The sequence below is a fragment of the Roseateles chitinivorans genome, from assembly GCF_050632145.1.
In the GTDB taxonomy this organism is placed as follows: Bacteria; Pseudomonadota; Gammaproteobacteria; order Burkholderiales; family Burkholderiaceae_C; genus Roseateles; species Roseateles chitinivorans_B.
Window position 1 is genome coordinate 2,310,256 of the sequence record NZ_CP192577.1, and the last position, 57,671, is coordinate 2,367,926.

43 protein-coding genes and 7 pseudogenes (2 of these 50 only partly in view) are annotated in these 57,671 nt (G+C 65.7%); 25 read left to right on the forward strand and 25 right to left on the reverse strand.

Going from position 1 to position 57,671, the window contains the following annotated elements:
- A protein-coding gene (gene tyrS / locus ACQ86G_RS10565; RefSeq protein ID WP_431260524.1) for a tyrosine--tRNA ligase crosses the window boundary here: on the forward strand, positions 1–788 show its 3' portion. 391 nt of this gene lie to the left of the window's left edge; the window shows 788 of its 1,179 coding nt (coding positions 392–1,179); the start codon falls outside the window, past its left edge; the stop codon is at positions 786–788.
- Positions 789–933: 145 nt separating this feature from the next.
- On the opposite strand, the gene ACQ86G_RS10570 is transcribed toward tyrS, so the two are convergent.
- From ACQ86G_RS10570 to gspG, 14 genes are all read right to left on the reverse strand, one after another.
- On the reverse strand, positions 934–4,431 hold the full coding sequence (locus ACQ86G_RS10570; protein ID WP_431260525.1) for a S41 family peptidase: 3,498 nt from the start codon (positions 4,429–4,431) through the stop codon (positions 934–936).
- 114 nt (positions 4,432–4,545) lie between these two features.
- Positions 4,546–5,445 carry a 5'-nucleotidase gene (locus tag ACQ86G_RS10575; protein WP_431260526.1) on the reverse strand — a complete coding sequence of 300 codons (900 nt, stop codon included), beginning with the start codon at positions 5,443–5,445 and terminating at the stop codon, positions 4,546–4,548.
- Between the two features lie 64 nt (positions 5,446–5,509).
- The gene (gspF, locus tag ACQ86G_RS10580; protein ID WP_431260527.1) at positions 5,510–6,721 is read right to left on the reverse strand and encodes a type II secretion system inner membrane protein GspF; all 1,212 of its coding nucleotides are present in this window, start codon (positions 6,719–6,721) and stop codon (positions 5,510–5,512) included.
- 51 nt (positions 6,722–6,772) lie between these two features.
- On the reverse strand, positions 6,773–8,206 hold the full coding sequence (gspE, locus tag ACQ86G_RS10585; RefSeq protein ID WP_431260528.1) for a type II secretion system ATPase GspE: 1,434 nt from the start codon (positions 8,204–8,206) through the stop codon (positions 6,773–6,775).
- A gap of 13 nt (positions 8,207–8,219) precedes the next feature.
- The gene (gspD, locus tag ACQ86G_RS10590; RefSeq protein ID WP_431260529.1) at positions 8,220–10,511 is read right to left on the reverse strand and encodes a type II secretion system secretin GspD; all 2,292 of its coding nucleotides are present in this window, start codon (positions 10,509–10,511) and stop codon (positions 8,220–8,222) included.
- 2 nt (positions 10,512–10,513) lie between these two features.
- The gene (gspN, locus tag ACQ86G_RS10595) at positions 10,514–11,422 is read right to left on the reverse strand and encodes a type II secretion system protein N (RefSeq protein WP_431260530.1); all 909 of its coding nucleotides are present in this window, start codon (positions 11,420–11,422) and stop codon (positions 10,514–10,516) included.
- The gene (gspM, locus tag ACQ86G_RS10600; protein WP_431260531.1) at positions 11,353–11,922 is read right to left on the reverse strand and encodes a type II secretion system protein GspM; all 570 of its coding nucleotides are present in this window, start codon (positions 11,920–11,922) and stop codon (positions 11,353–11,355) included. The genes gspN and gspM overlap by 70 nt, the downstream gene beginning before the upstream one ends.
- On the reverse strand, positions 11,919–12,497 hold the full coding sequence (locus ACQ86G_RS10605; RefSeq protein ID WP_431261370.1) for a GspL/Epsl periplasmic domain-containing protein: 579 nt from the start codon (positions 12,495–12,497) through the stop codon (positions 11,919–11,921). The genes gspM and ACQ86G_RS10605 overlap by 4 nt, the downstream gene beginning before the upstream one ends.
- The gene (gene gspL, locus ACQ86G_RS10610; RefSeq protein WP_431260532.1) at positions 12,422–13,141 is read right to left on the reverse strand and encodes a type II secretion system protein GspL; all 720 of its coding nucleotides are present in this window, start codon (positions 13,139–13,141) and stop codon (positions 12,422–12,424) included. Before gspL ends, ACQ86G_RS10605 begins: the two co-directional genes overlap by 76 nt.
- A 157-nt stretch (positions 13,142–13,298) precedes the next feature.
- Positions 13,299–14,396, reverse strand: coding sequence for a type II secretion system minor pseudopilin GspK (gene gspK, locus ACQ86G_RS10615; protein WP_431260533.1), 1,098 nt, complete (start codon positions 14,394–14,396; stop codon positions 13,299–13,301).
- Complete coding sequence (locus ACQ86G_RS10620; protein ID WP_431260534.1) at positions 14,368–15,018, reverse strand: PulJ/GspJ family protein; 651 nt, start codon at positions 15,016–15,018, stop codon at positions 14,368–14,370. The genes gspK and ACQ86G_RS10620 overlap by 29 nt, the downstream gene beginning before the upstream one ends.
- Positions 15,018–15,398 (reverse strand): type II secretion system minor pseudopilin GspI, encoded by a 381-nt coding sequence (gene gspI, locus ACQ86G_RS10625; RefSeq protein WP_431260535.1) that lies wholly within the window; start codon positions 15,396–15,398, stop codon positions 15,018–15,020. The genes ACQ86G_RS10620 and gspI overlap by 1 nt, the downstream gene beginning before the upstream one ends.
- Positions 15,395–15,874 (reverse strand): type II secretion system protein, encoded by a 480-nt coding sequence (locus tag ACQ86G_RS10630; protein WP_431260536.1) that lies wholly within the window; start codon positions 15,872–15,874, stop codon positions 15,395–15,397. Before ACQ86G_RS10630 ends, gspI begins: the two co-directional genes overlap by 4 nt.
- A gap of 52 nt (positions 15,875–15,926) precedes the next feature.
- Positions 15,927–16,367: a type II secretion system major pseudopilin GspG gene (gene gspG, locus ACQ86G_RS10635; protein ID WP_431260537.1), complete on the reverse strand. Its 441-nt coding sequence runs from the start codon at positions 16,365–16,367 to the stop codon at positions 15,927–15,929.
- Here gspG and ACQ86G_RS10640 point away from each other — a divergent pair.
- The gene (locus ACQ86G_RS10640) at positions 16,366–17,040 is read left to right on the forward strand and encodes a hypothetical protein (protein WP_431260538.1); all 675 of its coding nucleotides are present in this window, start codon (positions 16,366–16,368) and stop codon (positions 17,038–17,040) included. The two genes, gspG and ACQ86G_RS10640, sit on opposite strands and share 2 nt — an antisense overlap.
- A gap of 78 nt (positions 17,041–17,118) precedes the next feature.
- Here ACQ86G_RS10640 and ACQ86G_RS10645 read toward each other — a convergent pair whose 3' ends face one another.
- Positions 17,119–18,237, reverse strand: a complete 1,119-nt coding sequence (locus ACQ86G_RS10645) for a nicotinate-nucleotide--dimethylbenzimidazole phosphoribosyltransferase (protein WP_431260539.1) — start codon at positions 18,235–18,237, stop codon at positions 17,119–17,121.
- 163 nt (positions 18,238–18,400) lie between these two features.
- A pseudogene (gene ilvA / locus ACQ86G_RS10650) lies at positions 18,401–19,986 on the reverse strand (threonine ammonia-lyase, biosynthetic).
- Positions 19,987–20,439: 453 nt separating this feature from the next.
- Here ilvA and ACQ86G_RS10655 point away from each other — a divergent pair.
- Entirely contained in the window at positions 20,440–20,862 is a 423-nt protein-coding gene (locus tag ACQ86G_RS10655; RefSeq protein ID WP_431260540.1) for an OsmC family protein, read from the forward strand.
- A 24-nt stretch (positions 20,863–20,886) separates the two neighbouring features.
- On the opposite strand, the gene coq7 is transcribed toward ACQ86G_RS10655, so the two are convergent.
- Complete coding sequence (gene coq7, locus ACQ86G_RS10660; protein ID WP_431260541.1) at positions 20,887–21,546, reverse strand: 2-polyprenyl-3-methyl-6-methoxy-1,4-benzoquinone monooxygenase; 660 nt, start codon at positions 21,544–21,546, stop codon at positions 20,887–20,889.
- 271 nt (positions 21,547–21,817) lie between these two features.
- Between coq7 and ACQ86G_RS10665 the strand changes: the two genes are divergently transcribed.
- The 9 genes and pseudogenes from ACQ86G_RS10665 to ACQ86G_RS10705 all read left to right on the forward strand — a co-directional run bounded on the left by ACQ86G_RS10665 (position 21,818) and on the right by ACQ86G_RS10705 (position 29,767).
- Complete coding sequence (locus ACQ86G_RS10665; protein ID WP_431260542.1) at positions 21,818–22,867, forward strand: porin; 1,050 nt, start codon at positions 21,818–21,820, stop codon at positions 22,865–22,867.
- A 305-nt stretch (positions 22,868–23,172) separates the two neighbouring features.
- Positions 23,173–24,234: a porin gene (locus ACQ86G_RS10670; protein ID WP_431260543.1), complete on the forward strand. Its 1,062-nt coding sequence runs from the start codon at positions 23,173–23,175 to the stop codon at positions 24,232–24,234.
- A 240-nt stretch (positions 24,235–24,474) separates the two neighbouring features.
- Positions 24,475–25,451 (forward strand): annotated as a pseudogene (locus ACQ86G_RS10675) (ABC transporter permease).
- Position 25,452: 1 nt separating this feature from the next.
- Positions 25,453–26,673 (forward strand): M20 aminoacylase family protein, encoded by a 1,221-nt coding sequence (locus ACQ86G_RS10680; protein WP_431260544.1) that lies wholly within the window; start codon positions 25,453–25,455, stop codon positions 26,671–26,673.
- Positions 26,674–26,846: 173 nt separating this feature from the next.
- A pseudogene (locus ACQ86G_RS10685) lies at positions 26,847–27,688 on the forward strand (ABC transporter permease).
- 16 nt (positions 27,689–27,704) lie between these two features.
- Positions 27,705–28,715, forward strand: a complete 1,011-nt coding sequence (locus ACQ86G_RS10690) for an ABC transporter ATP-binding protein (RefSeq protein WP_431260545.1) — start codon at positions 27,705–27,707, stop codon at positions 28,713–28,715.
- Positions 28,708–29,082, forward strand: coding sequence for an ATP-binding cassette domain-containing protein (locus tag ACQ86G_RS10695; RefSeq protein WP_431260546.1), 375 nt, complete (start codon positions 28,708–28,710; stop codon positions 29,080–29,082). Before ACQ86G_RS10690 ends, ACQ86G_RS10695 begins: the two co-directional genes overlap by 8 nt.
- Positions 29,079–29,629, forward strand: a pseudogene (locus ACQ86G_RS10700) (ATP-binding cassette domain-containing protein); the annotation flags it as partial. The gene ACQ86G_RS10695 and the pseudogene ACQ86G_RS10700, both read left to right, overlap by 4 nt.
- The gene (locus ACQ86G_RS10705; RefSeq protein WP_431261371.1) at positions 29,618–29,767 is read left to right on the forward strand and encodes an oligopeptide/dipeptide ABC transporter ATP-binding protein; all 150 of its coding nucleotides are present in this window, start codon (positions 29,618–29,620) and stop codon (positions 29,765–29,767) included. The pseudogene ACQ86G_RS10700 and the gene ACQ86G_RS10705, both read left to right, overlap by 12 nt.
- 27 nt (positions 29,768–29,794) lie before the next feature.
- Here ACQ86G_RS10705 and lptM read toward each other — a convergent pair whose 3' ends face one another.
- Complete coding sequence (gene lptM / locus ACQ86G_RS10710) at positions 29,795–30,013, reverse strand: LPS translocon maturation chaperone LptM (RefSeq protein WP_431260547.1); 219 nt, start codon at positions 30,011–30,013, stop codon at positions 29,795–29,797.
- A 43-nt stretch (positions 30,014–30,056) separates the two neighbouring features.
- Here lptM and cyaY point away from each other — a divergent pair.
- Positions 30,057–30,403, forward strand: a pseudogene (gene cyaY / locus ACQ86G_RS10715) (iron donor protein CyaY).
- Between the two features lie 56 nt (positions 30,404–30,459).
- Here cyaY and ACQ86G_RS10720 read toward each other — a convergent pair.
- Positions 30,460–32,901 (reverse strand): penicillin-binding protein 1A, encoded by a 2,442-nt coding sequence (locus tag ACQ86G_RS10720; RefSeq protein WP_431260548.1) that lies wholly within the window; start codon positions 32,899–32,901, stop codon positions 30,460–30,462.
- A 443-nt stretch (positions 32,902–33,344) separates the two neighbouring features.
- Between ACQ86G_RS10720 and ACQ86G_RS10725 the strand changes: the two genes are divergently transcribed.
- The 12 genes and pseudogenes from ACQ86G_RS10725 to ACQ86G_RS10780 all read left to right on the forward strand — a co-directional run bounded on the left by ACQ86G_RS10725 (position 33,345) and on the right by ACQ86G_RS10780 (position 51,049).
- A complete protein-coding gene (locus ACQ86G_RS10725) occupies positions 33,345–34,424 on the forward strand; it encodes a pilus assembly protein PilM (protein ID WP_297528858.1) in 1,080 nt (359 codons plus the stop codon).
- A complete protein-coding gene (locus ACQ86G_RS10730; protein WP_431260549.1) occupies positions 34,421–35,047 on the forward strand; it encodes a PilN domain-containing protein in 627 nt (208 codons plus the stop codon). The genes ACQ86G_RS10725 and ACQ86G_RS10730 overlap by 4 nt, the downstream gene beginning before the upstream one ends.
- A 7-nt stretch (positions 35,048–35,054) precedes the next feature.
- The gene (locus ACQ86G_RS10735; RefSeq protein WP_431260550.1) at positions 35,055–35,762 is read left to right on the forward strand and encodes a type 4a pilus biogenesis protein PilO; all 708 of its coding nucleotides are present in this window, start codon (positions 35,055–35,057) and stop codon (positions 35,760–35,762) included.
- 89 nt (positions 35,763–35,851) lie between these two features.
- Positions 35,852–36,352, forward strand: a complete 501-nt coding sequence (locus ACQ86G_RS10740; RefSeq protein ID WP_431261372.1) for a pilus assembly protein PilP — start codon at positions 35,852–35,854, stop codon at positions 36,350–36,352.
- Positions 36,349–38,556: a type IV pilus secretin PilQ gene (gene pilQ / locus ACQ86G_RS10745; RefSeq protein WP_431260551.1), complete on the forward strand. Its 2,208-nt coding sequence runs from the start codon at positions 36,349–36,351 to the stop codon at positions 38,554–38,556. The genes ACQ86G_RS10740 and pilQ overlap by 4 nt, the downstream gene beginning before the upstream one ends.
- Before the next feature lie 80 nt (positions 38,557–38,636).
- A complete protein-coding gene (locus ACQ86G_RS10750) occupies positions 38,637–40,979 on the forward strand; it encodes an Ig-like domain-containing protein (protein WP_431260552.1) in 2,343 nt (780 codons plus the stop codon).
- 40 nt (positions 40,980–41,019) lie between these two features.
- Positions 41,020–41,604 carry a shikimate kinase gene (locus ACQ86G_RS10755; RefSeq protein ID WP_431261373.1) on the forward strand — a complete coding sequence of 195 codons (585 nt, stop codon included), beginning with the start codon at positions 41,020–41,022 and terminating at the stop codon, positions 41,602–41,604.
- Positions 41,585–42,700 carry a 3-dehydroquinate synthase gene (gene aroB, locus ACQ86G_RS10760; RefSeq protein WP_431261374.1) on the forward strand — a complete coding sequence of 372 codons (1,116 nt, stop codon included), beginning with the start codon at positions 41,585–41,587 and terminating at the stop codon, positions 42,698–42,700. The genes ACQ86G_RS10755 and aroB overlap by 20 nt, the downstream gene beginning before the upstream one ends.
- A gap of 21 nt (positions 42,701–42,721) precedes the next feature.
- On the forward strand, positions 42,722–43,852 hold the full coding sequence (locus ACQ86G_RS10765; RefSeq protein WP_431261375.1) for a deoxyguanosinetriphosphate triphosphohydrolase: 1,131 nt from the start codon (positions 42,722–42,724) through the stop codon (positions 43,850–43,852).
- 26 nt (positions 43,853–43,878) lie between these two features.
- Complete coding sequence (locus ACQ86G_RS10770; RefSeq protein WP_431260553.1) at positions 43,879–44,337, forward strand: transposase; 459 nt, start codon at positions 43,879–43,881, stop codon at positions 44,335–44,337.
- Between the two features lie 480 nt (positions 44,338–44,817).
- A pseudogene (locus tag ACQ86G_RS10775) lies at positions 44,818–49,532 on the forward strand (glutamate synthase-related protein).
- 43 nt (positions 49,533–49,575) lie between these two features.
- Positions 49,576–51,049, forward strand: a pseudogene (locus tag ACQ86G_RS10780) (glutamate synthase subunit beta).
- 201 nt (positions 51,050–51,250) lie between these two features.
- On the opposite strand, the gene ACQ86G_RS10785 reads toward ACQ86G_RS10780, so the two are convergent.
- The 6 genes from ACQ86G_RS10785 to ACQ86G_RS10810 form a co-directional block, all read right to left on the reverse strand.
- A complete protein-coding gene (locus ACQ86G_RS10785) occupies positions 51,251–55,072 on the reverse strand; it encodes a pilus assembly protein (RefSeq protein ID WP_431260554.1) in 3,822 nt (1,273 codons plus the stop codon).
- Positions 55,073–55,084: 12 nt separating this feature from the next.
- Entirely contained in the window at positions 55,085–55,636 is a 552-nt protein-coding gene (locus tag ACQ86G_RS10790) for a hypothetical protein (RefSeq protein WP_431260555.1), read from the reverse strand.
- Between the two features lie 86 nt (positions 55,637–55,722).
- On the reverse strand, positions 55,723–56,124 hold the full coding sequence (locus ACQ86G_RS10795) for a PilW family protein (protein ID WP_431260556.1): 402 nt from the start codon (positions 56,122–56,124) through the stop codon (positions 55,723–55,725).
- A 56-nt stretch (positions 56,125–56,180) separates the two neighbouring features.
- Positions 56,181–56,912 (reverse strand): PilW family protein, encoded by a 732-nt coding sequence (locus tag ACQ86G_RS10800; RefSeq protein ID WP_431260557.1) that lies wholly within the window; start codon positions 56,910–56,912, stop codon positions 56,181–56,183.
- A gap of 7 nt (positions 56,913–56,919) precedes the next feature.
- Positions 56,920–57,354, reverse strand: coding sequence for a type IV pilus modification PilV family protein (locus tag ACQ86G_RS10805; protein ID WP_431260558.1), 435 nt, complete (start codon positions 57,352–57,354; stop codon positions 56,920–56,922).
- Positions 57,317–57,671, reverse strand: the 3' portion of a protein-coding gene (locus ACQ86G_RS10810; RefSeq protein ID WP_431260559.1) for a pilus assembly FimT family protein. The gene runs 290 nt beyond the window's last position; only the last 355 of its 645 coding nucleotides appear in the window; the start codon falls outside the window, past its right edge — the gene reads right to left on this strand; it ends in the stop codon at positions 57,317–57,319. The genes ACQ86G_RS10805 and ACQ86G_RS10810 overlap by 38 nt, the downstream gene beginning before the upstream one ends.

Genomic DNA, 57,671 nt, shown 5'->3' on the forward strand with positions numbered 1-57,671 from the left:
TCATCCAGCTGGCGGCGAAGTACACCGTGGCCCGCATGATGGAGCGCGACGACTTCACCAAGCGCTACGCGGCCGGCACGCCGATCTCGGTGCACGAGTTCCTCTACCCGCTGATGCAGGGCTACGACTCGGTGGCGCTGAAGTCCGACCTGGAGCTCGGCGGCACCGACCAGAAATTCAATCTGCTGATGGGCCGGCACCTGCAGGCCGAGTACGGTCAGGAATCGCAGTGCATCCTGACGATGCCGCTGCTCGAGGGCCTGGACGGCGTCGAGAAGATGTCCAAGTCCAAGAACAACTACGTGGGCATCACCGAGCCGGCCAACGGCATGTTCGCCAAGATCCTGTCGATCAGCGACGTGCAGATGTGGAAGTGGTTCGACCTGCTGAGCTTCAAGTCCATCGAGGAGATCGCCGCGCTGAAGCGCGAGATCGAGGGCGGGCGCAATCCGAAGGAAGCGAAGGTGATGCTCGCCAAGGAGATCACCGCGCGTTTCCACAGCGCGCAGGCGGCGGAAGATGCCGAAGCGGACTTCAACAACCGTGCCCGCGGCGGCATCCCGGACGACATCCCCGAGATCTCGTTGAGCGGCGCCCCGATGGGCATCGCGGCCTTGCTGAAGGCGGCGAACCTGGTGCCGTCGAACGGCGAGGGCAACCGCAAGATCGAGCAGGGCGGCGTCAAGATCGACGGCGTCACGATCAGCGACAAGGCCTTGAAGGTCGAGGCCGGCACGATGGTGCTGCAGGTCGGCAAGCGCCAATTCGCGCGCGTCACGCTGAGCTGAACGCACGACAGCAACGACAAACGGGAGGCCAAGGCCTCCCGTTTTCATTGGTGGACAGCGAGTGTCACCGGGACCGGAACAGGGTGGGAGGTTCGCGGACGCGAGGCCTCCTATCCTGTGCAGGGCCGCGCCCGGCCCCTCATAGTTACTGCTTGATCGGTCGCAGATACGGCCCTGGCTTCGGCGTCTTGATCGGGTCCTTGGCGATCGCGTCCTTGAGCCAGGAGATTGCCGCATCGAGCTGCGCATCCTGGCCGTTCGCGGTGGCGCGCGGCGGGTTGTCGACCTCGATGTCCGGCGTCACGCCCTTGCCTTCGACCAGGAACTGGCCGTCGATGGTGATCTGCCCGTTCTCCGCCGAGCGCATCAGCCCGTTGTCCATCAGCCGGTTCTGATCCGACAGCCACACGCCCGCACCCGAGGTCGTCTTGCCGATGACCGGTCCGAGGCCCAGGCGCTTGAAGCCTTCGGAGAAGGTTTCCCCGTCGGAGTAGGTTTCCTCGTTGGCGATCACGACGACCTTGCCGCGGAACACCTGCTGCATGTTCGGATACGGCTTGCTCGCATACGGCGAGCGTGGCTGCCAGAACGCCCAGGCGCGACGCAGCAGCGTCTGCAGGATCCAGCTGTCGATGTTGCCGCCGTTGTTGTGGCGGACGTCGATGATGAGACCTTCGCGCTCGCTCTGGGCGTAGAACTCGCGGACGAAGTCGCCGATGTCGTCGCGGGTCATCGCGCGCAGGTGCAGGTAGCCGATCTTGCCGTCGGCGGCCTTGTCGACGAGCTTGCCACGGCTGAAGCGCCAGTCGTTGACACGGAGCTGTCCTTCGCGCCGCATGTCGACCGGCGTGACCACGACCGGGCGCTCCTTGCCCGACGGCTCGCGCACCTGCAGCAGCACCTGCTTGCCGGCCTGGCCGCGCATCAGTTCGCTCGGGTCGGGGACCTGCGTGGCGTCGCGGCCGTTGATCTGCGTGATCACCGTGCCCACCGGCAGGTTCAGTCCTGGCGCCGCCAGCGGGGCGGCCTCGGACGGCAGCTCCGGATCGCCGGCGTAGATGCGGGCGATCTTCCAGCCCTTCGGATCGCGATCCAGCTGCGCGCCCAGGCCGGCGAAGCCCGGCTCCTCGACGCCGCGGCGCACCTCGCCCGGCGCGACCTGGCTGTGCAGCAGGCTCAGCTCGCCGACCATCTGCGCCATGATTTCAGCGAGTTCGTTGCGCTCCGTGACGCGCTCGACCAGCGGTGCGTACTTCGCCTTCATCGCGACCCAGTCCACGCCGTGCATGTCCTTGTCGTAGAAGAAGTCGCGCTGCATGCGCCACGCATCGTTGAAGAGCTGGCGCCATTCGGCCTTCGGATCGACGGCGATCTGCCAGTCGGTCCAGCGCACGCGCGCCTTCTCCAGGTCGCCCGGGATCTTCGGACCCGCGTCGACGATCAGGATCTCCGGCGCGGCGCCCGGCGCGGCCGGACGGCGGATCATCAGCTTCTTGCCGTCGGCGCTCAGGTCCCAGAAGGCGACGCCTTCGGAGAAGGTCTCGAGCTTCGATTCCTGCGGGCCGATCGGCAGCTGGCGCAGGAAGGTGCCTTCCTGCAGGTACAGCCGCTTCGAGTCGACCGCCAGCGCGTTGTAGTTGGCCGGCGTGACCGGCACCTCGTACAGGCGCAGCGAGAGGCCGGGGATCTGGATCTCCGGCTTGCCCTTGGGCGCCGGTTTGGTGTCCTTCACGGCCGCGGCCTTGGCCTCCTCGACCTTCTGCTTGGACTCCTTGTTGTCGGGCTTGTCCTTCTCCTGCTCGCGGACCTCGGCCTCTTCCTTGGCCTTCATCGACTGCAGTTCGTCCGGTGCGGCGAACGGGAAACGCAGACCCGGCTGCAGCGCCAGCGCGTAGACCTTCCAGCCGCGGTCGAAGTACGGGCCCATGTTGCGGTCGCCCCAGGGGCCGGGGTTGCCGGTCACGTTGAAGGTGCGGCGCGACAGGAAGTACAGCCACTGGCCGTCGGGGCTGAAGGCCGGCGCGGTGGCGGCGTAACGGTCGCTGCCGAGCTGGTGGACCTTGCCGTCGGCGACGGTCAGCAGCATCAGCTGCTCGCGGTAGGGGTTGCTGGTGTTGCGGACGTAGGCCATCGCCTTGCCGTCGGCGGACCAGGTCATGAACTGCGCGCCGTCGCCCAGTTGATCGTGGTCGACTTCGCGGGTTGCCGCGGCGCGGTTCGGATGCTTGAGGTCGGTCAGGAAGAGGCGACCTTCCTTGTCGGCGTGCGCGATCCAGCGGCCGTCCGGCGACGGCGACAGCGTGCGCCGCATCGCGACCGCGCCTTCGGTGATCTGCTTGGGCTGGCCGGTGCCGTTGGCGGCGAAGCGCCAGATCTCGAGTTCACCGCTGAAGTCGCAGAGCGCGAACACCGACTGGCTGTCGCCGCTGAAGGCGTTGTCGCGGCAGCGGCCGGCGTCGGTCAGGGCGGCGGGCACGGGCAACTCGGCACGACGCAGCGGACCGACGCCTTGCGTGGCCAGACGGCCGCGCGAGGTCATCACGACCTGCTCGCCGTTGGGCGACAGCGAGACGGCGGTCAGGTAGTCCTGCGGACGGGTGACCCAGCGCTTGCGCTGCTGGTCGTAGTCGCCGCCCAGGCTGATGGCGATCTTCTGCTCGGAGGCGCTGCCGCTGCCGCTGCCACTGCCATTGAGGTCGATGCGGTAGAGGTCGGCGCCGAGCGCATAGACCGCCTGCGCCCCATCCAGGCTCGCATGACGGACGTCCCAGCCCTTGTGTCGGGTGTGCTGGCGCGGATCGGAGCCGTCGGCCTTCACGGACCACAGGTTGTAGGTGCCGTCGCGGTCGGACAGGAAGGCGATGCGGGCAGTGCCGGACGCGTCCGTGTAGGGCATCGGGCGGCGGTCGTTGGCGCCTTCGGGCAGCAGCGGTCTCGCTTCGGCGGTGCTGGAGAGATCCATCACCCACAGCCGGGCGAGGGCGCCGCCGCGGTACTGGCGGGCGTTGTCGCCGCGCAGGCCGTTGCGGGTGAAGTACAGGGTCTTGCCGTCGGTGCTGAGCGCGCCGTCGCTGGCCTGGCCGACGGGCAGCGCGCGGTGCGCGCCGGTGATCAGGGAGACCAGATGCAGCTGGGTGCCGGGTTCGCCGCGCTCGGTGGCGCCGGAGTAGAGCACCTCGTTCTCGGCGGTGACGCCCCAGACGCGCACGGCGCCGGTGTCCCAGGTCAGGCGGCGGGCGACGCCGCCGGCTGCCGGCATCACGAACACGTCGCCGGCCGATTCCTGCTGGCCGACGAAGGCGATCCAGCGGCCGTCGGGCGAGATGGCCGGGAAGGTCTCGGCGCCGCCATGCGTGGTGATGCGCTGGGCGGTGCCGCCGGCGGCGTTGGCCTGCCAGAGGTCGCCTTCCGCGACGAAGACCAGCCGGCCGCCGCGCAGCGCGGGCTGGCGATAGAAGCCGAGCGAGGGATCCGTGACGGCTGGCCGGGCGGGGGCACGGCGGGCGACGGCGTCGGCGGTTCCCGCAGCCGCAACCGAGCTGGCGACCGCGGAGGCGGTGGGGGCGGTGGATTCGGCGGCGATGGCGAGGGTGGCCATCGAGCAGGCCGTGGCGATGGCCAGGCGACGGAGCGTGATGCGCATCGTGATCTTCCTTGTGGGAGTCCGGGGCGGAACGTCGGAATGTGGATGAGGAGGGGGCCGGCCTGACGGCAGCCGGAAGTCATGCGGCGCGGATTCTGGCGCCGCGTTCCGGCGTCAGCGGTTCGTCACCCCCATGGCCACGTGCCCGGCGGGCACGTGGGGGACGGCGTTCTCGATGTGGCCATGCTGGTCGTCGAAGAAGAAGTCGGGCTCGAACTCGCGCAGGAATTCGCCCTTGGGCAGGCCGCCCAGGAACATGGCTTCATCGACCTCGACGTCCCAGTCCATCAGCGTGCGGATGGCGCGCTCATGGGCGGGGGCGCTGCGGGCGGTGACGAGCGCGGTGCGCAGGCGCATCGGCACGGTGGGCGCGTCCTGCAGGCGCTGAAGTTCATGCAGCACCTGCTTGAACGGACCGGCGGGCAGCGGGGTCAGCTTGCGGGCGATCTCGTGCTCCTGGAAGGCGTCGAGGCCGTCGCGCTGGTAGACCTGTTCGGCCTCGTCGGAGAAGAGCACCGCGTCGCCGTCGAAGGCGATGCGCAATTCATCCGGATAGGCGGCGGAGGCGCGCGCCGACTGCGGGAAAACACGGGCCGCCGCGACGCCCGCGACGAGCGCAGATCGCACGTCGTCCTCATTGGCGGAGAGGAACAGCTGCGCCTTGAGCGGTTTCAGGTAGCGCCAGGGGCTGTGGCCACGCGTGAAGACGCCGCGTTCGATGTTCAGGCCGTAATGCTGCGCGGAGCGGAACACGCGCATGCCGGAGATCGGGTCGTTACGCGACAGCACGACGACCTCGACGCGGGGCGTCCCGCCCGGCGCGTTGAAGGCGAGCAGCTTGCGCACGAGGGAGAACGCGGTGCCGGGCTTGGCGGGCTCGTCCAGGCGCTGCTGCTGCAGGCGCATGTAGGCGCGGTCGTCGCTGTTCTCGAAGAGCTGGTTCTCTTCTTCGAAGTCGAACAGCGCGCGGGAGGAAAGGGCCACCACCAGGCGGCCGTCGAGGGAGGCAGGCATGGGCCGGATGATAGGCCGCAGCCCGACACCGGGGATCGGCGCGTGGGCGCCGGCGGGGCCGGCCTTACTGCGCCGCCAGCTTGTTCATGTCGATGATCGGCAGCAGGACCGACAGCACGATCAGCATCACCACGCCGCCCATCGCCACGATCAGCAGCGGTTCCAGCAGCGTGGCCAGCGTCATCGCGCGGCGCTTCACCTCATTGCCGAGCTGCTTGGCCGCGCGCTGCAGCATGTCGGGCAACTGGCCGGTCTGCTCGCCCAGCCGGGCGAACATCGACAGCAGCCCCGGGAAGCGCTTCTTGCCCGCGAGCGCCGCGCCCAGCGGCGCGCCTTCGCGGACCTGCACCAGCGCGTCCATCGCGTCGGCGCGCATCGCGCTGTTGGACAGCGTCTCCGCCGCGGCCTGCAGCGCCTTCAGGATCGGCACCCCCGCGCCCGCCAGCATCGCCAGCGTGCCCGAGAAGCGCGCCGCGTTGTACCCGCGCGCCAGCCGGCCCAGCACCGGCACGTTCAGGAAGGCCGCGTCGAAGCGCTGGCGCGGTCCGTCGCGCTTGAGCACCTGCCGCATGCCGAAAGCCCCGCCGACCACGACGATCAGGATCACCAGGCCCCAGTTCCTCAGCACGTCGGAGGTGCCCATCATGATGCGCGTCAGCAGCGGCAGGGTCTGCCGCGTCTGCGTGAACACCGCCGCCACCTGCGGCACGACGTAGGTCAGCAGGAAGCTCACCGCCAGCACCGCGATGATGCAGACGATCACCGGATACGCCAGCGCGCCGAACAGCTCCGAGCGCAGCCGCTGCTGTTCCTCGAGGTCGTCCGCCAGGCTCTCCAGCACGGGGCCGAGCGCGCCGCTCTGCTCGCCGGCGGCGACCACCGCGCGGTAGACGTCGTCGAACTCACGCGGTGCGAGGCCCAGCGCACGCGCGAACGACGAGCCCGCGTTGATCTCCGCCTTCAGCTGCGACATCAGTTCGCGCTGGCGCGGATCGTCGGCTTCGTCGGCCAGCGCGGCCATCGAGCGCTCCAGCGGCAGCCCCGCCGCGACGAGTCCCGCGAGCTGCCGCGTCCACACCGCCAGGCCGGCCGCCTTGAATGCGCGTCGCGTGAAACGCGACTGCTTGCCCGGCTGCGCCGCCACCGCCTTCACCTCCAAAGGCACCAGGCCCTGCGTCCGCAGCTGCGTCCGCGCGGCTTTCAGCGTGTCCGCTTCCAGCAGGCCCGTACGGGACTTGCCGGACGCATCCAGGGCGTCGTACTTGAAGGCGGGCATCGCTCGGAACCTCGTGTCTCTACTGCTCGTGCGTCCGTGTCATCACCGCGATCACTCGCGCGTGACCCGCAGCACTTCCTCTTCGGACGTGACGCCCGTGGCCACCAGCCGGTCGCCGTCCTCGCGCATCGAGCGCAGGCCGTTCGCGCGCGCCGCTTCCAGCAGCGCCGACTCGGGCGCCTGGTTGTGGATCAGGCTGCGGATCGCGCCGTCGCACACCATCAGTTCGTACACGCCGGTCCGGCCCTTGTAGCCGCTGCTCGAGCAGGACGAGCAGCCCACCGGGTGATAACGCGTGCCGCCGCCGGGGATCGGCTCGGGCGACTTGCACACCGGGCACAGCTTGCGCACCAGCCGCTGCGCCAGCACGCCCAGCAGCGACGAGCTCAGCAGGAAGGGCTCCACGCCCATGTCGGTCAGGCGCGTCACCGCGCTCACGGCGTCGTTCGTGTGCAGCGTCGCCAGGACCAGGTGACCCGTCAGCGAGGCCTGGATCGCGATCTGCGCCGTCTCGTAATCGCGGATTTCGCCGATCATGATCACGTCCGGATCCTGGCGCAGGATCGCACGCAGCGCCTTCGCGAAGGTCAGGTCGATCCGCGAGTTCACCTGCGTCTGGCCGATGCCGGGCAGTTCGTATTCGATCGGATCCTCGACGGTCAGCACGTTCGTCGTCGACGTGTCCACCGTCTGCAGCGCCGCATACAGCGTCGTCGTCTTGCCCGAGCCCGTCGGACCCGTCACCAGCACGATGCCGTGGGGCTGCTGCACGACGCGCTGGAAGCGTTCCAGCCGCTCGCCGTCCATGCCCAGCGCGGCGAGCGTGAAGCGCGATTCCGACTTGTCCAGCAGACGCAGCACCGCGCGCTCGCCGTGCGCCGACGGCAGCGTGCTCACGCGCACGTCGATCGCGCGGCCACCGATGCGCAGCGAGATCCGGCCGTCCTGCGGCAGCCGCTTCTCGGCGATGTCGAGCTCCGCCATGATCTTCAGCCGCGAGATCAGCGCCGCGTGCAGCGCGCGGTTCGGCCGCACGACCTCGCGCAGCGTGCCGTCGACGCGGAAGCGCACCGAGCTCTCGCGCTCGTAGGGTTCGATGTGGATGTCGCTCGCGCCGTTGTTCGCGGCCTGCGTCAGCAGCGCGTTGAGCATCCGGATGATGGGCGCGTCGTCGGCGGCTTCCAGCAGGTCCTCGACCGCCGGCAGGTCCTGCATCATGCGCGACAGGTCGACGGCGTTCTCGACCTCGCCGATCACCAGCGCGGCGTTGTCCTCGCCGCCGGCATAGGCGGACTGGATGCGCGTCGACAGCTCGGCGACGCTCAGGCATTCGATGCGCGTCGGCGCGTAGACGCGCTGCAGCTCCGACAGCACCGGCAGCGTCAGCGCCGGCGACGCCCACAGCGTGCGCTGCTGGCCGTCGTCCTCGATCAGCAGTTGCTGCGCCTTGGCGACGGCGTAGGGAAGGGGATGGCGGCTGCCCATGATCGCTCCGGGCTCAGCGGCCTTGCGGGCCGCTGGCCGCGTCGCCCGGCGCCTTGGCCGGGCCCGGCACCGGCGACGAGGCCGGGTACACCGGCAGCGGCAGTTGCTGGGGCAGCGTGCCGCCGGGCACCGAGGCCGGCTTCTCCGGCAGCAGCGGGGCGCCGGTGTCGGGCAGCACCAGGGTGCTCTTCGGCTGCGATTCCTGCTGGTAGGCGCGGATCGCGTCGTAGCGGTCCATCGTCAGCGCCGCCGCGCTTTCCGGCGTGCGCAGGACCACCGGACGCAGGAAGATCATCAGGTTGGACTTGGTCCGCTTGCGGCTCTGGCTCTTGAACAGGTTGCCCAGGATGGGGATGTCGCCCAGTCCCGGCACCTTGTCCTCGCCATCGGTGTATTCATCCTTCAACATGCCGCCGAGCACCAGCACCTGACCGTCCTCCAGCGTCACCGAGGTCTCCACCGCGCTCTTGTCGAAGGTCGGACCCTGCGTGCCCGAGTTGACCGAGGCCACGACGCTGGAGTTCTCCTGGTACGCCTTCATGCGCACGGTGCCGTTCTCGCCGACGGTGGCGCGCACCTTCAGACGCAGACCGACGTCGCGGCGCTCGAAGGTCTGGAAGGGGCTGCTCGTGGTGCCCGACGTCGTCGTCGAGTTGCCGGTCAGCACCGGGACGTTGCTGCCGATCAGCAAATCGGCCTCCTCGTTGTCCTGGACGATCAAGGATGGCGTGGAGAGCACGTTGGTACCCGCCACGGAACCCAGCACGTTGGCGATCGCCCCCAGCGTGTACAAGCTGCCGACCTTCTTGATGATGCCGACGTTCAATCCCGTGGGAATCTTTCCGGACGCGATCGCGCCCGGAACGCCGTTGGTGCCATCCGTGCCGGCCGCCGTGGCGGCGGTCAGGTTCAGGATGTTCGAGAAGCCGGTGCCGAAGTTGGTGCCGACCGCGCCTTCGCCGAACAGCTGCTGGAACTGCACGCCGAACTGGCCGGCCTTGCTCGCGTCGACCTTCACGATCAGCGCTTCGACGTAGACCTGCGCACGGCGCGTGTCGAGCTGCTCGACGACCGCGCGGATCTGGCGGTACATCGGCTCCGGCGCCGTGATGATCAGCGAGTTGGTCGCGGGATCGGCCTGGACGAAGCCGCCGGTGCTCACCTGCGCGGTCTGGCTGACCTGCGTCGAGGCGCCGCCGCTGCCGCTCGATCCGCTGGAACCCGAGCCCGACGAGCTGCCGCCGAAGGACCCGCTGTTGCCCGCGAAGCCGCCCGACTGTCCTGCGCTCCCGGTCTGCGCGCCGGCGAAGTTGCCGGTGCCGCCGCCGCCGCTGTTGGAGCCGCCGGCGCCCGGACCCGCGTTGTTGGTGTACGCCGCGCGCAGCACCGTGGCCAGACGCACCGCGTCCGCATTCTTCAGGTAGATCACGCGGATGCTGCCGCCGGTGTCGCTGCTCGGCTGGTCGAGCTTGGCGATCATCGCGCGCAGCTGCATCAGCTTGGCCGGATTGGCCGCGCGCACGATCAGCGCGTTGCTGCGCGGATCGGCCATCACGCTGCCGCTGCCGCCGCCCCCGCCTTGCACCTGCACGCCTTGCGCGCCACCACCGCCGTCCGTCAGCCGTTGCACCAGCTGCACGATGTCCGAGGCCACCGCGTTGCGCAGCGGGATCACCTCGATGTCGGTGTTGGACGGCTGGTCCAGCGCCGCCACGATGCGGCTGATGCGCTGCAGGTTGTCGGCGTAGTCGGTGATGACCAGGCTGTTGTTGCCCGGGTTCGCGTTGATCGTGTTGTTCGGCGTGATCAGCGGACGCAGCACCGCGACCAGGTTGTTCGCGTTCTCGTGGCTGAGCTTGAAGATCTGCGTGACGACCTGGTCGCCGCGCGAGCGCGATTCACCGGCGATGGTCACCGAGCCGGTCTGCAGCTTGGCTTCGGCCTCGGGCACGAGCTTCAGCAGCCCGCCTGCCTCGACCATCGCGAAGCCCATGCCGCGCAGCGAGGCCAGGTAGCTCAGGTAGGCCTCCTGCACCGGCACCGGCTGCTCGGCGGTCAGCGTCATCGTGCCCTTGACCCGCGGGTCGACGAGGATGGGCTTGCCCAGCGCGGCGGACATCGCGCGGGAGACGGCCTCGATGTCGGTGTTGACGAAGTTCAGCGTGACCGGCGTGCTCGCGCGCACGGCGGGTTGCCGGCGGTTCTGCTGCTGGCTCGCCTGTGCGCCGACCTGCATCGGCAGGCTGCCCGCGATCAGGGTGATCGCGACGCCCAGCGCCGTCGGTCGCATCATGTGCTTGTTCATGCTCATCCCACCGAGATGATCGAGCGCACGCCCTCGCGGCGCCCGATGATGTTCAACAAATTGGCCAATGCGGCTTCGCTGCCCGGCGCGGCTGTCGCCTCGCCGCGGAATTGCGTCCGCGTCGCGCCCAGGGTGCCCTGGCCGCTCAGTTGCAATGGACCCTGGCTCGTCGTCAGGATCAGCTGCGGCGCCGGACCGCCGCCGACCAGGCCCATCCGGTAGCTGCCCAGCGGCGACACCTGCGCCAGCCGCGACGAGAAGTCGCGCAGTTCGACCAGGGCCAGCCCGCTCACGTTGATCGTCTGGCCCCGGCCGTCGAAGACGAAGCCCTGTGCGCTGACGGCGATGACGCCGTCCGGCGCCAGCGTGTTCCAGGGCGTGCCCAGTCCCGCCAGCCACGCCGCCGGCCATCGGATCCACGGCTGTTCGGGCGTGGCGTCGGGCAGGCGCACGGTGACGCGATTCATGCCGAAGCCCGCCGTCAGCGGCGCGCCGGGCTTGATGCAGCAGGACTGGTCCAGCGTCAGCCGCACGCCCAGGCCGCCGTCGATCCACGTCGGTCGCAGCGACCAGCCCAGGCGTTGCGGCAGTTCGCTCGCGTCGCGGCTGCCTTCGCCCGGGCTCAGGATGACGCGCGCGCTGCCGTTCCAGAGGCTGCCGCGCGCGTCGGCGAGCAGCAGCCGCTCATTCGTCGCCGACGCCACCGCCTTGGCCAGCCACGCCGCCGGGGCCCAGACGACGACCGCGGTCAGCAGCCCCAGCACGGCGCCGACACACGCCCAGCGTGCGGCGGCACGATCGTTGCGGACCAGGGCCACGACCTTGCCCGGCGCGGCCAGGATCATGAAGGCCGACTGCATGAAGGCCGACTGCTGGAAAGCCGACTGACTGAAGCGTGACTTGCGTGCCATCGCTCAGGTCCCGTCGCCGCGGGCAGCTGCAGGGTCATCCGGCCGCTGAAACCCTGCGGACCGTTCTGCAGTTCGGCTTCCTGCGGACGCGCGCGCGCGCCCTGGCGCGCCTCGCTGATCCACAGCGCCAGCGCACCGCCCGGCACGCCGCGCAGCCGCAACTGGGCCTGCGTTCCGCTGAACGTCAGTTCGGCGGCCGGCCCCAGTCGCGCGGTCGCGGCCTTCAGGGCCGTCATCGACTGCTCGGTGGACACCGGCACCGCCTGCTTGAAGGCCTGCGCCTGCTGCGCCATGGTGCGCATCTGCTGGAGCTCGCGATCGAGCCGGTCGATCTCGCCCGGCGCCTTGCGCAGCGTGCCCCAGGCCGGCGCGATGGCGATCAGCCACAGCAGCAGCAGGCTGACGATCACGGCGGTCACCCGCGCGATCAGTCGGTCGCGCGGTGCGGCGGCCCGCCAGCGGGCCACGAGGTCCCGTTGCATGGTCGTGAGGCTGTTCATCGGTTGTCGGGTCGCAGGCTGAGTTGGAGCGCGTCGCCGTCCTCGGCGACCCGCAGGACGGGGTCCTGGGCGAGCCGATCGCGCAATTGCGCGCGTTGCGGCGGCGACAGCCCGGCCAGAAGGAGCCGACCTTGCTCGAAACGGATGTTGGGCAGCGGCGGCTCGCCCGGCGGCCAGACGCGGGCGACCGCGCCGAGCAGGTCCTCGAGATCGCCGGGACCGACCTGACCCGCGCCGCCGCGCAGCGCCTCGGTCTCGCGGACCATCTGGGTGCGGGCGTCACGGACCACGCGGACCTGCGGGAAGGCCTGTCGCAGCAACGCTTCCTGCTCCGCCTTGCGCGCGTCGATGGCGCGGCTCTGCTGCCAGGCCATCGCGTTCAGGCCGATCACCTGGGTGGCGATCAGGCCCACGAGGCCCCAGCGGAACGGCCGCCAGGTCGGCGTCTGCAGCGTCTGCCACGCCTGATGGACGCGTCGCCAGCCGCGCTGGCGCGGCGTCAGGTCGAACTGCAGCAGATTGATCGGCGCCTCGCGGGCGGCCCAGAAGCGATCGGTGTCGTTGAGCACCTGCACCTTGCGACCCAGCCACTGTTCGGCCTGGGCGGCCGCGGCGGGGCTGGCGGACACCGGGGCGTCGGCCCACCAGTCCTCGCCCAGCCAGCCGCGCAGGCCGCCGCTGTCCAGCGGGAAGGTGGCGACGCCGTCGGCCCGGAAGACGCGCAGCCGGGCGCGGTCGTCGGGACCGGCGTGGACGTGGCCGCCCTCCTTGCCATCGGGGCCTGCGGCCACGACAGCGGGCGCAGCGACTCGACCATCAGCCCGGCCGCTTCCATCGCCTGCAGATGCGTGCGCAGCGGCTCGCGTGCGGTCACGGCGATCCAGTGCGACTGGCCGTCGATGTCGCGACTCTCCATCAGCGCGAGGTGCAGCCGCTCGGGATCTTCGAGCAGATGGTCCTCCATCACGCCGACGATGGCGCTGCGCAACTTTGCGCCCTTGATCTTGGGCAGTTGCGCCGGAAGCCAGCTGACCTGGTCGTCGCCGAGCAGCAGCACCACGCGATCGGCGTGCGGCATCGCATCCAGCGGGGCGCGCTGTCCGTGCCCGCGTGCGTGGGCCGGCGCTTGCGCGTCGTGGCTGAACCAGAATTCGTAGTCGTGCGGGGCGGCGCCGTTCTGAGGCGGGCTGGCCGGCAGGAGGATGAGCAGGGTACTCATGAGAACGCGGATTCTAGGAGGGCTTGGATGACGGATTGGCCTCCGGCGCCCCCGAGCAAGCCCGTAGACGACCCCCTTACAAGTGCATGCATCCCGTCCCTCTTCTTTCCAATCGTTTCAAGCGCGTGTGGGTGGCGCGCGACGCTGTCCCGGGCGTTCAAGGCGTGGCTCCATAGCCGTTGGTCGTCGTCCCCGCCAGTGTCGACTGGCGTTGCAGGCGCTGGCGGTCCATGACGCGCACATTGGTGCCGTCCCGGAACACCAGGGACCGCTGCGCCAGGATCCGGTCGTCCATCCGCAACTGGCCTTCGACGAAGAAGTAGGCCGACGTGAAGCCGGCCATCTGCTGGCGCGTGTCGGTGGCGGGGATCCCCGCCACCAGTGACGTGAGACGCTCGTCCCAGGCCGTGAACGCCTTGCTCTGACGGGCCCGGACGATGCTGTCGGCGACGCCGAGGTCCACGCCCAGGACGTCCGCGATGACCTCCCGGGAGGCGGTGTTGAGGTTCAGTGTCGTCTGCGCCTTGGGCAGCAGCACGGCCAGGGTGCTCAGCCGCGCGACCTGTTCATCGTTGAGGCCGAACCAGCGCAGCTGGTCGATCCGGGCCGGTCTCAGGGGCACGTCGCCCTGCTGGTCGGCGCCCTTGCCGCCGGCCGAGGCGATGAGATTCTTCTGGACCTGTTCGGCGATCGATGCGCTCATCCCCGCGCGCTGGAAGATCCGGCGTGCCGCGTTCAGGTTGTCGATGGCCTTCTGCGCGGCCTGCGTGTCCGGTGCCTGCCCGGGCTGCGGCTGTGCCGGCTGCGTCTCGAGGTTGCGCAGGTTGAACAGGCCCTGTGCGTCGTCGATGTGGCCCGAGAGGAAGGCGTCCGGGCCGGAGTCCTCCGACTTGTTCTCGTCCTGCGACAGGAAGCTGGAGAGTCGCGCTTCGGCCAGCGGCACGGCCCAGACCTCGCCGAGGTTGTCGCTCTGCCCCTCGACGTTCCTGCGGGAGGCCTTGGCGTCCTCGGCCAGGATCAGCCGGGCCCAGTCGAGCGCGCCCTGCAGCACCCAGTCCGCCTGGGCGCGGCCCCGGTCGGCGGCCTCGATCTGGATCGAGCGCGACTGCCGCCACAGCATGGCGGCGGACAAGGTGGTCACCAGCACGACGATGAGCAGCGCGGTGAGCAGTGCGGCGCCGCGCGACGATCGCGTCCGGCGCGGCGAACGGGGAGGGCGGTGCGCATCAGCTGCCGGCCTCCACCGCGACTTCACGGATCAGTTCGCCGCGGTAGCCGCTGTCCTCGCCGAATTGCAGCCGCATGCGGACGCCTTCCGGCATGCTGTTCGACGGTTGGGACTTGTTCGCCTGGTCCTTGTCGTCGTTCCTGTCGAGCGAGGATTGCGCGTTGGCCCAGGCCCCTTGCTGGAAGAAGTACATCTGCCAGCCGAGCACACGATCCAGTCCGGGCAGGTCCCGCATCTCCTTGGCATTGAGCTGCTGGCTGCGGAACCACGCATCCCGCAGGGCATCGGCGTTGGCCAGCGTCTGCGACTCCCACCGCGCCAGCCGGCCTTCCTTGAGCTGCCAGACCACCAGCTGCAGACCGGCCTCGCGACGGCGCGTGATGCGCAGCGTCGCGCCGTCGAAAGTCAGCGCGTCGAACACGTCGCTCTTCTGCACCTCGCGCAGATCCAGCTCCCATTGGCGGATCAAGGTCTGCAGCGTCTCCGCGCGATCCATCGCCGCCTCGTTGCGCTCGCGGCTGGTGGTGAGCGTCGAGACCGCGCGCCACGCCATGACCGACATCACCGCCATCACGACGAGCGCGACGACGACCTCGATCAGCGTGAACCCGCGCGCGGCGCGCCGGGAAGGGCCTGTCGCGCGGCGCATCAGGAGTTGCGTCCCACGATGGTGGTGATCGTCAGCAGCGGCCGGTCGCGGTCGTCGAACACCTGGGCCTCGACGCGTCGGAAGTTCGGATTCGGGGTGCCGCGCACGATCATCTTGACGTTGAAATCGCGGCCGAGCTGCGAGCAGCTGACGCTGTTGTCGCCGATGCCCGGGAACGCCTTGGTCAGGCGCATCTCGGTGAGTTCGTTCTCGGCGCACCACTGCGCCAGCGAGTTGATCGCGAGCCGGTCCGAGTTCGAGGTCATCGCGCCGGCGGCGCGCAGTCCGGCCGCCAGGCAGAGCGCGACGATGGTCAGCGCCACCAGCACCTCGACGAGCGTGAATCCGCGCGCGCGCCGCGTGTGAATGGCGGGTCTCATGTGCCGCCCTTCGCGATCGCGAACGGGCGCAGCCCGTCGGTGGCCAGCGTGATGCGGTGATCCCCGCGGATCAGCGTCACGCGCTGCGCGCCGATCAGCGGCTCCGGGCCGAGGCGGATCGAGCGTCCATTGATGGTGGCCCCCTCGATCTCGACGATCGGCGGCTCGCCCAGCCAGGGACGTTCCAGTTCCAGGCGCTTCACCAGCGCGGCCGGCAGACCGGTGACGCGGTAACGGGTGGCGTCGTTGCTCGAATCGGGGATCCAGCGCACGTCGAGCGATGCCGCGCGCGCTTCCGAACGGGCCGTCTCGAGCACCGAGGCCAGGTGCAGCGCCTCGCGCTCCAGTTGCACGTCGGCCCGGTCGCGCACGGCCACCGCGACGGTGGCGCTGGCGATCGCCACGATCGTGATCGCGACGATCAGTTCGATCAGCGTGAAGCCGCGCTGGAGTCGGCCGGACGGACGCGCGCGCACGGCTCTGGGCGGTCGGTGGGGGTGGGAGCGAAGCGCACGGCAGGCCGCGCGCTTATTCCCAGGATCCGATGTCGGCGTCGGAACCTTCGCCGCCCGGCTTGCCGTCCCCGCCCAGGCTGTAGATGTCGATCTCGCCCTTCAGGCCGGGGTTGTCGTACTGGTACGGATTGCCCCACGGATCCTTGGGCAGCTTCTCGATGTAGACCTTCCAGTTCGGCGCCGCCGGGCCGCTGGTGGGCTTGGCCACGAGCGCGCCCAGGCCCTGTTCGCCGCTCGGATAGCGGCCGTTGTCCATCTTGTAGAGCTTGAGCGCCTGCATCAGCGTGTTGACATCGGAGCGTGCCGCCGTGCGGCGCGCTTCGGACACGTGGTTCATCACCGCCGGCACGACCACCGCGCCCATGACGGCGACGATGGTGATGGCGACGATCAGTTCGATCAGCGTGAAGCCGCGGGCACGGCGCGGGGAGAACTTGGAGAAGGGTCGACGCATGGTGTTGCAATCCTCGTGGAGCCGCCCTTGGTGGCCCATCGCGCTGCATCATAATCGTCGGATGCATGCACGATGGTTAAGCTTCGTAGTCTGGGCGGCGATGGCGGCGAGCCTCGCGTACTGGTCGTTGACGCTGATGGTGAAGGGCCCCCAGGCCCCCGCCATGACGCGATCCGCGATCGCCGAAAGCGTCCCCGCCGACTGGACTCGACTCTTCGCTGCCGCCAAGGCGGCGGAGGCCCCGGTCGAGTCCGCCTCTTCGCGTTATCAGCTGCTGGGGGTGGTCGCACCGACGGCGGGCGGACGTTATCCCGGTGAGGGCGTGGCGCTGATCGCGACCGCCGGGGGCGTGCCGAAGCCCGTGCGCATGGGCTTTCCCGTCGATGGCGACCTGAAATTGATCGAGATCAATCGTCGCGATGTGGGCCTGGGCACCGGCACGGCGGTGACCGTCCGGTTGAGCCTCGCGCCTGGCGCGCCGGACCTGGTGCTCGCGCCGCCGCCACAGTTCGCGCCGGGTGGCGGCATGGCCCCGCCGCCGAACTTCGCCGGTCCGCAGATGCAGCCGCACGCCGGCGCACCGGGGCCGGACGGCATCGTGCCGCCGACGGCCGTGACCGGTTCGCTGCCGCAGATGCCTCCCGGCGACGGCAGTAACAATCCGATCAGGTAATTCCAAAGAGGTAGCGCGTCTGGCGCCTGCCCCATCGAGGGCGCCAAGCGCCAAGCGCCGAACAGGCCAGGCAGGGGGTCAGTACTTGCTGCCCAGGGTCGCCCGGCCCGAGCCCGTGTGCAGCGCCCCCGCGTTGCCCGATCCCGTATCGCGCAGGTCGGACGGACGACTATGGATGGCGCCGTCGGGCAGGTCCTGGACCTCCGTCAGCAGCGCCGCCGCGCAACGGACCAGTGGCCATGCCAAGGTCGAGCCGGTGCCATCGCCGCATTCCATGCCGAGTTCCAGCAGCGCTGCCGCGTGGAACAGCTGGAGCGCCTCGTCCAGTCCACGATGGGTCGTGCTGCGGCAGAACACCGCGTAATCCGTGACCGGCGGGGCGATCATGGACGCCACCTTCAAGGCCGCGCACGCGGGGATGCCGTCCACCAGGATCAGCTGCCGCTTCGATGCCGCGACCAGCATCGCGCCGACCATCACCGCCAGTTCGAATCCGCCGAATGCCGCGAGGACCGCCATCGGCTCCTGCACCTCGCGATGCCGCTGCTGTGCGCCTTGAAGCACCAGCATCAGGTGGGACAGGTCGTCGTGCGACATGTCGGGCCCGGAAATGATGAAGTCCTGCACCGGCATGTCCATCAGCCGCGACAGCACCAGCGCCGACGCCTCCAGCGATCCCTGGCCCAATCCCGCGCAGGCGATGACGTTGCCGACTAGGTTGTCGGAAATCTCCATGCCGACGCGCACACCGGCATGGGCCTGTTCCACGGTCATGGCCGGACCCGCCCGCGAGTTGCGCGTCCCGTGCGCGATCTTGCGGGCGAGCAGGCGCTGCTGGGGGCTGAGCGGCTCGGCGATGCCGCAGTCGACGACGGTCACATGCATGCCCTGGTTGCGCGCGAACACCGTGGAGGGCAGTCGGTGCTGGAGCGCGAGCAGGGCCTGCTCGCGCGTGCTGCGGCCGTTCGGCAATGCAATGCCGTCCACGGCCAGGCCGTGATCGGCGGCGAACAGCACCAGCGTCGGATCGCGGAACTTCGGTGTCTGCGTCGCCTGGATCAGACCCAGCCGCACGGCAAGCGGTTCCAGTTCACCCAGCCGGCCGGCCAGCGTGCAGCGGCGTTCCAGGCGCTGGCGCAGGGCGCGTTCCAGCTCCGGATTGGCGGTCGGCGAGATGAGGGACTGATGAATGGACATGGGGACTGCCATTCTCGGGCCGCCCCGCCGACAGGCCATCGGCAATTGCCCCCGCCGCCCCGCGCCTGCCCCTTGTCCCGGGGGCAACCGTTGGTGTCAAGTTGTAACCCCGCGCTCCCACGCGCGCCGATGCGCCCGCGGGATCACGGGCGCTTGACGCCGGTCAGCGCAGGAAGAGCCGGTACACCGGGTTGTCCGTCTCTTCGGTGTACGGGTAGTTCAACTGGTCGAGGAAGGTCTTGAATGCCTTGCCGTCGCCCTTCGGGACCTGCAGGCCGACGAGGATGCGGCCGTAGTCGGCACCCTGGTTGCGGTAATGGAACAGGCTGATGTTCCAGTCCGGGCTCATGCTGGACAGGAAGCGCATCAGCGCGCCGGGCCGCTCCGGGAAGATGAAACGGAACAGGCGTTCGTTCTCCGCGAGTTCGGTCCGTCCGCCGACCATGTGGCGGACGTGCTGCTTGGCCAGTTCGTCGTCGGTGAGGTCGACGGTGGCGAACCGGTGCCGCTCGAAGCTGCGGACCAGCTTGTCGGCCTCCTCGCGCCTGGTGATGGAAACGCCGACGAAGACGTGCGCCACCTGCTGGTCGGAGATGCGGTAATTGAACTCCGTGACGCTGCGGCCCTGGACCAGCTCGCAGAAGCGCCGGAAGCTGCCGCGTTCCTCCGGGATGGTGACGGCGAACAGGGCCTCGCGTTCCTCGCCGACCTCGGCCCGCTCGGCGACGAAGCGCAGCCGGTCGAAGTTCATGTTGGCGCCGCAGGTGATGGCGATGTAGGTCTCGCCCCGGGTCCCGTGCTGCGCCGCGTACTGCTTGATGGCCGCGACGCCCAGCCCGCCAGCCGGTTCCAGGATGCTGCGCGTGTCGACGAAGACGTCCTTGATCGCGGCGCAGACGGCGTCGGTGTCGACCAGGATGTAGTCGTCGACCAGTTCGCGGCAGATGCGGAAGGTTTCCTCGCCGACCAGCTTGACCGCCGTGCCATCCGAGAACAGGCCCACGTCGTTGAGCGTGATCCGCTTGCCGGCCCGCACGGAACGCACCATCGCGTCCGAGTCCTTGGTCTGGACGCCGATGACCTTGATCTCCGGCCGCACGGCCTTGATGTACGCCGCCACGCCCGAGATCAGTCCGCCGCCGCCGATCGCGACGAAGATGGCGTCGATCGGTCCCGGATGCTGCCGCAGCAGTTCCATGGCGATGGTGCCCTGGCCGGCGATGACATCGGGATCGTCGAACGGATGGACGAAGCTCAAGGCCTGCTGCTGTTCGAGTTCCAGCGCATGGCCGTAGGCGTCGGTGAAGGACTCTCCGGCCAGCACGACCTCGCCGCCCAGTGCCTGGACGGCATCGATCTTGACCTTGGGTGTGGTCACCGGCATCACGATGACGGCGCGGCAGCCGAGTTTCTTCGCTGACAGCGCCACCCCTGGGCATGATTCCCCGCCGATGCGCAAATCACCCCGCGCGCCAATTGCTCGGGCGCGAGATTTGCCATCTTGTTATAGGCGCCCCGCAATTTGAAGCTGAATACCGGCTGTTGATCTTCTCTTTTCAGCCAGACTTTGTTGCCGATGCGCTTGGAGAGATTGCGGGCGGCGTCGAGCGAGGTTTCTTGCGCGACCTCATACACCTTGGCGTTAAGAATCCGTTGGAGATAACTCTGGTCGGCAGGGAGTAACGCGGGATGCTGCGCTGATGGGCGCGTCGAGGTGGTCTTGCGCGACGCGCGGCGGGTGCCGGCCATGGAAATCCCTCCAGTTCCCCTCCCGCGCGGGCGCGGCGGAAGTCGGGCGGACGATGATAGCCAGGGTTTGCCCGAGGCGTGGACGTGCCGGGCATCGGAGGGCCGCCGCGCTTTCGCCATTGGAGGAGCCAGCCTTGCGCTGGGCTGCAGGTGCGTTCAGGCGAAAAAAGCCCGAGGCTTGTGGCCTCGGGCTGAATCCACCATGGAGGCGGTGGAGGAGACAATCGGTGCGGGGCTGACCCTACAGAGTGGGGTAGCGCTATCGCATGCCTAGAATTCTAGGGGGATGCATGTTGCGCTGCAATATTTTTTGAGGCCTCCGCCCCTGGAGTCGGGCCTCTAAATGCGCAAAATCACCGCCAGAGTGCGCGCCCGCGGTGGGCGGCAATGCAGAAAATGGGGTCAGAGTGCTGTCGGATGGCTCGAACGGCCCATGCAATGAAGGAACGACGAATGGAATGCACGATCAACTGGATGGGCGCCGACGGCATGAGCTTCATCGCCGAGACCGGCAGCGGCCACATGATCAACATGGACGGCGCGCCCGACGGTGGCGGTCGCAACCTGGCGCCGCGCCCGATGGAGACGGTGCTGGCGGGCACTGGCGGTTGCACCGCCTATGACGTCGTCCTGATCCTCAAGCGCGGCCGGCACGATGTCCGCGGATGCCAGGTCAAGCTGAGCGCCGACCGTGCAGACGTCGATCCGAAGGTCTTCACGAAGATCCACATGCATTTCGTCGTGACCGGGAAGAACCTGCCGCAGGCCACGGTCGAGCGCGCGGTCCAGCTCTCCCACGAAAAGTATTGCTCCGCCAGCATCATGCTGGCGAAGACTGCGGAGATCACCACGTCGGTGGAGATCGTCGAGGGCTGACGGCGCCGCCGACGGGGGTGTTTTCTAGAGGTGGTGCGCCGTTCGCGTCATGAGCTTGGCGGCGAGGCGCATCAGGCCCCGCACCGGCGCGGGCAGATCGACACCGCCGAGTTCGCGGGCCTCCTCGGCATGGCGGGCTTCCTCCTCCTTCATCTGGGCCACGATGGCCCGCGAACTGCGGTCGCCCTCGGGAAGCCGCTCCAGGTGGCTGGCGAGATGCGCCTCGACCTGGCGTTCGGTCTCGATGACGAAGCCCAGGCTGACCTGGTCCCCGATCAGTCCGGCGACGGCGCCGATCGCGAAGGCGCCGCCGTACCAGAGCGGATTGAGCAGGCTGGGGCGGTCGTTGAGCGCCTGGAGCCGCCCGGCGCACCAGGCGAGGTGGTCGATCTCCTCCTGGGCCGCATGTTCCAGGTGCTGGCGCAGCGCCACGTCGCCCGTGGTCAGTGCCTGGGCGCGATAAAGCGCCTGCGCGCAGACTTCGCCCACATGGTTGACCCGCATCAGCGACGCGGCCAGCTTGCGCTGCGGTTCATCGAGCGGCTCGTCTGGAACCCCCGCTGCCGGTGCCGGTCTCGCCATTGGCGCGACACCCGCCAACGTCTTCAAGCTGTGATCGAACGTGGATATCCACGCGTCCGCTCTGGAAAATATGCGCGATGGGCGCGGAGGCTGGAATTCCATCTTGAATGCTCGAGGTGGGCGTGGTTCTGCAGTTTAGAAGCCCGGCGTCAAGGGGTTCTCCAGTGCCGGCTGATCCTTTGTGCGAATGCGTGATGACACAATTTTTTAATCCCATACGCGTTGCTTCGATCCAACGAAATCAGGACTTTTCCGGGGTGGCGGCTGGTCAGGCGGGATCGGACCTGTTGCAATACACCACAGCTTCATTGCAGGAGCTTGGTTTGCGGGCGATCTACCAACCGCAACCTCATTGAAGATCTAGGAGTCTCTAATGAAGAAATCTCTCGTCGCGCTGGCTGTGCTGGCTGGATTCGCTGGTGCCGCTGCCGCTCAATCGTCTGTCACGCTGTTCGGCGTGATCGACGTGGCTGCCCGTTACACCAAGGCCAATGGCAACGACGTCAAGCAACTGACGAACGACGGCAGCTCCTCCAGCCGTTTCGGCGTCCGTGGCGTCGAAGACCTGGGCGGCGGCCTGAAGGCTGGCTTCTGGCTGGAAGCCGGTCTGGCTGCTGATTCCGGTTCGTCCGGCGACAGCTTCGGCCGTTTCTGGAGCCGTCGTGCTTCCGTGAGCCTGATGGGCGACTTCGGTGAAGTCCGCCTGGGCCGTGGCAAGACCTCGACCCGTCTGGTCGTCGACGACTTCGACGTCTACAGCACCACCGGTCTGGGTGACGTGACCCGCGTGTACCAAGGCTTCGGTCTGGTTGGCACGACGCTGGCCAACACGAACTACGACACGAACAACCGTGCCGACAACCTGGTCCAGTACTTCCTGCCGAGCGATCTGGGCGGCGTGTACGGCTCGTTCGACGTGGCAGCCGGCGAAGGCCAGCAAGGCCGCAAGATGTACGGCGGCCGTCTGGGCTACAAGGCGGGTGACCTGAACGTCGCCGGCGGCTACCAGACCACCGACACCCAGAACACCAAGTTCAAGTGGGCGTCGCTGGGTGCTTCGTACGACTTCAAGGTCGTCAAGGTCAGCGCCCTGTACAGCCAACTGAAGGTGTTCAGCTACAAGCAGAACATCTACACGATCGGTGCCGTGGTGCCGGTGACGGCTGCCGGCTCGGTGACCGCCCAGTACAGCAAGGCTGAGACGAACAGCGCGGCTGACCGTGCTGCCCCCGGCCTGCGTGGCGACGCGCAAGCGTTCACCATCGGCTACCAGCACAACCTGTCGAAGCGCACCGCGCTGTACACGACGGCGTCGATCATCGACAACGACAACGGCTCCTTCCGTGTCCAAAGCAATGCCGTGCCGGCAGCTGCTGGCGGCAAGTCGGGCGGCCTGGACGTCGGTATCAAGCACAGCTTCTGATCCCCGGATCAGCGCACTGCGCTACGAAAGCCGCCCCTCGGGGCGGCTTTTTTCGTCTCAACGTTTGTCCGTAGGCCTGGTGTCGCGCAGGTGCCAGGTCTTGCGCGAGGCGATCAAGCACTGTCGCCGCAACGCACTGTTGTTGATTTTGTAGACAGTATTTGCGGGTTTTCCCCCTGTTGTGGCGTCACAAACTTGACAGGGTTTGCTCGCGTGGGCGATGTGCAACACAAAGCATCTCCGTCTGGGGCCTTCGCTGAGAATCGATCTCGGCGACCACACCAAACATAGATAGGAGACATCACATGAAGAAAGCCGCCTTGGCGCTGAGCATCCTGGCAGCGGGCACCAGTGCCGCCTGGGCACAGTCGAGCGTGCAGCTGTACGGCATCGTCGACGTCGGTCTGCGTTGGACCAGCAACGCCAACGTCGGAAGCTCCGAGAAGCAGGTGATTCCTGGCGGCATGTCCCAGAGCCGTCTCGGCGTGAATATCACCGAGGACATGGGTGGCGGCCTGAAGGCGATCGCCAACCTCGAGCACCGTTTGAGCTCCGACACCGGCATCCCGGCCGCTGCCGACTTCTGGCGCCAGTCCTGGGTCGGCATCCAGTCGGCCGACTTCGGCCGCATCACGCTGGGTCGCCAATACAACATCCTGTTCGACATCTACACGTCGACCTACGCGTCGTTCAAGTACTCGCCTTACATCGAGGCCTACAAGCCTGAGATCGGCCTGTCGCTGGGCGCGCGCCAGGACAACATGGTCAAGTACCTGTTCGAGTCCGGCCCCATCCGTGGCGAGATCCAGGTCTCCGCCGGCGAGGGCACCGGCCCGAACAAGTCGGTCGGTGGCTTGCTGCGATATGCCGACGGCCCGATCGCCGCAGGCGGCGCCTATCTGCAGGTGGAAGATCCGCAAGGCCGCAAGGTCAAGGCCTACACCGCGGGTGGCGCCTGGACCTCGGGACCGTGGTACGTGAACCTGTCCTGGGCCACCAACAAGTTCGATCAGGGCGGCACCTTGGGGACGCTGTACACGGCCGGCTTGCTGGGCAACATCCTGAACGCGTCTGCCAATGACGTGAAGAAGCGCGACATGGTCTCCGCAGGTGCCACCTACCAGTTGACGCCGCAACTGAACCTGGGCGCCCACTACTGGTACGCGACACAGACGCACTATCTGCTGGCCAACGGCAGCAAGGGCAAGAGCCACTACCTCGCCGTGGTTGCCGACTACGCCTTCTCCAAGCGCACGGACGCTTATCTTGAGCTCGACTACACCAAGTTCTCGGAAGGCTCAGTCCGTTTCGCCAACGGTGCGGAAAAGCGCGGCGGTTCGATCGTCGGCTTGCGTCACCGCTTCTGATCGCAACCCGCGGCCCTGGGCCGCGCCTGCGAGCGAAACCGCCTTCGGGCGGTTTTTTCGTTGTTGCGCGACGGCCGGGGCGACGTCGCGTTCACGCTGCGTCAAGGGCTAACCCACTTGCCGGTGGGCGAACGCTCCTTGATGATGGGTCCCTTCTGATGTGCCCCGCCTCCGGGGTCAGGTCGTGCCAGGGCAGGTCACAAGCCACGTCGCCCGAGCCCATGCCGGAGGCCCTCGTTCATGCTGGTTTTCATTCTTCGCCGCCTGGCGCAGGCCGTCGTCGTCATGCTGACGGTGGCCTTCATCGCCTTCATGCTGTTCCAGTACGTGGGCGACCCGGTCAACAACCTCCTCGGGCAGGACGCCACGCCGGAGCAGCGCGAGCAGCTTCGCAAGGATCTGGGACTCGATCAGAGTTTCATCGTGCAGTTCGCCCATTTCGCCGGCAATGCGGCCCAGGGCGAATTCGGGGTCAGCCTGAAGCAGGGGCGCAAGGTCTCCGCGCTGATCGCCGAGCGTTTCCCGGCGACGTTGGAGTTGTCGGCGACGGCGGCGTTGATCGCGCTGGTGTTCGGCATCCCGCTGGGGGTCTATGCGGCGTTGCGGCGGGGAGCTTTGGCTCGCAGCTGCTGATGACGCTGTCACTGCTGGGCGTGGCGCTGCCGACTTTCCTCATCGGGATCCTGCTGATCCTCATCTTTGCCGTGCAGCTGGCCTGGCTGCCGAGTTATGGACGGGGCGAGGTCGTGATGCTCGGCGCCTGGAGCACCGGGCTGTTGACCGGTGACGGGCTGCGCCATCTGCTGCTGCCGGGCGTCACGCTGGCCGTCTTCCAATTGACGCTGATCATGCGCATCGTCCGCTCGGAGATGCTGGAAGTGCTGCGCGCCGACTACATCAAGTTCGCCCGGGCGCGAGGCCTCACCGACCGCACGATCTACTTCGGGCATGCGCTGAAGAACACGCTGGTGCCGGTCATCACGATCACCGGCCTGCAGCTGGGATCGCTGATTGCCTTTGCGATCATCACCGAGACCGTGTTTCAATGGCCCGGCATGGGCCTGCTGTTCATCCAGGCGGTGCAGTTCGCCGACATCCCGGTGATGGCGGCTTACCTCTGCCTGATCTCGCTGATCTTCGTCGTGATCAACCTGGCCGTCGATCTGCTGTACTTCGCTGTCGATCCGCGCTTGCGCGTGAGTGGCGGCGCGCATTGACATGAACGCTCCAGAGCATCTCACCGCCACCGCGGCGGGCACCTACCAGCGACTCTTCGAGGCGCGCGGCGAGCTTGTCGCGCTGCGCCGCGAGCTGCACACGATGCCGGAACTCGGCTTCGAGGAGCACCGCACGGCCGCGCGCATCGTGCAGGCGCTGAAGGCCTGTGGTGTCGACGAGATCCATCAGGGGCTCGGCCGCACCGGCATCGTGGCGACCATTCATGGCCAGACGACACCGGGCACGCCGCCGAGACTCTTCGGACTTCGCGCCGACATGGACGCGTTGCCGCTGCGCGAGCAGAACGACTTCGCCTGGCGCTCGTCGACGCCGGGCCTGATGCATGCGTGCGGCCATGACGGTCACTGCGCGATGCTGGTGGGCACGGCGCGCTACCTGGCGCAGACGAGACGCTTCGCGGGCACGGCGGTGCTGGTGTTCCAGCCCGGCGAGGAGGGGTACGGCGGTGCGCGCGAGATGATCGCCGACGGCCTGTTCGACCGTTTCCCGGTCGAATCCATCTATGCGATGCACAACTGGCCGCACCTGCCGCCCGGCAAGATCGGCTTGAACCGCGGCGCGATGATGGCGGCGGCGGACCGCGTGAACATCACGATCCAGGGGCGGGGCGGTCACGGCGCCCATCCGCACCTGAGCGTCGATCCGGTGCTGATCGCCGGTCACGTGATCACCGCCGTGCAGAGTCTGGTGTCGCGCAACATCGCGCCGATCGAACAGGCGGTCGTCAGCCTGTGTTCGATGCATGCCGGCGAGCCGAGCGCCTTCAGCGTGATCCCCGAAGCCGCGCAGTTGACCGGCACGGTGCGCAGCTTCAAGCCTGAAGTGCAGCAGCTGCTGGAGGAGCGGATGACGCGTCTGGTCGAATCGGTCGCGCTGGGTTTCGGCGCGAGCGCCAAGGTCGACTACCAGCGCCTCTATCCCGCCACCGTCAACAGCGCGCGCGAGGCCGACTTCGCCGTGCGAGTGGCGCAGTCCCTGGTCGGCGCGGAGAACGTCGACGACAAGCTGGTGCCGAGCATGGGTTCCGAGGACTTCGCCTTCATGCTGCAGGCCAGGCCTGGCGCCTACCTGCGGCTGGGGCAGGGCGGTCCCTGCGGACTGCATCAGCCGCGTTACGACTTCAACGACGAGATCCTGCCGCTCGGGTCCGCGCTGTTCGCGGCCCTCGTCGAGCAGGGACTTCCGCTCGCGCCCCATTGAGCGGGATCGTCGCGCCCGCCATCGATCCGACAGCTCGCCTTCCCGATCCCCGAATGACCGCATCCCTTCCTCCTCCGCCGGCCCCCGGCGCGCCGGCTCCGCGCCCGCCGAATGCGCTCAAGCGCTTCCTCGATGGCGACGTCTGGCATTCCTTCACCCGATCGCCGTTTGCCATGGTGGCGGCCTTTGTCGCGGTGTGCTGCCTGGTCTGCGCACTGTTCGCGACATGGATCGCACCGCACGACCCCTTCGATCTCTCCGCGCTCGAGCTGATGGATTCGCGGCTGCCGCCGGCCTGGATCGAGGGGGGTCGTCGAAGTACCTGCTCGGTACCGACGACCAGGGGCGCGACCTGCTCTCGGCGATCATGTACGGCGCGCGGATCTCGCTGCTGGTCGGCGTGGCGTCGGTGATCCTGTCGATGATCATCGGCGTCGGCCTGGGACTGCTGTCCGGCTTCGTCGGTGGCAAGGTGGATGCCTTCATCATGCGCATCTGCGACGTGATGCTGTCGTTCCCGTCGATCCTGATCGCGCTGCTGATCGACGGCATCGGCCGTGTCGTGTTCAAGGACGCACACGAGTCGCTGGCCTTCGCGGTGCTGATCCTCGCGATCTCGCTGACGGGATGGGTCCAGTACGCCCGCACCGTGCGCGGCTCGACGATGGTCGAGCGCAACAAGGAATACGTGCAGGCCGCGCGCGTGATCGGCGTGCAGCCCCTGGCAATCATGTGGCGGCATGTGCTGCCCAACGTGACCGGCCCGGTGCTGGTGCTGGCCACACTGCAGGTGGCCTCGGCGATCCTGACCGAGGCGACGCTGTCCTTCCTCGGCGTCGGCGTGCCGCCGACGAGCCCTTCGCTGGGCACGCTGATCCGCATCGGCAATGACTTCCTCTTCTCCGGCGAATGGTGGATCACGATCTGGCCCAGCACGATGCTGGTGCTGATCACGGTGTCGGTCAACATGCTTGGCGATTGGCTGCGCGACGCGCTCAATCCCCGCCTGCGCTGAATCGATGGACGGCCCCATGACCTCCGCTCCCCTGTTGCAAGTCCGCCACCTGCGCGTGGAATTCCCGACCCGGCGTGGCACGCTGCTCGCGCTGGACGACGTGTCCTTTGATATCGCGCCCGGCGAAGTGCTCGGTGTCGTCGGCGAATCGGGTGCCGGCAAGTCATTGACCGGTGCGGCGATCATCGGCCTGCTCGAGCCGCCCGGCCGCATTGCTGGCGGGGAGGTCCTCCTCGACGGCCGCCGCATCGACAATCTGCCTGCCGACCAGATGCGCCGCGTGCGGGGCCGGCAGATCGGCGCGATATTCCAGGATCCGCTGACCTCGCTGAATCCGCTCTACACCGTGGGTCGGCAACTGGTCGAGACGATCACGACGCATCTCGGCCTGACTGCGAAGCAGGCCCGGGCCCGCGCGATCGAGCTGCTGGCGGCGACCGGCATCCCGGCGCCGGAGGCGCGCGTGGACCAGTACCCGCACCAGTTCTCAGGCGGCATGCGGCAACGCGTGGTCATCGCGCTGGCGCTCGCCGCCGATCCGAAGCTGATCGTCGCCGACGAGCCGACGACGGCGCTGGACGTGTCGATCCAGGCGCAGATCATCGCCTTGCTGAAGCGGGTGTGCCGGGAGCAGGGCGCGGCGGTCATGCTGGTCACCCACGACATGGGCGTGATCGCGGAGACCTGCGACCGTGTGGCCGTGATGTATGCCGGGCGTGTTGCCGAGATCGGACCGGTGCAGGAGGTCATCCATCGCCCCGGTCACCCGTACACCTCCGGGTTGATGGGATCGATCCCGTCGATGGACGAGGACCGCGAGCGCCTGGTGCAGATCGATGGCGCGATGCCGCGACTCACATCGATCCCGGCGGGTTGCGCCTTCCATCCGCGGTGCCCGCGGGCTTTCGATCGCTGCCACGAGCAGCGTCCGGAATTGATGAAGGCGCCAGCGACCCAGGCGGCGTGCTGGCTGCATGCGGCGGATGTCGCGGTGGCGCAGGGGGCGTGGCATGACGGTCTTGAATGAGACGACGCGCGCGCCGGCTTCGATGGGGGCTGCCGATGGCGTACCTGCGACGAGGGGCGCCGGCGAGGTGTTGGTCGAGGTGCGTGATCTGGCCAAGACCTTCGACGTGTCGGCCCCATGGCTGAACCGCGTGATCGAGCGCAAGCCCAGGCAATTCGTCCACGCGGTGGACGGCGTCAGCTTCTCGATCGAGAAGGGGCAGACGCTCGCGCTCGTCGGCGAATCAGGATGTGGCAAGAGCACCGTGGCGCGTCTGCTGGTGGGGTTGTATGCGCCGACGCATGGTGAAGTGCGCTTCGACGATGCCGACATCGCCGTCACCCTGAAGGGGAGCAGGCGTTGGCGCTGCGCCGCCGGATGCAGATGATCTTCCAGGATCCCTATGCGAGCCTGAACCCGCGCTGGAAAGTGCAGGACATCGTTGCAGAACCGCTGCGCGAGCACGGGCTGGTGCGTGACGCAGAGGGCCTCAAGCTTCGGGTCGGAGAGCTCCTGCAATCGGTGGGTCTGTCGCCCGCAGACGCGGAGAAGTTCCCGCACCAATTCTCCGGCGGTCAGCGGCAGCGCATCTCGATCGCGCGCGCATTGGCGACCGAGCCGGAGTTCCTTGTCTGCGACGAACCGACCTCGGCGCTCGATGTCTCGGTGCAGGCGCAGGTGCTGAACATCATGAAGGACCTGCAGCGCAGGCAGGGCCTGACCTACCTGTTCATCTCGCACAACCTCGCGGTGGTGCGTCACGTGGCCGACCAGGTCGGCGTGATGTACCTCGGTCGTCTGGTGGAGCAGGCCGAGAAGCGCGCGCTGTTTGCGACGCCACGGCATCCCTACACGCGGATGCTGCTCGACGCGATTCCCGACATCCACATGACGGGCCGTTCACGCACCCCCGTGCAGGGGAGGTGCCCAATCCGCTGAATCCCCCGAGCGGATGCAGCTTCCATCCCCGTTGTCCGCATGCAAATGCGCGCTGCAGCGCGGAGCGGCCGCAGTTGCTCGATTTCCAGGGAATCCGCGTGGCCTGTCACGCGGTGGAGGAAGGGCGGATCTGACGTCCGCCTCGCGTGAAGGTCGCGGCGTCAGTTCACGGCGCTTGCCGCCGAGGCGGGCGAAGAGACGTTCGACGCCGAGGCGGGTGCCGGATGCTTGGCCTGCGGCAATTGCAGCGGGCGCTTCTGGCCGCAGGCGCTGACGGCGAGCGCGGCCGCGCACAACATCAGGGTCGTCATGGCCTTGGCGGCGCGGCGGCGGGTCGGCGTGGAGGCAAGGCCTACACTTCGCGTCTTCACGTTCTTCATGGGCTCGCAGTCTAGTCCTTTGCGAGCCCGCTTCCGACTGCCCATGATCCCCACTCCGCTGACCGACGCCGACTACGACGCCCGCACCGACGCCGTACTGGCCAGCATCGAATCCGACGTCGACAACTGGCTCGACGATGACGTCGTCGATATCGACCAGCATCGCACCGGCGGCCTGCTGGAACTGGAGTTCCCGGACCGCAGCAAGATCGTCGTCAACACGCAGCCGCCGCTGCACGAGCTGTGGCTCGCGTCGCGACGAGGGGCTATCACTTCAAGTTCGTCGACGGGCAGTGGATCGACACCAAGGATGGGGTCGCCTTCTTCGCGCGCCTGTCTGAGGAAGCGTCGCATCACGCCGGGCGATCGTTGAGCTTCACCCAGGTCTGAGGCTGTGGCCTCATGAAAAGGCGCCCCGCGGGGCGCCTTTGCGTTGGTCGTGTGGATCAGCGCTTGAAGAGGTCGAGGATGCTCTTCTTCTCTTCCTCGGAGCCGCTGGTCGGCACATGTTCCTCGCTGCCGAGTGCTTTCACGCCACTGTTGCCGGCGAACTCGTCGTAGTACCACTCCCCGTTGATGTTGACGACGCCCTCGGGCGGCTGGATCTCCTGGACCGGCGTGTTGCGCAGCGCGTACTGCATGAACTCGATCCACACCGGCAGCGCCAGACCGCCGCCGGTCTCGCGGTCGCCGAGCTTGCGGGGTTGGTCATAGCCGATCCACACGACCGACACCAGCTCGGGCTGGAAGCCCGCGAACCAGGCGTCCATCGAGTCGTTGGTCGTGCCGGTCTTGCCGTAGATGTCGGGGCGTTTGAGGGTGGCCTGGGTGCGAGCCGCCGTGCCGCTGCGCGCGACTTCCTGCAGCAGGCTGTCCATCAGGTAGGCATTGCGGGGCTCGATCGCCCGCTGCGAGTCTTCGAACTGCTTCGGTTGCTGCTGATAGAGCACGCGACCGGCGTGGTCCGTGATGCGCTGGACCAGCTGGGGCGCGATCCGGTAGCCGCCGTTGGCGAAGACCGAGTACGCCTGCGCCATCTGCATCGGCGTCACCGACCCCGCGCCCAGCGCCATCGTCAGATAGGCCGGGTGCTTGTCGGCGTCGAATCCGAAGCGCGTGATCCAGTCTTGCGCGTACTTCACGCCCACTGACTGCAGCACCCGGATCGACACCATGTTCTTGGACTTGGCCAATGCACGTCGCAGCGGCATCGGTCCGTCGAACTGGCCGTCGTAATTCTTGGGCTCCCAGGGCTGGCTGCCCGTGGTCGTCGCATCGAAGAACAGCGGACCGTCATTGACGATCGTCGCGCCGTTGAAGCCCTTCTCGAGCGCGGACGAGTAGATGAACGGCTTGAAGCTGGAGCCCGGCTGCCGCCAGGCCTGTGTGACGTGGTTGAACTTGTTCTTGTTGTAGTCGAAGCCGCCGACCAGCGCCCGTACGCTGCCGTCCTTGGGGCTGAGGGCCACCATGGCGCCCTCGACCTCGGGCAGCTGGGTGATCGTCCACTCGTCCTTGTTGTTCCTGACCAGCTTGATCACACGGATCACCGCGCCCCGACGGATGCGCGTCTTCGGGTTGCCCTTGTCGGACAGGCCCGACGTGGCCGGTTTCAGGCCTTCGCCGGTGATGGTCACCGACTCGCCGCTCTGCAGCGCTGCGACGACCTGCTTCGGGCCAGCTTCCAGCACCACGGCCGCCAGCAGTTCGTCATTGGCCGGGTGGTCGGAAAGCGCTTCGGCAATGCGGGTATCGAGCTCCTTGGGGTCGGCCGGAAGGTCCACGTAGGCCTCGGGCCCGCGGTACACCTGCCGGCGCTCATAGTCCATGATCCCGCGGCGCAACGCGCGATACGCGCGCTCCTGTTCATCCGCGTGCAGCGTCAGGTAGACATTCAGTCCGCGCGTATACGCCTCGTCCCCGTATTGGCTGAAGATCAGCTGACGGGCCAGTTCGGCAACATACTCCGCATGGCTCGCAGCTTCCTGCGGCGGCCGGATGCGCAGTTTTTCGGCCTTGGCCTGGGCGTGTTGCTCGGGCGTGATGAAGCCCATTTCCAGCATCCGGTCGATGATGTATTGCTGACGCAACACTGCGCGGCGCGGATTGTTGATGGGGTTGTAAGCAGATGGTGCTTTCGGCAACCCGGCAAGCATCGCGGCCTCGGCGACCGACAGATCCTTCAGGGGCTTGCCGAAGTAGACCTCGCTGGCAGCCGCGAAGCCGTAGGCACGGTGCCCCAGGAAGATCTGGTTCATGTAGATCTCGAGGATCTTCTCCTTGGGCAACGCGCTCTCGATCTTCAGCGCCAGCAGGATCTCGTAGATCTTGCGCGTGAAGGTCTTCTCGGTCGAGAGGTAGAAGTTGCGCGCGACCTGCATCGTGATCGTCGAGGCGCCCTGGCTCTTGGATTCACTGACGTTGGCAAGGCCGGCCCGGATCACGCCCAGGTAGTCCACGCCGCCATGCTGATAGAAGCGCGCATCCTCGATGGCGAGGATGGCGTCCTGCATCAGCTTGGGGATCTCGCGGATGTCGGAGTAGCTGCGGCGCTCTTCGCCGTACTCGGCCAGCAACTGGCCCTCGCTGGACATCACCCGCAGCGGCAGCTTGGGCCGGTAGTCGGTGAGCCCGCTGATGTCGGGCAACTGGGGATAGGCGATCGCCAGCGCCATGCCGACCAGCAGCACGACGGCGCCCACTCCGGCAAGCACCAGCCCGAACAGCCAGCCGAGCAGCCGCACGAACCAGGGCCGGCGCGGCTTGGCGTCGTCCTTGGGCCTTTTGCGGGGGGCGTCGCTCTTCTCTTTCCTGGGGGCGCTGCCCTTGCCCGAATCGGACGGGGCGTCGAAGGAGGGTTCGTTGTCGGGGGAATTCTTCGAGGGCATGGGCCGGAGTGTGCAATCTTGCGTGCCTGGCCGCGCCCTATCAGGGCCTGTACGGGTGACGATGCGGGCCGCGAGCGACGATTATAGGAACGGCCCCCAGCGGGGCTCCGTGGGTCCGATCCGCGGCCACTTGACTGTTACAGGTGTGGTGGGGACTTTCGCGGACACTGCGCGGCTGCCTTTTCTGCCGAACCCGAGACATCCCTCTTGAAGGTGTCCGGGCGGAGGATTGGGCAAAGCGGGAATTTGAGCAATACCTTCCGAAATGGGGTGGAAATCGTCGATTTTTGGCGCTTTTCCCACCCATCGGTGGCGTGTATGTTACGCAACGCTGCGTTACTTGCTGTGACCGCTTTGCCTTGGGGCGACAAAGGCTTTGCTGATAGCATTCAAGTAACTTATTAACAAACCGGCGCATGAGCGGCGCGTTGAGGGAACGCATCATGGGGCTGTTGGACCTACTGCGCGGACGTGCGCATCCACCCATGATTGGCCTGGACATCTCGTCGTCCAGTGTCAAGCTTGTGGAATTGAGTCAAAACTCGAATGGCGAATACGTTCTTGAACGTTTCGCCACAGAGCCATTCGAAAAAGGCTGGATTACCGACGGCCAGATCGAGAAATTCGACGAGGTTGCGGACGCTGTCCGCCGGGTGGTCACGCGCAGTGGCAGCCGAACCCGACAGGCGTCGCTGGCGATGCCTCAGAGCTCGGTCATCACCAAGAAGATCATGTTGCCGGCGGGCCTCCGCGAGGAGGAGCTCGAGTTGCAGGTCGAGGCCGAGGCCAACCAGTACATCCCGTTCTCCCTGGACGAGGTCTCGCTGGATTTCTGCGTCATCGGCCCGAGCCCGACCTCCGTCGGCGACGTCGAGGTACTGATCGCCGCATCCCGCAAGGATCGCGTGCAGGATCGCCAGGCGCTGGCGGAGGCTGCTGGTCTCAAGCCGGTCGTGCTGGACATCGAGTCCCATGCATCACGGATGGCAGTCGGCCGTCTGGTGGAAACGCTGCCCAATGAGGGCAAAGACGCGCTCGTTGCGCTGTTCGAGATCGGTGCGGACACCACCTCGCTGAAGGTGTTGCGCGACGATGAAATGCTCTACGACCGCGATCAGGCCTTTGGTGGCTCGCAGTTGACCCAATTGATCTCTCGACAGTACGGCTTCTCGTTCGAGGAGGCGGAGTTGAAGAAGCTCAGTGGCGAACTGCCCGACGACTATGAGACGCAAGTGCTGAATCCCTTCGTCGACTCGCTGTCGCAGGAGATCGGCCGTGCCCTCCAATACTTCTTCACCAGCACGCCGCATCACAAGGTCCACTACGTCATGCTTGCCGGCGGTACCGCGACGCTACCTGGCCTCAAGGAGCGGGTGACAGAACTGACCGGCTTTGCCTGCATGGTGGTCAATCCTTTCGAGAACATGGTGCTCGGGTCGGCAGTGCGCGAATCCAAGTTGCGCCGTGAAGCCCCGGCCTATCTGACAGCGTGCGGCCTCGCCATGCGGAGGTTCTTTCAGTGATTCTGATCAACCTGCTCCCGCACCGCGAGGAGAAGCGCAAGCGCCGCAAGGCCGCGTTCTTCGTCGGGCTGGGAATGTCCTTCGCCGTCGGCGTGTTGATCGCCGCCTTCATCTACCTGATGCTGCAGCAATTGACCGCAGCGCAAGCGGCGCGCAATGACTTCCTGAAGGCCGAGATCTCCAAGCTCGACATCCAGATCAAGGACATCGCGACGCTGCGCGCGGAGATTGAAGCACTGCGCGCCCGTCAGCGCGCGGTCGAAAACCTGCAAAGCGACCGCAATACACCGGTTCACCTACTCAACGAGCTGGCGAAGTTCACGCCTGAGGGCGTGTTCCTGCAATCGGTTCGTCAAGTCAACAAGGTTGTCGTGGTGGCCGGCGTGGCGGCGTCGAACGAGCGCGTTTCCGAGATGCTGCGCAATCTGAGCCGCGCCGAATGGGTCGAGAACCCCGATCTCGTCGAGATCAAGGCGGCACCGGTAAATCCCCGCGACCCGCGCCGTCTGTTCGACTTCTCGATCAAAGTTGGGATCAAGAGCGTGACACCCGAACCTGCGGCCGGCGCCGCCAGCGGCCCCGGCGCCAAGCCGGCAACGGACGCTCCGGCGAAGAAGGTGTGAGGACCCCATGGCAAGTTTAAAAAACCTGGACCTCAACGCCTGGTTCGCGGATTTCTCTGGTCAGTTCCAGAACCTGAACATGCAGGAGCCGGGCCAGTGGCCGCCGGCGCCGAAGTACGCTTCGTTCGTGGTGGTGGCACTGTTGACTGTGGGCTTGAGTTGGTTCGCCGTGCTGTCTGACGAGCAGTCGGTGCTCGATGCCGAGGTTCAGAAGGAACCGCAGTTGAAGGAAGACTTCAACAACAAGTTGACGCAGGCCGTGAACCTGCCTGAACTCCGTAAGCAGAAGAGCCAAGTCGAGGAATACGTGCTGCAGCTGGAAAAGCAGTTGCCTGGCAAGGCCGAGATGGATGCTTTGCTTTCGGACATCAACCAGGCGGGCTTGGGGCGCGGTCTCCAGTTCGAGTTGTTCCGTCCGGGCAACATCGTGATGCGTGACTATTACGCTGAACAGCCGATCTCAATCAAGGTGTCCGGTCGATATCACGACATCGGTGCCTTCACGGCAGACGTGTCGAACCTGTCGCGGATCGTGACGCTGCACGACCTCTCGATCGCGATCCCGGGCGTCTCTTCCAATTCGAGTGCACCGCCGCGCACGGACACCAATGCGGTGTTGTCGATGGAGGCCACGGCACGAACCTATCGCTATCTGGATCCGACCGAGGTTGAAGAGCAAAGGAAGGCCACGGCGGCCGCGGAGAAGAAGAAATGACGCGCTTCGTTCTTTCCGCCTCGGTGCCGTTCAGCAAGTCGCCTCTGAGTCGACTGCCGCTGCATGCGCTCGGACTGCTCGGCGTGGCCATGGCAGGTGTATTGATGTCGGGTTGTACCTCTGGCACCGACGAACTCCAGCAGTGGATGGAAGAGCAGCGACAGCAGACTCGACCAACCGTCAAGCCACTGACACCACCGAAGACCTTTCAACCGCAGCCATACGAGGCGCAGGCGGTTGTTGATCCGTTCAGCACGCAGAAGCTGACGGTGGCGTTGCGACGGGAGGCTGCACAGCCGAGTTCGCTGCTGGCTGCCGAAATGAAACGCCGTCGCGAACCGCTGGAGGCCTTCCCGCTGGATTCAATGGCGATGGTCGGGAGCGTCTCCAGGGACGGTCGACCCTACGCGTTGCTGCGGGTCGACAACCTGCTGTACCAGGCGCGGGTTGGTGACTATATGGGGCAGAACTTCGGCCGCATCACCAAGATCAGCGAAACTGAAATCACGTTGCGAGAAGTCGTCCAGGACGCTGCGGGCGAATGGATTGAACGCACCAGTACTCTCCAGCTTCAGGAGCAGGGACGATGAAGAACACTGTTGTGGAGAACGCTTCGATGAGCGTCCGTACGAGGGAACGAATGGGGCGCGTCAAGCGCTGGCAAGTCCTGGCTTGCGCGGTGGGGATGGCGGTGCTGATGCCCGTCCAGGCCTGGGCGCAGAACATGATCAAGTCGATCAGCGCCACTCAGCAGTCCGGCACGGACATCGTCCGTATCGAACTGGCTCAGCCGCTGACTGAAGTCCCGCGCGGCTTCGCCGTGCAAGTGCCGCCGCGCATCGCCTTGGACCTGCCTGGCGTGTCGAATGGTCTGGGCCGCAACGCGGTCGAGGTCAATTCCGGCAACATGCGTTCGGCGAATGTGGCGCAAGCAGGCGACCGCTCCCGTGTCGTGCTGAACCTGCGCCAGGCGAGCACATTCCGCGCGCAGCTGCAGGACAACTCGCTGTTGATCTTCTTGGATGGGGCAGCGGCTGCTCCGTCTGCGACGGCGGCCTCCGAGCCGGTTCACTTTGCCCCGAGCCAGAACGCTGCCGCTCAAGGATTGCAGGACATCGACTTCCGCCGCGGCAACGACGGTGCTGGTCGGGTCGTCGTGAGCTTGCCGAGCAGTCAAGTGGGGGTCGACATCCAGCAGCAGGGTCAGAACTTGGTCGTGGAATTCCTGCGCAGTACGCTGCCGGAACGACTGCGCCGCAAGCTGGACGTGACGGACTTCGGTACGCCGGTGCAGTCGGTGGTCGCGACCCAACAAGGCGACCGCGTGCGTCTGGTCGTCACGCCGAAAGGCGTCTGGGAGCACAGCGCGTACCAAAGCGACAATCAGTTCGTACTGGAAGTGCGCCCGCAGAAGGTCGACCCGAACAAGCTGACGCAGGGGCCAGGCTTTGCTGGTGACAAGCTGAGCTTGAACTTCCAGAACATCGATGTGCGTGCCCTGCTGCAGGTCATCGCCGATTTCACCAACTTCAACGTTGTGACCAGCGATACCGTCACCGGCAACGTGACCTTGCGACTGAAGGATGTGCCGTGGGATCAGGCACTGGACATCATCCTGCAGGCCAAGGGCCTGGGCCTGCGCAAGTCTGGCAACGTCCTGTGGATTGCGCCGAAGGAAGAGCTGGCCAACAAGGAGAAGGCTGAGCTCGAAGCGAAGCAGGCCGTCGCCCAACTGGAACCGCTGCGCACGCAGTCGTTCCAGATGAATTACACGAAGGCTGAAGAAGTCGCCAAGGGCTTGACCGGGCAGAACAGCCAGGGTGGTTCGGGCAGTGCGCAGACATCGCGCATTCTTTCGCCGCGTGGCAGCGTGATCTGGGAAACCCGCACGAACCAGCTGTTCGTCAGCGACATTCCTTCGAAGCTGGAGGAGATCCAGGCGTTGATTGCCAAGATCGACATCCCGGTGCGCCAGGTGCTGATCGAGGCCCGCATTGTTGAGGCTGATGACAAGTTCGGTCGTGCGTTGGGTGTCAAGCTTGGCGCGAGCGATCTGCGCGGTCGTCAGGGCGGCATTCCTGGTTACAGCGTCGGTGGCAGCAACTACGTCACTGTTGGGGGCAACTACTCGGCGGTCGGATCTGCTACCAATCAGCAGACGGCCTACAACTACGCGGATTCGCAGTTTGTGAACCTGCCTGCCAACGTCGCTGGCGACGCCTTTGGTGGCGCAACAGCTGCGAACTTCGCGCTCTCTCTCTTCAGCGCCACGGCGAACCGCTTCCTGAACCTTGAGATCTCCGCGCTGGAGGCGGATGGCCGCGGTAAGGTGGTATCCAGCCCACGTGTCGTCACCGCTGATCAGACCAAGGCATTGATCGAGCAGGGCGAGGAGATCCCGTATCAGCAGTCGACGTCCAGCGGCGCGACCTCGATCACCTTTAAGAAGGCAGTGCTGAAGCTGGAGGTCACGCCGCAGATCACGCCAGAGGGTAATGTGATCCTGACGGTCGACGTGAACAAGGACAGTCGTGGCACGCTGACACCGCAAGGGTACGCAATCAACAACAAGCATGTGCAGACGCTGGTGCTGGTGGAAAACGGCGGTACCGTCGTGATCGGTGGCATCTACACGCAGGAAGATTTGGAGAGCGAGAACAAGGTGCCATACCTCGGCGATATCCCGCTGCTGGGCAATCTGTTCAGGAACAAGTCGCGTAGTTCCGCCAAGACGGAACTGCTGATCTTCATCACGCCCAAGGTGGTGAGCGATCGAGTGACGGCGACGCGTTGAGGGCGTTGGCGGATCCGGGAATTCGGTGCAACAGGGAGTGGCCACGTGGTTGACACGTGGCGCGATGGAGTAGCAAACAAATGACGATATTCGCGAAGTTCGCGCGGTTGGTTCGAACCGCAACGCTGGGCGCCTTTGTCGCCGGCACGCTGGCTGCATGCGGCGGTGGCGGCGGTAATGCAGGGACGCCGGTGAATGGCGGCGGTAGTGGCGGTGGCGGAGCGACTCCGACCGCTGTTGCTGACCTGTCCGTCGTGCTGGATCGTTCGACGGTCAGCAATAGCGGCGCAGACACGGTCAAGGTCACTGTGACTGCCGTAGATGCGAACCGACAAGTGGTCGGGAATGTGCCGTTGGTCTTCGCTGTCGACAGCAATGCTGTGATCGCCCCCGGTGGTACCAAGACGGATGCCACCAGCGGGCAATTGGCCGCGACGGTCGCCATCGGCTCAGACAAAACCAATCGAACCGTCACGATTGCCGTAGCCACGGGTTCAATCACCAAGAAGGTGACATTCGACGTCGTCGACAGCGTGACTGGAGGCAAGGTCGCCGACCTGTCATTGGTGTTCGACACTGCGTCGATTCCGAACGACGGGAGCCAGACCGCCAAGTTGACTGTCACATCGTTGGATGCCAATCGCACTGCGGTTGGTGGTTCGCCGGTGGTGTTCTCGGTCCAGGATCCTGCGAATACCGCCTTTGTCTCCGCAGCGGGGACGACGGATGCGACCTCCGGCCAAGTGGTTGCTACGGTGGCGGTGGGTTCGAATCACACCAACCGTACGGTTACGGTGACCGCGACAAGTGGCACCGTGGTTCGTACAGTGGGTTTGAATATCGTGCCGCCGATCACGACGCAACCGACTGCAAATGACATGACGATGGTGCTGGACAAGATCAGCATCGGAAATACGGGCAGTGACAAGGTCACCGCCACGGTGACTGCGGTCGACTCGCAACGCAACGTCATTCCTGGAATTCCCATCGCGTTCACTGCTGACAATGGCTCGACCGTTGCAGTCGTGAACGGCACGACGAATGCTCAAGGGCAGGCTGTGGCCACGATCACCAGCGGCGCAGACAAGTCCAACCGCCTGATCACGGTGACCGCCAGGAGCGACGCCCTGACGCGCACGGCGACATTCCAGGTGACCGGCGTCAAGGTGACGGCGTCCGCGGTGCCGACGCAACCGGCGGCCGGCTCTGCTGGCAATCGGGTCGAGTTCCGTGTCAGTGATGTGAACCAGAACCCGATGACGTTCCAGGCCATTACTGTTTCGGCGCCGGGGCTGCCCACTGCAACCGGCACGACGGATGCCAATGGTGCCTACACCTATACATATACGGCACCGGCTGTCTCAGGCGCTATTGATATCACGGGCACCGCTGGCGGCGTGAGTACTGCTGTGACGGTCACGGTGCCGTCGAGTTCGTCGACTGTTCCTCCCGCCACGCCGGTGGTGGTGTCGGCTTCTGTTCAGGCTTCACCGACGGTGGTCAGCGTCAATACGGATTCGACCAATAATCGCGCCGAAGTTCGTGCAATCTTCCTCGCGGCATCCAACTCGCCGGTGAAGAACGTTCGTGTTCGTTTCGACCTTAACGGAGACGCAAATAGCATTGGTGGCACGATCAACTCGGGCCAACAACTGGTGTACTCCGATGCCAACGGCATCGCCACGACCAGTTATGCGCCGGGTAACCGCGCCAGCCCGACTGGTGGCGTGCAGATTCGCGCTTGCTGGGACTACAACGATTTTGCGGCCACAGCCTGCCCGAATTCGGTGGTGACGACGCTGACCGTCGTGTCTGACCCGTTGTCGATCACGATCGGTACGAACGAGTTGGTCGATGTTTCCAATCCGCTGACCTACATCAAGCGCTATGTCGTGCTCGTCGTTGATGCTGCCGGTCAACCCAAGGGCGACGTGCAGATCACGCCTTCGTTGGATCTGAACGGCTACTACAAGGGCTATTACGAGTTGCTCGGTGACCTGTGGGGACGTCGCTTCGATCTGGATACGTTGGGCAACAAGGTCGTTGGCGGTGCGCCTGTCTGCAGGAACGAGGACGACAACCGCAACGGTGCGATCGATGGCATCGAAGACCGCAATGGCAATGGCCAGTTGGATCCGCGCAAGTCCGATGCGTCGATCAGCATGACCGGGTCCACGCGCACCGATGCGAATGGTCAAGCCGTCCTTGTGCTGCAGTACCCGCGTAGCGTGGCCAGCTGGGTGAACTTCACGATCACGGCTTCGGCATTCGGCGTGCTGAGCCCGCCGGCGACCTACACCGGGGACCTTCCGTTCGCCGGGGACGTGCTGGGAGTTAAGACGAGTGCGCCCGCATTCCAAACCAGTCCGTACGGCGTCGTTCGCAAGGCGTCCGATGCGACGTACTGCACCAACAAGGACTGAGTACGAGGTCTGTTTGTCGCAGGTGATCTCTCTGGTCGGCATGCCCGGCGGTGGTAAATCCACCGTCGGCCGCTTGCTGGCCCGGCAGCTCGACATCCCCTTCGTCGATTCCGACGCCGAGATCGAAAAGGATCTCGGCGGTCAGTCGATCAAGGACTACTTCGCCCGTGAGGGCGAATCGTCGTTTAGAGACCTCGAATCTCAGACCATTGCCCGGCTGCTTGATGGCGCGAACGCGGGTCGTGAAGTGGTCCTGGCGACCGGCGGCGGCGCTGTGCTGCGCGAGATGAATCGCGATCAGCTCCGGGCGAATTCGACAGTCGTGTACCTTCGCTCCTCGCCTGAAGAACTCTTCCGACGCCTGAGGCACGACACGCAGCGCCCGCTGCTGCAGGTTCCCAATCCGCTGGCGAAGCTGCGCGAGCTCTATGGGCAGCGCGATCCGCTCTATCGGCGCTGTGCGCATTTCGTGCTCGAGTCGAGTCGCCCTTCTGTCCACGGCCTGGCGAACATGATCCTGATGCAGCTCGAACTGGCAGGCCTGATCGATCCGGCGCGTGTCGCGGCCACTGTGGGAGCGAGCGAGGGCCCGTACACTTCCGGGAATGACCGCTCCGGCTCCTGATCCCTCGTCCACCGTCGCCATTGAGCTCGGCGATCGGCGCTATGACATCCTCATCGGCTCCGGGCTCATCGACGCATCGTCGTCGTGGTCGGGCCTGCCGCGTTCGTCCACCGCTCTGATCGTCACCAACGACGTGGTCGCGCCGCTGTACCTTGAGCGGCTGAAACGCCAACTCGAGTCCCATTACGCGCGGATCGAGACGGTCGTGCTGCCCGACGGCGAGCAGCACAAGGACTGGGCGTCTCTCGACATGGTCATCGACCATCTGCTCGCCGTCGCGGCCGATCGCAAGACGGTGCTGTTTGCATTGGGCGGCGGCGTGATTGGCGACATCACCGGCTTCGCTGCGGCGATCTACATGCGCGGGGTACCGTTCGTCCAGGTGCCGACGACCTTGCTCGCACAGGTCGACTCTTCAGTTGGCGGCAAGACGGCCATCAATCATCCGCGCGGCAAGAACATGGTTGGCGCGTTCTACCAGCCGGCGCGCGTCATCGCCGACCTGGATACGCTCGACAGCTTGCCCGAGCGCGAACTCTCCGCGGGTCTTGCCGAGATCATCAAGTACGGACCGATCGCCGATGTGCCCTTCCTGGCGTGGATCGAAGACAACCTCGACGCGATCCTGGCGCGGGACAAGTCAGCACTGGCTTACGCGGTGAAGCGCAGCTGCGAGATCAAGGCCTGGGTCGTCGGCCAGGACGAGCGCGAAGCCGGCCTGCGCGCCATCCTGAACTTCGGCCATACCTTCGGCCATGCGATCGAGACCGGTCTGGGCTATGGCGCCTGGCTGCACGGCGAGGGCGTCGGCTGCGGCATGGTGCTCGCCGCCGAGTTGTCGGCGCGGCTCGGACTGATGCCGGCGTCCTTCGTCGACCGGATGGCGCGGCTGATCGAACGGGCGCGCCTGCCGGTCAAGGCGCCTGCGATGCCGATCGATCGATGGCTCGATCTGATGCGGGTCGACAAGAAGAATGAGGGTGGAGAGATCCGGTTCGTCGTCATCGAAGGCCTCGGCAAGGCCGGCATGCGGGGCGCGCCCGATGCGCTGGTGGCCGAGGTGATCGCCGTTCACACTGAGGCCGAATCCCGCTGAACGCCTGACCCGACCATGATGATGCTGCGCGCGCCCTTTGCCTCCGATCCCGCGCGCAGCCGCGGTCGACGGCATGCCGAAGTGTCGGCGCCGACGCGCAGCGAATTCCAGCGCGACCGCGATCGGATCGTCCACAGCACCGCCTTCCGTCGACTGGTCTACAAGACGCAGGTCTTCCTCAACCATGAGGGCGACCTGTTTCGCACGCGGCTGACGCATTCGCTGGAAGTCGCGCAACTGGGGCGTTCCATCGCACGTAGCCTGGCGCTGGACGAGGACCTCGTCGAAACCATCGCGCTGGCTCACGACCTGGGGCACACGCCCTTCGGCCACGCCGGACAGGATGTGTTGAACGACTGCATGAAGGTCCATGGCGGGTTCGAACACAACCTGCAATCGCTGCGGGTGGTCGACAAGCTCGAGCAGCGCTATCCGGCGTTCGACGGCCTCAATCTGAGTTTCGAGAGCCGCGAGGGCATCCTCAAGCATTGCAGTCGGCGCGATGCTCAGCGCATCGAGGAGCGCGAGCCTGGCGGCGTGGCGACGCGCTTCCTGCACGGCGGGCAGCCGAGCCTGGAAGCGCAGCTCTGCAATCTGGCAGACGAGGTTGCCTACAACGCCCATGACGTCGATGACGGCGTGAGGTCCGGACTGGTGACCCTGGAGCAGCTGGAACAGGTGCCGCTGGTGCACCGTTACCTGCGGGAGACGCTGGACGCGTATCCGGGATTGGCTGGAAAGCGGTTGCTGGCCGAGACCATCCGCCGGATGTTGTCGCAGCAGGTCTACGACATCATCGACACCACGCGCGCCGCTGTCGAGGCGGCTGAGCCCGCTGACGCCGAGGATGCGCGCACGAAGGGGCCGCTCGTGCGCTTCAGTGCCGAGATGCGTCAGGCGAGCACCGAACTGAAGCGTTTCCTCTTTGCCAACCTCTATCGGCATCCGGTTGTCCAGCAACAGCGGGATCGGGCAGAGCAGGTGTTACGAGAGCTGTTCCAGCTCTACCTCACCGATCCCGGGCGTTTGCCGCCGGACTTTGCGGATGGCGAGGATCACGCACGTGCTTGCGCGGACTACATCGCCGGCATGACCGACCGGTTCGCGCTCAAGGAGCATGAGCGGCTCACAGGAAAGAAGCTCATCGCATAATTGGGGACAGACTACTGTTTCCTGCCATGGCGCGACTTCCTCGGCTGGCGCTCGCCGGCCACCTGCATCACCTGATCCATCGCGGGCACAACCTGCAGCCCATCGTCCTCGACGACGACGATCGCCGGGCGCTGCTCGCCGCGCTTCAGGACAGTGCCGCCACCCACCGGGTCGCAATCCATGCGTACGTGGTGATGCCGAATCATCTCCACCTGTTGGCGACCCCAGCGGCCGACGAGGGTCTGAGCCGCATGATGCAAGCGCTGGGGCGTCGCTACGTGAGCGCCTTCAATCTCCGCCATGGCCGGGTCGGCACCCTGTGGGAGGGGCGCTTCCGCGCCGCACCGCTCGAGGCGGAGAGCCATCTGCTCACTGTCATGCGCAGCATCGAGTTGAATCCGCAGCGAGCGGGCCTCAGCGCCGAACCCGGGGATTTCGCCTGGTCCTCGGCGGCGCACCATCTCGGACGCCGGCGGGACCCCTGATCAGCGATCCGCCTGGATTCTGGGCGCTCGGCAACACGCCGTTCGAGCGCGAACTCGCCTGGCGTCGCTGGCTGGACGAGGGGGAGTCGGAAGCGGAACGCGAACGCCTCATCGATGCCGCGCTCAAGGGCTGGCCGTTGGGATCGGCACGTTTCCTGCAATTGCTTGGCGAGGCAAGTCCCCGGCCAATGAGCCCGCGCCCTCGGGGTCGACCTCGCAAGACCAAAGCGGCCATCGCGGATTGATCAAGTCTGTCCCCAATTAATCGATACCGATCGACAACGGTCGGAATAAATCGAGACTGACCCCATTTATTTGTGCTTGTGCCGTTGCGGTACGCGTCTTAACCTGCGCGGGTTTCGTTACCGAGAGTCCAGGAGGCCACCGATGTCGGCAGCTCAAGATCCGCGCACCGCGCAAGCATCGTCCCCCGTCGCCAACCCGGCCGTCACGTCGGCGAGCGGCCCGTCCACGAACGAGATCCGCGAGCTCGCCGCCCACGGCCTGTACAACGGCGCCAACGAAAAGGACGCATGCGGCCTCGGCTTCGTCGCCCACATCAAGGGGCAGAAGGCGCATCACATCGTCCAGCAGGGACTGAAGATCCTGGAGAACCTGGATCACCGCGGCGCGGTCGGGGCCGACAAGCTGATGGGCGACGGTGCAGGCATCCTGATCCAGATTCCGGACGAGTTCTATCGCGCGGAAATGGCCAAGCAGGGTGTCACGCTGCCCCCGCCCGGCGAGTACGGCGTCGGCATGATCTTCCTGCCCAAGGAACATGCGTCGCGCCTGGCCTGCGAGCAGGAACTGGCCCGCGCGATCAAGGCCGAAGGCCAGGTGCTGATCGGCTGGCGAGACGTGCCCGTCGACCGCGACATGCCGATGTCGCCGACAGTGCGCGAGAAGGAACCGATCATCCGGCAGATCTTCATCGGTCGCGGTCCGGACATCATCGTTCCCGACGCACTCGAGCGGAAGCTGTACGTGATCCGCAAGACGGCCTCCAGCGCGATCCAGGCGCTCAAGCTGACGCACAGCCGCGAGTACTACGTGCCGTCGATGAGCTGCCGCACCGTCATCTACAAGGGGCTGCTGCTCGCCGACCAGGTCGGCAAGTACTACAAGGACCTGGCCGATCCGCGGGTGGTCAGCGCGATCGCACTGGTGCACCAGCGTTTCTCGACCAACACGTTCCCGGAGTGGCCGCTGGCCCACCCGTACCGCATGGTCGCCCACAACGGCGAGATCAACACCGTCAAGGGCAACTTCAACTGGATGCGTGCCCGCGAAGGCGTCATGAAGTCCCCCGTGCTGGGTGACGACCTGAAGAAGCTGTATCCCATCAGCTTCGAGCACCAGTCCGACACGGCGACCTTCGACAACGCCATCGAGCTGCTGACGATGTCGGGCTACCCGCTCGCGCACGCCGCGATGATGATGATCCCCGAAGCCTGGGAGCAGCACGAATGGATGGATGAGCGCCGCCGCGCGTTCTATGAGTACCACGCCGCGATGATGGAGCCGTGGGACGGTCCGGCCGCGATGGTCTTCACCGACGGCCGCCAGGTCTGTGCGGCGCTGGACCGCAACGGTCTCCGTCCGGCCCGCTATTGGGTCACCGACGACGACCTCGTCGTGCTTGCCTCCGAGTCCGGCGTTCTGCCGATCCCGGAGTCGCGCGTCGTCAAGAAATGGCGTCTGCAACCGGGCAAGATGTTCCTGATCGACCTGGAACAGGGCCGCATCATCGACGACGAGGAACTGAAGACCCAGTACGCGAACGCCCGCCCGTATCGCCAGTGGATCGAGAACGTCCGCGTCAAGCTCGACGAGATCCCCGCACCGGAGGTCACTGCGCCGGTCTTCCCGGCCTCGCTGCTGGATCGTCAGCAGGCCTTCGGCTTCACGCAGGAGGACATCAAGTTCCTGCTCGCGCCGATGGCCGCCAACGGTGAGGAAGGCATCGGCTCGATGGGCAACGACAGCCCGCTGGCCGTGCTGTCCGACAAGAACAAGCCGCTCTACAACTACTTCAAGCAGCTGTTTGCGCAGGTCACCAACCCGCCGATCGATCCGATCCGCGAGGCGATCGTGATGTCGCTGAACAGCTTCATCGGGCCCAAGCCCAACCTGCTCGACATCAATGCGGTGAACCCGCCGATGCGGCTCGAGGTCACGCAGCCCATCCTCGACTTCGAGTCGATGGCCCGCCTGCGCGCCATCGAGCATCACACCAACGGCAAGTTCAAGCCTTATGAGCTCGACATCACCTACCCGCTCGACTGGGGACGGGAAGGGGTCGAAGCCCAGCTCGCATCGCTGTGCGCCGAGACGGTCGACGCGATCAAGGGCGGCCACAACATCTTGATCATCACGGACCGCCACCTGAGCGCGAACCGCGTGGCGATCCCCGCGCTGCTGGCGCTGTCGGCCGTCCACCATCACCTGGTGCGCGAAGGCCTGCGCACGACCGCGGGTCTGGTCGTCGAGACCGGCACCGCGCGGGAGGTTCACCACTTCGCCGTGCTGGCGGGCTTCGGCGCTGAAGCGGTCCATCCGTACCTGGCGCTGGAGACGCTGCAAGCGATGACGTCGGAGCTGCCGACCTCATTGTCGGCCGACAAGGCGATCTACAACTACATCAAGGCGGTGGGCAAGGGGCTGTCGAAGATCATGTCCAAGATGGGCATCTCGACCTACATGTCCTATTGCGGCGCACAGATCTTCGAGGCCATCGGCCTGAAGGCCGATCTCGTCGCCAAGTACTTCCGCGGCACGCCGACGCAGGTCGGCGGCATCGGCGTGTTCGAGGTCGCGGAAGAGGCCTTGCGCCTGCACCGCGCCGCTTTCGGCGACGATCCGGTGCTTGAGCACATGCTCGACGCCGGCGGCGAATACGCGTGGCGCGCCCGCGGCGAGGAGCACATGTGGAGCCCCGACGCGATCGCCAAGCTGCAGCACAGCACGCGCTCGGGCAAGTTCGATACGTACAAGGAATATGCCCAGCTGATCAACGATCAGAGCAAGCGCCACATGACGTTGCGCGGCCTGTTCGAGTTCAAGTTCGATCCGAGCCACGTGGTCCCGCTCGAGGAAGTGGAGTCGGCGGCCGAGATCGTCAAGCGCTTCGCCACCGGTGCGATGTCGCTGGGTTCGATCTCCACCGAAGCGCACGCGACGCTGGCCGTGGCGATGAACCGTATCGGCGGCAAGAGCAACACGGGCGAAGGGGAGAGGACCCGGCGCGCTATCGCAACGAGCTCAAGGGCATCAAGATCACGGCCGGCACGAAGATGTCGGACGTCGTCGGCAGCAAGGTGGTCGAGGTCGACTATGAGCTCAAGGACGGCGACTCGATGCGCTCGCGCATCAAGCAGGTCGCGTCGGGCCGCTTCGGCGTCACGACCGAGTACCTCGTCAGCGCCGACCAGATCCAGATCAAGATGGCACAGGGCGCCAAGCCTGGCGAGGGTGGCCAGCTGCCTGGCGGCAAGGTCACGGACTACATCGGCTTCCTGCGCCATTCGGTGCCGGGCGTGGGTCTGATCTCGCCGCCGCCGCACCATGACATCTACTCGATCGAGGATCTGGCGCAACTGATCCACGACCTGAAGAACGTCAATCCCCGCGCCGACGTCTCGGTGAAGCTCGTGTCCGAAGTCGGCGTCGGAACGATCGCGACCGGCGTGGCCAAGGCCAAGGCCGACCACATCGTGATCGCGGGACACGATGGCGGCACCGGCGCCTCGCCTTGGAGTTCGATCAAGCACTGCGGCACTCCGTGGGAACTGGGTCTGGCGGAGGCGCAGCAGACGCTGGTCCTGAACCGTCTGCGCGGTCGCGTGCGAGTGCAGGCCGATGGTCAGATGAAGACCGGACGTGACGTCGTCATCGGCGCGCTGCTGGGCGCGGACGAGTTCGGCTTCGCGACGGCCCCGCTGGTCGTCGAGGGCTGCATCATGATGCGCAAGTGCCACCTGAACACGTGCCCTGTGGGCGTGGCGACGCAAGACCCGGTACTGCGCAAGAAGTTCAGCGGCAAGCCCGAGCACGTGGTGAACTACTTCTTCTTCGTTGCGGAAGAAGCGCGTCAGATCATGGCGCAGCTGGGCATCCGCAAGTTCGACGATTTGATCGGCCGTGCCGACTTGCTCGACACGAAGAAGGGCATCAGCCACTGGAAGGCCAAGGGCCTGGACTTCACCCGCGTCTTCCACCGTCCGGAGCTGTTGGCCGAGGTGGCCCGTCTGCACAACGACCAGCAGGACCACGGTCTGGACCGCGCGCTGGACGTCAAGCTGATCGAGAAGTGCCTGCCTGCGTTCGAGAAGGGCGAGAAGGTGCGCTTCATGCAGGAAGTGACCAACGTGCGGCGCACCGTCGGCGCGATGCTGTCGGGCGAGCTGATCCGTCGCCGTCCTGAGGGACTCGATGACCAGACCATCTTCATCCAGATGGAAGGCACCGGCGGTCAGAGCTTCGGCGCATTCCTGGCACCGGGGATCACGTTCTACCTGATCGGTGATGCCAACGACTACACCGGCAAGGGGCTGTCTGGCGGTCGCATCGTCGTCCGTCCGTCGATCGACTTCCGCGGTGATGCGACCAAGAACATCATCGTCGGCAACACCGTGCTGTACGGCGCGACCAAGGGCGAGGCCTTCTTCCGCGGCGTCGCCGGCGAGCGCTTCGCGGTGCGACTGTCCGGCGCGACGGCGGTCGTCGAAGGCACGGGCGACCACGGTTGCGAGTACATGACCGGCGGTACCGCTGTCGTGCTGGGTCGGACCGGTCGCAACTTCGCCGCCGGCATGAGCGGCGGAGTCGCTTACGTCTTCGACGAGGACGGCCAGTTCGCCAAGCGCTGCAATACCAGCATGGTGTCGCTGGACAAGCTGCTCCCGGCGCATGAGCAGGAAGCCACGATGGACAAGGCGCTCTGGCACAAGCTCGGGGACGGCGAAGCCCGCACGGACGAGGCGCTCCTCAAGAAGTTGATCGAGGACCACCACCGCTGGACCGGCAGCCAACGCGCGCGGGACATCCTGGACCACTGGGCCGAATCGCGTGCCAAGTTCGTCAAGGTGTTCCCGAACGAGTACCGCCGCGCCTTGGGCGAGATGGGCGCCGCCAAGGAAACCGCCGCGACCATCGCCCAAGCCAAGGCGCCCGCCGCCAAGGCCAAGGCCTGACCGTCACCGCATCGAAGATTCAGAAATTCAGGAGCGAGCCGCCATGGGAAAAGTCACCGGCTTCATGGAGTACGAACGTCTGGAAGAGGGCTACGAGCCCGTCGAGGCGCGTCTCAAGAACTACAAGGAATTCGTCATCGGCCTCAACGTCGAGCAGGCGAAACAGCAAGGCGCGCGCTGCATGGACTGCGGTACGCCGTTCTGCAACAGCGGATGCCCGGTCAACAACATCATTCCCGACTTCAACGACCTGGTGTACCGGGGCGGAGACACGGACTGGAAGAGCGCCATCGCGGTGCTGCACTCGACCAACAACTTCCCCGAGTTCACGGGTCGGATCTGCCCTGCGCCGTGTGAGGCTGCCTGCACGCTCAACGTCAATGACGATGCGGTCGGCATCAAGTCGATCGAGCACGCGATCATCGATCGCGCCTGGTCTGAAGGCTGGGTGCCTCCGCGACCGGCGAAGGTGAAGACCGGCAAGACCGTGGCCATCGTCGGCTCCGGCCCGGCAGGTCTGGCGGCTGCGCAGCAACTGGCGCGAGTGGGACACAGCGTCACGGTGTTCGAGAAGAACGACCGCGTCGGCGGCCTGCTGCGGTACGGCATCCCTGACTTCAAGATGGAGAAGAGCCACATCGACCGGCGCGTCCAGCAGATGGAAGCCGAAGGTGTGGTCTTCCGGACCGGTGTGATGGTGGCGCACTTGCCCGAAGGCTCGAAGGTCACGAACTGGGCCAAGGATGTGGTCACGGCCGACGAACTGACACAGCAGTTCGACGCGGTGCTGCTGGCTGGTGGCGCCGAGCAATCACGCGATCTGCCAGTGCCGGGACGCGACTTGGCCGGGGTGCACTTCGCGATGGAGTTCCTGCCGCAGCAGAACAAGGTCAACGCTGGGGACAAGCTCAAGGGGCAGTTGCGTGCCGACGGCAAGCATGTTGTTGTGATCGGCGGCGGCGATACCGGCAGCGATTGCGTCGGCACCAGCAACCGCCACGGCGCCAAGAGCGTGACGCAGTTCGAGCTGATGCCTCAGCCCCCGAGGTCGAGGACCGGCCGATGACCTGGCCTTACTGGCCGATCAAGCTGCGGACGTCGTCCAGCCATGAGGAGGATGCGAACGCGAGTTCGCGATCGCGACCAAGGAATTCCTCGGTGAGAAGGGCAAGGTCACCGGCGTGAAGACGGTGCGTGTGGAATGGGTCAACGGCAAGGTCGTCGAGGTACCCGGCAGTGAGCAGATTCTCAAGGCAGATCTGGTGTTGCTGGCGATGGGATTCGTGAGCCCGGTCTCCGCGATCGTCGAAGCATTCGGCGTGTCCAAGGATGCGCGCGGCAACGCCAAGGCCACCACCGAGTTCAACGGTGGGTACAAGACCAATGCGGCGAAGGTCTTCGCCGCAGGTGACATGCGTCGGGGTCAATCCCTGGTGGTGTGGGCCATCCGTGAGGGCCGCCAAGCCGCGCGCTCGATCGACGAGTTCCTGATGGGGGATAGCGCACTGCCGCGCTGATCTCCCTAGCGGCGGATCTTCCGCCGAGTCAGTCAGAGAGCCTGCCGGTGGGAACCAGCAGGCTTTTCTTTTGTCCCTTGAGGATTCTCTCCAGCATGTGCCCGAGGCGTACCGGCGGTGCTACGCCGTGGGGAACGGCGGGTGGAAGGTGGTGCCGAAAAAAGCCCGGCGGCTGCCGGGCTTCGTAGAGGTGTAACGCGTTCAGAGCGTGCCGCCCGAGGCGTTTCGCAAGGGTACTTCGCGCCAGTTCAGCAGCTTAGGTCCGACGCCCCTTCCGCGGAGTACGTCCGGCGTGCAGAGATTGCCCACGCAGTTAGTCGGGCAGCCTTCGCCTGTGCAGGTATGGTCAACGCTGATGATCAGCTTGGGCTCGCCATCGGTGACCACGAACACCACATCTGTGACCGAAGAACCCGGATCGAAGTAGGTGGCGTTGTTGGCGAAGCGACTCTGTCCAGTGCCAAGGTCGATGGCATAGACGATGCTGTTGCCTGTAGGCGAGCACGGGTCTGCGCTGCTGGGCAGCGTTGCCGCAAAGACTGCCGTACCGTCAAAGTACGTCGGATCGTTGATGATCCGGTAGCCAGTCGCGACGTTCATGTACCAGCCCATCTCCACGTCGTAGTCGATGACCACTGGGCGCGTCAGGTCCGTCAATTGATGCAATTTGGTCGATGTGATGGGGAAGCTCACACCGGCAGGCAGGTCCGTGCTGGCGTTGAAGTTGCCTGACCGGCCGTCCGACACCGCATACATCCGTTGTACTTGCGAATTCGTGATGTCGCCAGCATCAAGCAACTTGCCGGAGCCGAACACCAGGAAGCGACGATTGCTCGCCAGTTGTACGACCGGCAGGACGCGCGTGGTGATTGGCTGGATTGCACCGCCCGCGTCCGTGGCGCGTGCTACCTTGACCGGCGCCGGGAAGCTCGGCGCGCTGCGCAGGTCGAAGCGCCACACGCTACCGCGCAGATCGCCACCATAGATCGATTCGGCCAGCGCCGACTGGAGGTCCGGGTAGAACGCCGTCACCTGAGTCATCCCCGAGGGGCTCGCGGCCGTGCCGTCATCCTGGTTGGGAGCGGTGCCGACCGGGGTGTCGATGCGAGCCAGCAGCGCGCCCGTGCGGGGGTTGAGAATGTACAGGTGGTTCTTACCGCTCGCGTTGTTGAGGCCAGCCGGGACGATCACGACCCAACCGTACTGCGGCATGCGCGTCACCAGCGGTTGACCGAAGGTGAAGCCCATGTCGGAGTCAGTGAACTCCCAGAGAACCTTTGTCGCGGCGGCGGCTTCCGAATTGACGCTGCCGAGGTCGGTCAGGTCCAGTGCATAGATGCTACGGCCGCCCTTGCCCATGCCACCCACGACGATCGAGCGCCAGTCGGTGCCGGAGCCTCCCACGGTTCGACCGAAGTCGACGTCCATGGTCACAGGCTGCGCATCCACCATGTAGTAATGCGTGAAGTTCGGGTTTCCTATCGACTGCAAGCCATTCACCGCTGGCGTGTTATCCGGGCCACTGAAGACCGGACTCGGCACGTAGGCGAACAGTTCTTTGCCTGCAGTACTTCCTGTCAAGCTCCCGTCGATCACATGGACGACGCCCTGGTTCGTGGCAGCCACGACGTAATTGGGGCGACCGGCCTTGGCGACCTTGTAGGCGCTGTAGCCAGGATTCGACACTTCGGAGAGGCCCAGCGACGGGGGGCCGACGACGACCAGCTTGGAGTTGACGATGTCCCCAACCAGCGAAGTGCGCGTGCGATAGGCCTTCGTGCTGCCGCTGACCACGGAATTCTGTTCCTGGCTTCGATCGCCCCGCAAATAGTTCAGGTACAGCTGCGCATCGCTCGTGTTCACATAGCTAGTGTCCAGTGACGCCGACTGCGAGGAGCTGATGCTGGCCAGGCGGAAAGGAACCACCGCACGACTGGACGAATTGACCGTGACCATGAAGCGGCTGGAATCCCATCCCGTACCGGCGGCTTGTGCCGCAAGCTTGTCAGAGAAGCGCCAAACGTCTGACGACGAGGTCCGTGCAGTCACAGGGTCGTAGGACAGGGAGCTGGCCTGCACTTCGCCAGACCAGCTAGCGGCGTCGTATTGCGCTGCATAGTTGGCTGTGCCCGCTGCAGTGATTTGCGGCTGTGCTGTCGTTAGCGCCGTCGAAAAAGCCTTCATACGGGAAGCGATGCTGGCGAATGCGGCCGACAAACCACTCACCATCAGGTCGGGCCGTGCCGCCGTGTAGTAGGTGTCGGGGCGGAGCTGACCACCCACTGTGTCGCTTGACGGGCCCGTGTGCCACCAAGATTGAGTCAGGTCTGTCGTCCGACCTACCGGATTGAAGTCGGAGGGCAGGTTTGCTCCGCCGTACTTAGTCGCCAGATAGTATTGATTGTTGTTCTTGTATGTCGATTGCTCCAGCACGTCCAGCCAGTAGGTCTGGACAGTCTGCATGCCGGTTGTCTTGAGCGGGTCGCCAGTCGGGCGGATGTCATTGGTGTTGGCCCAGTAAGCCATGCCAGCCATCAGCGCGCCGTTGTTGGTGCAGCAACCGTTGTAAGGAGACGTCGATGCCAGATTGCTGATGTTGCTCATCGTGCCGACCATGTTGGTATAGGTCGTTGCGTTGAGGGCTGTATCAGAGGCGACGAGATTCGGCTTGGCAGGTTCCGATGAACCCGTCGAGCCAGGCAGGTTGCGGTCCGCGTGTGTGTTGACGTCGCCAATGCCGAGAATGAAGTTTTTCTGGCAGGAATAAAGAATCGGATCATCCCAGTTGGTAATCACCGGGAAACCATCAGACCAAGTGGCTTTGGTACTGGTGCTTGCCGATCCAGCATTGGTGTATTCAGGCACATTGCCGATGTTGCGGAAATATCGCAGGACTGTGTAGTACAACTCTCCGACGGGGTCGTATGTCTTGTAGGTTCTTGAGGCGGCACCAAACTTGTTGAGATAGTTCATGACGCCGCTGTTTGACACCGTGACGCCAAACGCCTTCGCGTCGGCACCGTTGTTGCGCAGTGCATCAGGGTTTGGCTTCATGATGCCGGTGTCCGGCGCCCATTCCTTGAAGTCATTGTCAATTGGATCACCGCCCGGGACTGGCTGCGATGGACCGACGAATTTTTGGTTTGCACGTAGCACGCCACCATCGCGGTTCAGATCGCTGTCGTTCAAGTAGCCGAAGGCACTGAACCGAATCTGATTCGAGTACTGCTGGATCAGTCCCTCCGGCTTGTAGCTGCCATTGGGGTAAAGCTTGCAATTGCTTTCGCGGAAATCGATGTTGATGGTGGTGTCACAGACGCGCGCGCGCGCGCTCACGACGTAGGACACGTTGTCCGCCCACGGCGATCCAGCCGGGTTGAACGAAGTCGGATTGCCCGAGTTGTTGTCGCCCTGGCGCGTGAAACGCAACTGCACGCCCATGCCCTGGATGCGAAGACGCAAGCCGGCCCAATTCAACGGTGTGGCGCCAGCGATCACGGTTGCGTTGGTCAGGGAACGATCCGGGAAGTTGCCCGTGCCGCCCTGACCGCTGGCGTAGGCCTTCTCGATCACCGTCGCATACGTCTCGTCGACGACGCGGTACCCGCCAGTCAACGCCCAACGGAACGGATCGATGGTCTGCATCGTCGCCCAGTTCAGGAAGTTGCCGCTCCATTTGTTGGTGCAGACATGCGAATTGTTAGGGGCAGTGGCGGTCGGTGCAAAGTGATCGACGTTGATATTCCCGGCGCCTGCAACTGCCAAGCGATAGTCGTAGCACTTGTTGGGGTCGAAGAATCCGACGTAGGTCGACACCGGGTTGTAAGTCGAGTCCAGATGGGCATTGCTGACAGCAGTCGGAAACTCGACCGAGAGCGCCAGAGCCAAATTGCCTGGAACGGCCACGGAAGCGAACACCGGCTTGTCGGCCAAGGGCGTCGCAGCTTGCACGGGTGCGTACGCAACGATCAGCACCGCGAACGCGGCACTGCCGAAGCATTTGTTGAGGGAAGGCATGGACATCGGGAGCCTCAATCAGTTGACTGAATAGGTCGTCTGGTAGAACGAATAGGCGTTGTGTGGCCCCCTCACGCGCACGGTGATGCGGAAGGTGGCCTGGGGCAGGATCTTCGGACCTGGAATGCTGTAACCCGCGTTGTCGGATCGACCCAATACCGAGCAGTTCGCAGTCGTGAACGCACCGGGCGCGACGCACATCCGGTCGATCATGTAGTGCAGCTCAATGCCATCCTCCGGCAGCTTGATGGCCAAAGCTGCATTGCCGATCCCGCCAAACGCGTCCGCGTCAGTCATGTTCAGCATGGCGAGCGGAATGCCAGTGGTGTCGGAGGGCAGCATCGTGGCGCTGTAGTTGAACGCCGGGTTGCTCGCCAGGCGCGAGGCAGTGCTTGACAGGCCTCCGGAGGTCATCAAGGTTGTCGCCGCGCGGATCGCACGCTCGGACTGATTGGCCATGTCGCGCTTGAAGCCGATATTTCCGGTGTTGAGCAAGGAGACGTTCATCGAACGCATGGTTGCCGCGGCGCCGATCAGCAGCACGGCCAGCGTGACGAGCGCGATCACCATGATGACGCCTCGCTGGGATCGAATGCCGCGTTGCGGGGGAACGGGAGGGGACGCATCGAAGTCATCCTTGTTGGCGGGCGCCTGTTTCAGGTAGGCGGGACGCGGAACGGGGAGCCGAAGATCGCATTGCGCAACGGCACCGTGAACTCGACCAGCTTGTAGTTACGCTTCTCTTCGCCGGCCGGCAGATTCACCGTGACTTGCGCGGCAGCGGGCAGGGTCTGGAAAAGTGCGAACGACGTCGGCGAAACCTGCCCGTCTTCGATGCGATCGCCGCGAAGCAGCAGGGCAATGCGCAACGCAACGATCTGGCGTGCCGGGGAGGTCTGACCGGTCGCCGAGTTCATCAAGGCGTTGGTGAAGTTGCCGGTATTGGGCGCCACCCAGCTGTTGACCACACCATTCGATGCGGTGCTGACGCCATAACGAATGCGCATGTCGACAACGCCGTCTGACAGGGGAACGGGGGTACCGGCTGCTCCCGGCATGTTGTTGAGGCGCAGGAGGTCGTAGCTGACGAGTTGGCGCTGCGCATTGATGCCGATCAGTTGGAAGCGGGGGTGTTGCCGGCCTGATTCCCGAGATTCGACAAGGTGGAGCCGTTGACACCGAAGGTCGTCAAGTTCGGCGGGATCGCAGCGTTGAAATAGCTGCCCCCGAACGTCAGTTGCTGGCCAGATCCTCCGACGAAACCTGGCGCTGCTTGCACGATCATGCATTGGCGGGGTGAAGGATCCGTCATCAGGAGCAGATCGCCACCGCGGATGCCCAGGGTGTTGTTCAACTGAGCGGACACTGCCGTCACACTGCCCGCAAGCACGTCTTGCGGTGCTTCGCTCAAACCGGCTGCGGCAGTCAGCACCTGGATCACGTCGGAGCCACCGTTTCCAATGCCGGGATAGACGATCAGCGGAATGGCGCTGACCGCCTGCGGCACTGCTCCGAAGGGCGCTGGGAAGGCGGCGGGGCTAGGCAGGATGGCGGTGCCGCCGATGGACGCATTGATGGTGCAGCCCAGCGCGACGTCGTTCTGCATGAATCCCGAGCCAGCACTGCGTAGTTGGCGATCAAGGTCGTAGGCGACATAGCCGAGCGACATTGCCAGGTCGGCGGTCGTCGTGTTGCGGCGCTTGGAAGTCTCGTAGCGCGTCATGATGATGCCGAGCGCTGCAATCAGCACCAGACCGATCGTCATGGAGATCAGCAGTTCCACGAGCGTGAAACCACGCGCTCGGCCTGAGCTCTGGGGCAGGGCCCGGTTGAAGGACATTGGCATGGTCAGTTCAGGCGCACATCGGTGGTGTACTGGCGTGCGGCTCCGCTGGGCGTCCGCCAGGTGATCGTGACCGTGGCCACATTGTTGGCATCGACTGCGACGGTGCCCGCCGCGTTGGGCAACCCGGACCTCGCGCCATCAGCCACACGAGCCTGCCAATCCGCGAGCGTCGGGGGTTGGGCACGTTGCTGGTCCACATGTCGTTGACGATGTCCGAGGCCAGGACCGCAGCCCTCAGGTTGTCTTCGGTCGAGGATGAGGCCTGGGATGCCCGGGCCATCAACGTCACCAGACCGACGATCCCGATGGTCATCACCAGCATGGCCACCATCAGTTCGATCAGTGTCATGCCACGGGCCCCGGCGCGGCGGGTGGATTGAGGTCGGAACATGGGTTTCATGACGTCACGAGGTCCAGGATGCATTGGCCACGGGGCAGCCATCCGGAAGGGTGCTGGATTCGACACGTTCCCGGTCGCACAGACGGACCCCGCCGCCCAGCGTGACCCAGACGGACAGCCGTTTCAGGTTGGCGACGTTGGTGGACGTGTCCACCCAGTACACGATCTGTCCAGAGGCAGGCACATTGCACGCTGCGGCGCCGGGGACAGGATTGTTCAGCGCGACGGGGCGGCCATTGGGGCCGAAACAAAGTGCCGTAGGCCCGCTGATGGTCAGATTGGAGGTCTCGCTGCTGATGGAACCGCATTGCGCGGGCGGGGTGACTGCGCCGTTCGCTTCGGTGATGACCATGTTGGGA

Excerpts from the sequence above, each read along its gene's own strand:
- ACQ86G_RS10570 (WP_431260525.1), bottom strand. The coding sequence starts at position 4,431 with ATGCGCATCACGCTCCGTCGCCTGGCCATCGCCACGGCCTGCTCGATG.
- ACQ86G_RS10575 (WP_431260526.1), bottom strand. The coding sequence starts at position 5,445 with ATGCCTGCCTCCCTCGACGGCCGCCTGGTGGTGGCCCTTTCCTCCCGC.
- gspF (WP_431260527.1), bottom strand. The coding sequence starts at position 6,721 with ATGCCCGCCTTCAAGTACGACGCCCTGGATGCGTCCGGCAAGTCCCGT.
- gspE (WP_431260528.1), bottom strand. The coding sequence starts at position 8,206 with ATGGGCAGCCGCCATCCCCTTCCCTACGCCGTCGCCAAGGCGCAGCAA.
- gspD (WP_431260529.1), bottom strand. The coding sequence starts at position 10,511 with ATGAACAAGCACATGATGCGACCGACGGCGCTGGGCGTCGCGATCACC.
- gspN (WP_431260530.1), bottom strand. The coding sequence starts at position 11,422 with ATGGCACGCAAGTCACGCTTCAGTCAGTCGGCTTTCCAGCAGTCGGCC.
- gspM (WP_431260531.1), bottom strand. The coding sequence starts at position 11,922 with ATGAACAGCCTCACGACCATGCAACGGGACCTCGTGGCCCGCTGGCGG.
- gspL (WP_431260532.1), bottom strand. The coding sequence starts at position 13,141 with ATGAGTACCCTGCTCATCCTCCTGCCGGCCAGCCCGCCTCAGAACGGC.
- ACQ86G_RS10620 (WP_431260534.1), bottom strand. The coding sequence starts at position 15,018 with ATGCGCCGCGCGACAGGCCCTTCCCGGCGCGCCGCGCGCGGGTTCACG.
- gspI (WP_431260535.1), bottom strand. The coding sequence starts at position 15,398 with ATGAGACCCGCCATTCACACGCGGCGCGCGCGCGGATTCACGCTCGTC.
- ACQ86G_RS10640 (WP_431260538.1), top strand. The coding sequence starts at position 16,366 with ATGGTGTTGCAATCCTCGTGGAGCCGCCCTTGGTGGCCCATCGCGCTG.
- gspG (WP_431260537.1), bottom strand. The coding sequence starts at position 16,367 with ATGCGTCGACCCTTCTCCAAGTTCTCCCCGCGCCGTGCCCGCGGCTTC.
- ACQ86G_RS10645 (WP_431260539.1), bottom strand. The coding sequence starts at position 18,237 with ATGTCCATTCATCAGTCCCTCATCTCGCCGACCGCCAATCCGGAGCTG.
- ACQ86G_RS10655 (WP_431260540.1), top strand. The coding sequence starts at position 20,440 with ATGGAATGCACGATCAACTGGATGGGCGCCGACGGCATGAGCTTCATC.
- coq7 (WP_431260541.1), bottom strand. The coding sequence starts at position 21,546 with ATGGAATTCCAGCCTCCGCGCCCATCGCGCATATTTTCCAGAGCGGAC.
- ACQ86G_RS10665 (WP_431260542.1), top strand. The coding sequence starts at position 21,818 with ATGAAGAAATCTCTCGTCGCGCTGGCTGTGCTGGCTGGATTCGCTGGT.
- ACQ86G_RS10670 (WP_431260543.1), top strand. The coding sequence starts at position 23,173 with ATGAAGAAAGCCGCCTTGGCGCTGAGCATCCTGGCAGCGGGCACCAGT.
- ACQ86G_RS10680 (WP_431260544.1), top strand. The coding sequence starts at position 25,453 with ATGAACGCTCCAGAGCATCTCACCGCCACCGCGGCGGGCACCTACCAG.
- ACQ86G_RS10690 (WP_431260545.1), top strand. The coding sequence starts at position 27,705 with ATGACCTCCGCTCCCCTGTTGCAAGTCCGCCACCTGCGCGTGGAATTC.
- lptM (WP_431260547.1), bottom strand. The coding sequence starts at position 30,013 with ATGAAGAACGTGAAGACGCGAAGTGTAGGCCTTGCCTCCACGCCGACC.
- ACQ86G_RS10720 (WP_431260548.1), bottom strand. The coding sequence starts at position 32,901 with ATGCCCTCGAAGAATTCCCCCGACAACGAACCCTCCTTCGACGCCCCG.
- ACQ86G_RS10725 (WP_297528858.1), top strand. The coding sequence starts at position 33,345 with ATGGGGCTGTTGGACCTACTGCGCGGACGTGCGCATCCACCCATGATT.
- ACQ86G_RS10735 (WP_431260550.1), top strand. The coding sequence starts at position 35,055 with ATGGCAAGTTTAAAAAACCTGGACCTCAACGCCTGGTTCGCGGATTTC.
- ACQ86G_RS10740 (WP_431261372.1), top strand. The coding sequence starts at position 35,852 with ATGGCAGGTGTATTGATGTCGGGTTGTACCTCTGGCACCGACGAACTC.
- pilQ (WP_431260551.1), top strand. The coding sequence starts at position 36,349 with ATGAAGAACACTGTTGTGGAGAACGCTTCGATGAGCGTCCGTACGAGG.
- ACQ86G_RS10750 (WP_431260552.1), top strand. The coding sequence starts at position 38,637 with ATGACGATATTCGCGAAGTTCGCGCGGTTGGTTCGAACCGCAACGCTG.
- ACQ86G_RS10755 (WP_431261373.1), top strand. The coding sequence starts at position 41,020 with ATGCCCGGCGGTGGTAAATCCACCGTCGGCCGCTTGCTGGCCCGGCAG.
- aroB (WP_431261374.1), top strand. The coding sequence starts at position 41,585 with ATGACCGCTCCGGCTCCTGATCCCTCGTCCACCGTCGCCATTGAGCTC.
- ACQ86G_RS10765 (WP_431261375.1), top strand. The coding sequence starts at position 42,722 with ATGCTGCGCGCGCCCTTTGCCTCCGATCCCGCGCGCAGCCGCGGTCGA.
- ACQ86G_RS10770 (WP_431260553.1), top strand. The coding sequence starts at position 43,879 with ATGGCGCGACTTCCTCGGCTGGCGCTCGCCGGCCACCTGCATCACCTG.
- ACQ86G_RS10785 (WP_431260554.1), bottom strand. The coding sequence starts at position 55,072 with ATGTCCATGCCTTCCCTCAACAAATGCTTCGGCAGTGCCGCGTTCGCG.
- ACQ86G_RS10790 (WP_431260555.1), bottom strand. The coding sequence starts at position 55,636 with ATGGTGATCGCGCTCGTCACGCTGGCCGTGCTGCTGATCGGCGCCGCG.
- ACQ86G_RS10795 (WP_431260556.1), bottom strand. The coding sequence starts at position 56,124 with ATGCCGGGAGCAGCCGGTACCCCCGTTCCCCTGTCAGACGGCGTTGTC.
- ACQ86G_RS10800 (WP_431260557.1), bottom strand. The coding sequence starts at position 56,912 with ATGCCAATGTCCTTCAACCGGGCCCTGCCCCAGAGCTCAGGCCGAGCG.
- ACQ86G_RS10805 (WP_431260558.1), bottom strand. The coding sequence starts at position 57,354 with ATGGCTGCCCCGTGGCCAATGCATCCTGGACCTCGTGACGTCATGAAA.